51 protein-coding genes and 2 tRNA genes (1 of these 53 cut by a window edge) are annotated in these 56,701 nt (G+C 71.7%); 17 read left to right on the forward strand and 36 right to left on the reverse strand.

All coding sequences use genetic code 11. The features are described from left to right. The 4 genes from ACTT8P_RS08535 to ACTT8P_RS08550 all read right to left on the reverse strand — a co-directional run. Positions 1-3,407: Rne/Rng family ribonuclease (locus ACTT8P_RS08535; protein WP_442830929.1), on the reverse strand; the 3,407-nt coding region annotated here is incomplete at its 3' end. A 277-nt stretch (positions 3,408-3,684) separates the two neighbouring features. Beyond that, a complete protein-coding gene (locus tag ACTT8P_RS08540; RefSeq protein WP_442830930.1) occupies positions 3,685-4,461 on the reverse strand; it encodes a TIGR03936 family radical SAM-associated protein in 777 nt (258 codons plus the stop codon). Positions 4,462-4,509: 48 nt separating this feature from the next. Beyond that, a complete protein-coding gene (locus tag ACTT8P_RS08545) occupies positions 4,510-5,541 on the reverse strand; it encodes a hypothetical protein (protein WP_442830931.1) in 1,032 nt (343 codons plus the stop codon). Positions 5,542-5,583: 42 nt separating this feature from the next. Continuing rightward, the gene (locus tag ACTT8P_RS08550) at positions 5,584-6,033 is read right to left on the reverse strand and encodes a DUF4291 domain-containing protein (RefSeq protein ID WP_442830932.1); all 450 of its coding nucleotides are present in this window, start codon (positions 6,031-6,033) and stop codon (positions 5,584-5,586) included. A 137-nt stretch (positions 6,034-6,170) separates the two neighbouring features. Here ACTT8P_RS08550 and ACTT8P_RS08555 point away from each other — a divergent pair, with 137 nt between their 5' ends. Then, positions 6,171-6,794: a hypothetical protein gene (locus ACTT8P_RS08555; RefSeq protein ID WP_442830933.1), complete on the forward strand. Its 624-nt coding sequence runs from the start codon at positions 6,171-6,173 to the stop codon at positions 6,792-6,794. 11 nt (positions 6,795-6,805) lie between these two features. Here the strand turns inward: ACTT8P_RS08555 and ACTT8P_RS08560 are convergent, their stop codons facing one another. The 13 genes from ACTT8P_RS08560 to ACTT8P_RS08620 form a co-directional block, all read right to left on the reverse strand. Beyond that, entirely contained in the window at positions 6,806-7,204 is a 399-nt protein-coding gene (locus tag ACTT8P_RS08560) for a DUF4291 family protein (RefSeq protein ID WP_442831014.1), read from the reverse strand. Next, complete coding sequence (locus ACTT8P_RS08565) at positions 7,188-7,379, reverse strand: hypothetical protein (RefSeq protein ID WP_442831017.1); 192 nt, start codon at positions 7,377-7,379, stop codon at positions 7,188-7,190. The genes ACTT8P_RS08560 and ACTT8P_RS08565 overlap by 17 nt, the downstream gene beginning before the upstream one ends. Position 7,380: 1 nt before the next feature. Then, positions 7,381-9,351 (reverse strand): TIGR03960 family B12-binding radical SAM protein, encoded by a 1,971-nt coding sequence (locus ACTT8P_RS08570; protein ID WP_442830934.1) that lies wholly within the window; start codon positions 9,349-9,351, stop codon positions 7,381-7,383. 88 nt (positions 9,352-9,439) lie between these two features. Then, a complete protein-coding gene (locus ACTT8P_RS08575; RefSeq protein WP_442830935.1) occupies positions 9,440-10,960 on the reverse strand; it encodes a CYTH and CHAD domain-containing protein in 1,521 nt (506 codons plus the stop codon). 79 nt (positions 10,961-11,039) lie between these two features. After that, the gene (rodA, locus tag ACTT8P_RS08580; RefSeq protein ID WP_442830936.1) at positions 11,040-12,239 is read right to left on the reverse strand and encodes a rod shape-determining protein RodA; all 1,200 of its coding nucleotides are present in this window, start codon (positions 12,237-12,239) and stop codon (positions 11,040-11,042) included. Next, positions 12,236-14,494, reverse strand: a complete 2,259-nt coding sequence (mrdA, locus tag ACTT8P_RS08585) for a penicillin-binding protein 2 (RefSeq protein ID WP_442830937.1) — start codon at positions 14,492-14,494, stop codon at positions 12,236-12,238. Before mrdA ends, rodA begins: the two co-directional genes overlap by 4 nt. A 191-nt stretch (positions 14,495-14,685) precedes the next feature. Continuing rightward, entirely contained in the window at positions 14,686-15,357 is a 672-nt protein-coding gene (gene mreD, locus ACTT8P_RS08590) for a rod shape-determining protein MreD (protein WP_442830938.1), read from the reverse strand. 14 nt (positions 15,358-15,371) lie between these two features. After that, positions 15,372-16,340, reverse strand: a complete 969-nt coding sequence (gene mreC / locus ACTT8P_RS08595; RefSeq protein ID WP_442830939.1) for a rod shape-determining protein MreC — start codon at positions 16,338-16,340, stop codon at positions 15,372-15,374. 204 nt (positions 16,341-16,544) lie between these two features. Beyond that, positions 16,545-17,564 carry a rod shape-determining protein gene (locus tag ACTT8P_RS08600; protein ID WP_005479350.1) on the reverse strand — a complete coding sequence of 340 codons (1,020 nt, stop codon included), beginning with the start codon at positions 17,562-17,564 and terminating at the stop codon, positions 16,545-16,547. 297 nt (positions 17,565-17,861) lie between these two features. After that, positions 17,862-18,275 carry a nucleoside-diphosphate kinase gene (gene ndk / locus ACTT8P_RS08605; RefSeq protein WP_442830940.1) on the reverse strand — a complete coding sequence of 138 codons (414 nt, stop codon included), beginning with the start codon at positions 18,273-18,275 and terminating at the stop codon, positions 17,862-17,864. Positions 18,276-18,390: 115 nt separating this feature from the next. Further along, a complete protein-coding gene (locus ACTT8P_RS08610; protein ID WP_442830941.1) occupies positions 18,391-18,732 on the reverse strand; it encodes a DUF4233 domain-containing protein in 342 nt (113 codons plus the stop codon). Between the two features lie 6 nt (positions 18,733-18,738). Continuing rightward, positions 18,739-20,241 (reverse strand): bifunctional tetrahydrofolate synthase/dihydrofolate synthase, encoded by a 1,503-nt coding sequence (folC, locus tag ACTT8P_RS08615; RefSeq protein ID WP_442830942.1) that lies wholly within the window; start codon positions 20,239-20,241, stop codon positions 18,739-18,741. A gap of 162 nt (positions 20,242-20,403) precedes the next feature. Further along, entirely contained in the window at positions 20,404-23,055 is a 2,652-nt protein-coding gene (locus tag ACTT8P_RS08620) for a valine--tRNA ligase (protein WP_442830943.1), read from the reverse strand. A 136-nt stretch (positions 23,056-23,191) separates the two neighbouring features. On the opposite strand from ACTT8P_RS08620, the gene ACTT8P_RS08625 reads away from it, so the two are divergent. Beyond that, a complete protein-coding gene (locus ACTT8P_RS08625; RefSeq protein WP_442830944.1) occupies positions 23,192-24,259 on the forward strand; it encodes a hypothetical protein in 1,068 nt (355 codons plus the stop codon). 72 nt (positions 24,260-24,331) lie between these two features. Here the strand turns inward: ACTT8P_RS08625 and clpX are convergent, their stop codons facing one another. The 5 genes from clpX to ACTT8P_RS08650 form a co-directional block, all read right to left on the reverse strand. Then, positions 24,332-25,618: an ATP-dependent Clp protease ATP-binding subunit ClpX gene (gene clpX, locus ACTT8P_RS08630; protein ID WP_442830945.1), complete on the reverse strand. Its 1,287-nt coding sequence runs from the start codon at positions 25,616-25,618 to the stop codon at positions 24,332-24,334. Between the two features lie 185 nt (positions 25,619-25,803). Next, positions 25,804-26,484, reverse strand: a complete 681-nt coding sequence (locus ACTT8P_RS08635; protein ID WP_442830946.1) for an ATP-dependent Clp protease proteolytic subunit — start codon at positions 26,482-26,484, stop codon at positions 25,804-25,806. A gap of 52 nt (positions 26,485-26,536) precedes the next feature. Further along, positions 26,537-27,142 (reverse strand): ATP-dependent Clp protease proteolytic subunit, encoded by a 606-nt coding sequence (locus ACTT8P_RS08640; protein WP_051005918.1) that lies wholly within the window; start codon positions 27,140-27,142, stop codon positions 26,537-26,539. Between the two features lie 341 nt (positions 27,143-27,483). Continuing rightward, a complete protein-coding gene (gene tig, locus ACTT8P_RS08645; protein WP_442830947.1) occupies positions 27,484-28,878 on the reverse strand; it encodes a trigger factor in 1,395 nt (464 codons plus the stop codon). Between the two features lie 202 nt (positions 28,879-29,080). Next, positions 29,081-29,157: transfer RNA gene (locus tag ACTT8P_RS08650), tRNA-Pro, on the reverse strand. Positions 29,158-29,287: 130 nt separating this feature from the next. Between ACTT8P_RS08650 and ACTT8P_RS08655 the strand changes: the two genes are divergently transcribed. Next, positions 29,288-29,361: transfer RNA gene (locus ACTT8P_RS08655), tRNA-Gly, on the forward strand. Positions 29,362-29,408: 47 nt separating this feature from the next. Here the strand turns inward: ACTT8P_RS08655 and ACTT8P_RS08660 are convergent. Then, positions 29,409-29,603 (reverse strand): hypothetical protein, encoded by a 195-nt coding sequence (locus ACTT8P_RS08660; RefSeq protein WP_442830948.1) that lies wholly within the window; start codon positions 29,601-29,603, stop codon positions 29,409-29,411. Positions 29,604-30,038: 435 nt separating this feature from the next. Here ACTT8P_RS08660 and ACTT8P_RS08665 point away from each other — a divergent pair, with 435 nt between their 5' ends. Continuing rightward, the gene (locus tag ACTT8P_RS08665) at positions 30,039-31,151 is read left to right on the forward strand and encodes an acyltransferase family protein (RefSeq protein WP_442830949.1); all 1,113 of its coding nucleotides are present in this window, start codon (positions 30,039-30,041) and stop codon (positions 31,149-31,151) included. Here ACTT8P_RS08665 and ACTT8P_RS08670 read toward each other — a convergent pair. Both ACTT8P_RS08670 and ACTT8P_RS08675 read right to left on the reverse strand, forming a co-directional pair. Further along, on the reverse strand, positions 31,148-31,627 hold the full coding sequence (locus tag ACTT8P_RS08670; protein ID WP_442830950.1) for an HD domain-containing protein: 480 nt from the start codon (positions 31,625-31,627) through the stop codon (positions 31,148-31,150). The genes ACTT8P_RS08665 and ACTT8P_RS08670 overlap by 4 nt on opposite strands. A gap of 1 nt (position 31,628) precedes the next feature. Next, the gene (locus ACTT8P_RS08675; protein WP_442830951.1) at positions 31,629-32,831 is read right to left on the reverse strand and encodes a PP2C family protein-serine/threonine phosphatase; all 1,203 of its coding nucleotides are present in this window, start codon (positions 32,829-32,831) and stop codon (positions 31,629-31,631) included. A gap of 164 nt (positions 32,832-32,995) precedes the next feature. Between ACTT8P_RS08675 and ACTT8P_RS08680 the strand changes: the two genes are divergently transcribed. Next, positions 32,996-34,258: a GNAT family N-acetyltransferase gene (locus tag ACTT8P_RS08680; protein ID WP_442830952.1), complete on the forward strand. Its 1,263-nt coding sequence runs from the start codon at positions 32,996-32,998 to the stop codon at positions 34,256-34,258. Between the two features lie 137 nt (positions 34,259-34,395). On the opposite strand, the gene ACTT8P_RS08685 is transcribed toward ACTT8P_RS08680, so the two are convergent. Both ACTT8P_RS08685 and ACTT8P_RS08690 read right to left on the reverse strand, forming a co-directional pair. Then, positions 34,396-35,208 carry an Fpg/Nei family DNA glycosylase gene (locus tag ACTT8P_RS08685; protein WP_442830953.1) on the reverse strand — a complete coding sequence of 271 codons (813 nt, stop codon included), beginning with the start codon at positions 35,206-35,208 and terminating at the stop codon, positions 34,396-34,398. Between the two features lie 44 nt (positions 35,209-35,252). Then, positions 35,253-35,738, reverse strand: a complete 486-nt coding sequence (locus ACTT8P_RS08690) for a ribose-5-phosphate isomerase (RefSeq protein WP_442830954.1) — start codon at positions 35,736-35,738, stop codon at positions 35,253-35,255. Between the two features lie 76 nt (positions 35,739-35,814). Between ACTT8P_RS08690 and ACTT8P_RS08695 the strand changes: the two genes are divergently transcribed. Then, complete coding sequence (locus ACTT8P_RS08695) at positions 35,815-37,275, forward strand: amino acid permease (protein WP_442830955.1); 1,461 nt, start codon at positions 35,815-35,817, stop codon at positions 37,273-37,275. On the opposite strand, the gene ACTT8P_RS08700 is transcribed toward ACTT8P_RS08695, so the two are convergent. Beyond that, complete coding sequence (locus ACTT8P_RS08700; protein WP_442831015.1) at positions 37,262-38,734, reverse strand: serine/threonine-protein kinase; 1,473 nt, start codon at positions 38,732-38,734, stop codon at positions 37,262-37,264. The genes ACTT8P_RS08695 and ACTT8P_RS08700 overlap by 14 nt on opposite strands. A 219-nt stretch (positions 38,735-38,953) precedes the next feature. Here ACTT8P_RS08700 and ACTT8P_RS08705 point away from each other — a divergent pair, with 219 nt between their 5' ends. Next, on the forward strand, positions 38,954-39,691 hold the full coding sequence (locus ACTT8P_RS08705) for a hypothetical protein (protein WP_442830956.1): 738 nt from the start codon (positions 38,954-38,956) through the stop codon (positions 39,689-39,691). Between the two features lie 125 nt (positions 39,692-39,816). On the opposite strand, the gene ACTT8P_RS08710 is transcribed toward ACTT8P_RS08705, so the two are convergent. Then, the gene (locus ACTT8P_RS08710) at positions 39,817-40,398 is read right to left on the reverse strand and encodes a biotin transporter BioY (protein WP_442830957.1); all 582 of its coding nucleotides are present in this window, start codon (positions 40,396-40,398) and stop codon (positions 39,817-39,819) included. Positions 40,399-40,560: 162 nt separating this feature from the next. Between ACTT8P_RS08710 and ACTT8P_RS08715 the strand changes: the two genes are divergently transcribed. The 4 genes from ACTT8P_RS08715 (at position 40,561) to ACTT8P_RS08730 (ending at position 42,917) form a co-directional block, all read left to right on the forward strand. Then, complete coding sequence (locus ACTT8P_RS08715) at positions 40,561-40,791, forward strand: hypothetical protein (protein ID WP_442830958.1); 231 nt, start codon at positions 40,561-40,563, stop codon at positions 40,789-40,791. Between the two features lie 51 nt (positions 40,792-40,842). Then, on the forward strand, positions 40,843-41,490 hold the full coding sequence (locus ACTT8P_RS08720) for a superoxide dismutase (RefSeq protein WP_442830959.1): 648 nt from the start codon (positions 40,843-40,845) through the stop codon (positions 41,488-41,490). Between the two features lie 162 nt (positions 41,491-41,652). Beyond that, on the forward strand, positions 41,653-42,633 hold the full coding sequence (locus tag ACTT8P_RS08725) for an NAD(P)-dependent oxidoreductase (RefSeq protein WP_442830960.1): 981 nt from the start codon (positions 41,653-41,655) through the stop codon (positions 42,631-42,633). Between the two features lie 56 nt (positions 42,634-42,689). Next, a complete protein-coding gene (locus ACTT8P_RS08730; protein ID WP_442830961.1) occupies positions 42,690-42,917 on the forward strand; it encodes a hypothetical protein in 228 nt (75 codons plus the stop codon). Here the strand turns inward: ACTT8P_RS08730 and ACTT8P_RS08735 are convergent. Next, on the reverse strand, positions 42,914-43,552 hold the full coding sequence (locus ACTT8P_RS08735) for a mycothiol-dependent nitroreductase Rv2466c family protein (RefSeq protein ID WP_442830962.1): 639 nt from the start codon (positions 43,550-43,552) through the stop codon (positions 42,914-42,916). The two genes, ACTT8P_RS08730 and ACTT8P_RS08735, sit on opposite strands and share 4 nt — an antisense overlap. A 173-nt stretch (positions 43,553-43,725) precedes the next feature. Here ACTT8P_RS08735 and pepN point away from each other — a divergent pair, with 173 nt between their 5' ends. After that, on the forward strand, positions 43,726-46,320 hold the full coding sequence (pepN, locus tag ACTT8P_RS08740; RefSeq protein WP_442830963.1) for an aminopeptidase N: 2,595 nt from the start codon (positions 43,726-43,728) through the stop codon (positions 46,318-46,320). Positions 46,321-46,396: 76 nt separating this feature from the next. Then, positions 46,397-47,365, forward strand: a complete 969-nt coding sequence (locus ACTT8P_RS08745) for a hypothetical protein (protein WP_442830964.1) — start codon at positions 46,397-46,399, stop codon at positions 47,363-47,365. Here the strand turns inward: ACTT8P_RS08745 and ACTT8P_RS08750 are convergent, their stop codons facing one another. The 3 genes from ACTT8P_RS08750 to ACTT8P_RS08760 form a co-directional block, all read right to left on the reverse strand. Further along, complete coding sequence (locus ACTT8P_RS08750; RefSeq protein ID WP_442830965.1) at positions 47,366-47,599, reverse strand: hypothetical protein; 234 nt, start codon at positions 47,597-47,599, stop codon at positions 47,366-47,368. An 11-nt stretch (positions 47,600-47,610) separates the two neighbouring features. After that, on the reverse strand, positions 47,611-50,190 hold the full coding sequence (locus ACTT8P_RS08755; protein ID WP_442830966.1) for an ATP-binding protein: 2,580 nt from the start codon (positions 50,188-50,190) through the stop codon (positions 47,611-47,613). A gap of 134 nt (positions 50,191-50,324) precedes the next feature. Continuing rightward, positions 50,325-51,023, reverse strand: coding sequence for a Crp/Fnr family transcriptional regulator (locus tag ACTT8P_RS08760; protein ID WP_442830967.1), 699 nt, complete (start codon positions 51,021-51,023; stop codon positions 50,325-50,327). Between the two features lie 200 nt (positions 51,024-51,223). Between ACTT8P_RS08760 and ACTT8P_RS08765 the strand changes: the two genes are divergently transcribed. Continuing rightward, positions 51,224-51,949 carry a hypothetical protein gene (locus tag ACTT8P_RS08765; protein WP_442830968.1) on the forward strand — a complete coding sequence of 242 codons (726 nt, stop codon included), beginning with the start codon at positions 51,224-51,226 and terminating at the stop codon, positions 51,947-51,949. A 10-nt stretch (positions 51,950-51,959) separates the two neighbouring features. Continuing rightward, entirely contained in the window at positions 51,960-52,214 is a 255-nt protein-coding gene (locus ACTT8P_RS08770; RefSeq protein WP_442830969.1) for a hypothetical protein, read from the forward strand. A 14-nt stretch (positions 52,215-52,228) separates the two neighbouring features. On the opposite strand, the gene ACTT8P_RS08775 is transcribed toward ACTT8P_RS08770, so the two are convergent. Then, positions 52,229-52,654 carry an ATP-binding protein gene (locus ACTT8P_RS08775; protein ID WP_442830970.1) on the reverse strand — a complete coding sequence of 142 codons (426 nt, stop codon included), beginning with the start codon at positions 52,652-52,654 and terminating at the stop codon, positions 52,229-52,231. Positions 52,655-52,855: 201 nt separating this feature from the next. On the opposite strand from ACTT8P_RS08775, the gene ACTT8P_RS08780 reads away from it, so the two are divergent. Then, positions 52,856-53,734, forward strand: a complete 879-nt coding sequence (locus ACTT8P_RS08780; RefSeq protein WP_442830971.1) for a helix-turn-helix domain-containing protein — start codon at positions 52,856-52,858, stop codon at positions 53,732-53,734. A gap of 3 nt (positions 53,735-53,737) precedes the next feature. Beyond that, positions 53,738-53,929: a DUF397 domain-containing protein gene (locus tag ACTT8P_RS08785; protein ID WP_442830972.1), complete on the forward strand. Its 192-nt coding sequence runs from the start codon at positions 53,738-53,740 to the stop codon at positions 53,927-53,929. Positions 53,930-53,936: 7 nt separating this feature from the next. On the opposite strand, the gene ACTT8P_RS08790 is transcribed toward ACTT8P_RS08785, so the two are convergent. Next, positions 53,937-55,574: an amino acid ABC transporter substrate-binding protein gene (locus ACTT8P_RS08790; protein WP_442830973.1), complete on the reverse strand. Its 1,638-nt coding sequence runs from the start codon at positions 55,572-55,574 to the stop codon at positions 53,937-53,939. Positions 55,575-55,578: 4 nt separating this feature from the next. After that, positions 55,579-56,701, reverse strand: partial view of a hypothetical protein gene (locus tag ACTT8P_RS08795; RefSeq protein WP_442830974.1) — the 3' portion only. 1,034 nt of this gene lie beyond the right edge of the window; 1,123 of the gene's 2,157 nt are visible here — the last part of the coding sequence; the start codon falls outside the window, past its right edge; it ends in the stop codon at positions 55,579-55,581.

Consider the following 56,701-nt stretch of genomic DNA (forward strand, 5'->3'; position numbering starts at 1 on the left):
GCCTCCGCCTCGTAGACGCTGCTGTACAGCTCCTCGTCGGGCGCGAAGTCCGGCGCCGGCAGGGCGATCGGCTCGGCGGCCCGCTCCGCGGTCTGCTCGGCCTCGGCCTCCGCCTCCTGCTCCGCCGTCGGGGTGTCGACGGTGACCACGCTCTCGTGGTCGTGGTCGTGGTCGTGCTCGTGCGGCTGCTCGGCACCGCCCGCGCGGGCCCGCTTGCGGCGCTTGCCGCCGCCGTTGCCGCCGGCCGACGGCTGGTCGAGGTGGACGATGACGCCACGCCCGTTGCAGTGCACACAGGTCTCGGAGAACGACTCCAGCAGACCCTGCCCGACCCGCTTGCGGGTCATCTGCACCAGGCCCAGCGAGGTCACCTCGGCGACCTGGTGCTTCGTACGGTCCCGGCCCAGGCACTCCAGGAGGCGGCGCAGCACCAGGTCCCGGTTGGACTCCAGCACCATGTCGATGAAGTCGATCACGATGATGCCGCCGAGGTCGCGCAGCCTGAGCTGGCGCACGATCTCCTCGGCCGCCTCCAGGTTGTTCCTGGTGACCGTCTCCTCCAGGTTGCCGCCCTGGCCGGTGAACTTGCCGGTGTTGACGTCGATGACGACCATCGCCTCGGTCCGGTCGATCACCAGCGAACCGCCGCTGGGCAGCCAGACCTTGCGGTCCAGCGCCTTGGCGAGCTGCTCGTCGATCCGGTACGTGGCGAAGACGTCGACCTCGCTGGTCCACCTGGACAGCCGGTCGGTCAGGTCGGGCGCGACGTGGGCCACGTATCCGTGGACGGTCTCCCAGGCGTCCTCGCCACTGACGACGACCTTGGTGAAGTCCTCGTTGAAGATGTCGCGGACCACCCGGACGGTCATGTCCGGCTCGCCGTACAGCAGCGTCGGCGCGTTGCCGCCGTTCTTGGCCTTCTTCTGGATCTCCGTCCACTGCTGCTGGAGCCGCTCGACGTCGCGGCGTAGCTCGTCCTCGCTGGCGCCCTCGGCGGCGGTGCGCACGATGACGCCCGCGTCCTCGGGGACGATCTTCTTCAGGATGGTCTTCAGCCGGGCCCGCTCGGTGTCGGGCAGCTTGCGGCTGATGCCGGTCATCGAGCCCTCGGGCACGTAGACCAGGTAGCGGCCCGGGAGGGAGACCTGGCTGGTGAGGCGGGCGCCCTTGTGGCCGATCGGGTCCTTCGTCACCTGGACGAGCACCGACTGGCCGGACTTGAGGGCGGACTCGATACGGCGCGGGCCGTGACCCATGCCGAGCGCCTCGAAGTTGACCTCACCGGCGTAGAGCACGGCGTTGCGGCCCTTGCCGATGTCGATGAAGGCGGCCTCCATCGACGGCAGCACGTTCTGCACCTTGCCGAGGTAGACGTTGCCCACGTACGAGGTGGCCTGCTCCTTGTTGACGTAGTGCTCGACGAGCACCCCGTCCTCCAGGACGCCGATCTGCGTGCGCTCGCCGTGCTGGCGGACGACCATCACCCGCTCGACGGCCTCGCGGCGGGCCAGGAACTCGGCCTCGGTGATGATCGGGACGCGCCGGCGGCCCTGCTCGCGGCCCTCGCGGCGGCGCTGCTTCTTGGCCTCCAGGCGGGTCGAGCCCTTGATGGACTGCACCTCGTCGGACGGCTCGGCCTTCGGGCGGGGCTCACGGACCTTGACGACGGTCCGCTCGGGGTCGTCGGCGGTCTGCTGCTCGGCCTCGCCGGAGGCGTCGCCCGCCCGGCGGCGCCTACGCCGGCGACGGCGGCTGCTGCTGGAGCCGTGGCCGCCGGCCTCCTCGCCGCCCCGGGCGCCGGTGTCGTCGTCCTCGGCGTCCTCGTCGGCCTGCTCGGCGGTGTCCTCGGCGTCCTGCGCGGCCTGGTCGGCGGCGAGGTGCTCGTCGGAGTCCGCGCCGTCGGCGTCGCTGTCGCCGTCGTTCTCGTTGTCGCCCAGGTCGCCCCGGCGACGGCGCCGGCCACCCCGGCGGCGACGCCGGCGCGAGCCGCCCTCGTCGGTGTCGGCGTCCGCGTCGGTGTCCTCGTCGGTCTGCTCCTCCGCCTCGGCCTCCGGCTCGGCGGCGGCGACCGGCTCGGCGGCCCGCTCCTCGGCGGGCTCGTCGCCGCCCCGGCGGCGCCGGCGGCGGCGCGACCCGGTGGGCTGCTCCTCCGCGGGCTCCGCCTCGGCGACCGGCGCGCGCTCCGGCTCCGGCTCGGGCTCCTGGCTGCCGGCGGCCACCGCGGCCGCTTCCGCCGCGGCCCGCTCGGGCGTCTGGAACTGGGGCTCGGTGAACACCGGCGGCTGGAACAGCGCGACGGCGGGACGCGCCGGGCGCGCCGCCTTCTCCTCGGCGGCGGCGGAGCCGGTCCCGGCCTTCCGCGCGGGCTCGGCGAAGCCACCGGCGGCCTTGCGGACGGCCCGACGACGCGAGCGGCGCGGGGCGGTGTCTTCGGGGGTCTCGGTGGCGGGGGCTTCGGCGGCGGGCGCCGCGACGCTCTCCGTGGCCGTCGCCTCGGCGGGCTCCGCCGTGTCGGTGCTCTGCGGTGCCTCGGCGCTCTCCGGCGTCTCGACCGGTGCGGTCACCCGCCGGGTCGCCCGCCTGCGGGTCCGGGGCGGCGCGGCGTCCTCGGCGGACGCGGCGCTCTCGGCCGCCGGGGTCCCGGAAGTCTCAGAGGTAACTGGCGTTACGGCAGCCTCAGCGGCCTCGCCCGTCTCCGCGGCCGCACCGGTCTTCGCAGGAGCGGACACAGTGCGCGTGGCACGCCGCCGGGTCCGGCGCGGCGCGGCGCTCTCGTCGGACGCGGCCACGGTCTCGGCGGCCGGCGTCTCAGGCGTTTCAACCGCCTTGGACGTCGCGGCCGTCTCGGCCGTCTCAGGCGTCTCGGCCGCGATGTCGGACGTCACCGCCGCAGCGGCGGTCTCGGCCGCCGCCTTCACCGGCGCCGACGCGCCGCGCGTGGCACGCCGACGGGTCCGCCGCGGCGCGGCGCTCTCATCGAACGCGGCCGCGGTCTCGGCCTCGGGCTGCTCCGGTGCCGCCTCGGCGGCGGGCGTCGCGGGGACCACCGTCTCGGCGGCCGCGGCCGAGGTGGGCGCCCCGGCGGGCGCGGAGGCGCGGCGCACCGCGCGGCGCCGCGGCTTGGCGGCGGACTCCTCCACCGGCTTCTCGGCGGGCGCCACCGCACCGGTCACGGCGTCCGTCTCGTCGGTCTCGTCGGTCTCGTCGACGATCTCGACGACGTCCTCCGTATCGGCGGCCGGAACGGCTGGTTGCACCGTCTCCGCCGGCGCACCGGAGGCACCGGTCGGCGGACCCGCCGGCCGGGACGCGGCCCGGCGCCGGCGGCGCGGCGGCAGGGTGTCGCTGGGGGTGTTGTCGGGTGCGGAGCCGTTCATCGGCTCCGTGGTCTCGGTCGGTTCGAGCATGCGGGCGTATCTCCCGTCAGGCTCCCGGGCGCCGCGCCTGGTCCGGTGCCGATCTCGTCGACCACCGGTGACGTCCGCGGCTCGCGCGCTGCGCGGATGCCGCCGTCCGGGGCGCGGGCGCCGCTCGGGAGCTCGCTGTGTCCTGTCTCACCGGTTCCGTACAACCTTGTCGCGTACGGCCTGGCGAAAGTCTTGTGGTCGGTGGCGCTGCCCGACCCAGGTGGCTCCCGAGTTCGACGGCGGCGCTTACGACGTCCGTCCCTTCGCGGGACCTTCCTTACGCCGGCGCCGGCGCGGCGGCAGTCGCGGCGGCCGTCTGCGGCTCGGTCGCTACTGCCTCGCGGTCGGGCGCGAGCGGGTCGGTCACCGTGCCGGTCTCTTCATCGAGCAGCCCCTGCGCCAGCCTGGTCACCGCTACGGGGACCGGCGGCGCCAGGTCGGCCACGGCGCGGAGACCGGACAGGACGTCGTCGGGTCGCACGGCAGGCGTCACGTGCCGAACAACCAGCCGCAGTATCGCACAGGGCTGGTCACTCGGCCTATCAGCCGGTGATCCGTGCGTCTGGGCGCTCTCCAGGCAGACGACGGCGGAGCGGGCGTCGAAGGTGCGGACACCGTTCTTGGTGCGGCGCTGGACCTCGATGGCCGGGGCCTCGTTGAAGACCTCGACCGCGCGGCCGGCGTCCGCCGGGTCCACCCCGTCCAGCCGCAGCTCCCACTCGGAAGCCGTCAGCCGGTCGGCGAGCCCGGAGGTCCGGGCCTCGACCGCCTCGACGATGTCCAGCCCGGTGGGCATGGACGCGTCGAGGAGGGTTCTCAGCTGCTCCGGGTCGCGCACCGAGGTGAGCGCGATCTCCAGGTACTCCGCCTCACTGCCCGTGCCGGTGGGTGCGGCATTGGCGTACGACACCTTCGGGTGCGGGGTGAACCCCGCCGAGTACGCCATCGGCACCTCGGCGCGGCGCAGCGCACGCTCGAAGGCGCGCTGGAAGTCACGGTGGCTGGTGAACCGGAGGCGGCCGCGCTTGGTGTAGCGCAGTCGGATGCGCTGCACCGCGGGTACCGGCGGCGGGCCTTCGGGCTGTCGCTTGCCCAGTGTCGTTCAGTCCTTCGTGAGAGCGGTCGTACTACTACCAAGAGTACGTGCCTCGGCGCCGGAAGGTTCCCGCCGGTCCGCCGGCCGGGCCGGTTCCGGTTCCCGGCGGGGTTCCGGGCGCGGCGCCCCGAACAGTGCCCGCCGCACGTCACCCCGTACCTGGCGCACCGATGCCCGCGCGGAGGCGAGCGCCTGCCGCACGGCTTGCCCGGCGCCGCGCGCCGCCTCGGCGACGGGCCGCAGGACGACGTCGCGCACCGCATGTCCCACCGGCGTCAGCACCGTCCGGTACACCCACCGCACCGGCTCCATGAGCACCAGGCGCAGGACCGTCCCGATGAACCGCCCGACCACCACGGAGACGTACCCCGCGATCCGCCAGGCATGGCCGAGGGCGGCCCCGACCTCCCCGCCGATCACGGCGAGGACGCGGCCGACGGGCACCAGCACCCAGCGCCACACCGCGACGGCGGGCAGCACCAGCAGCACCCGTACCGTCCAGTACAGCGCCAGGCCGATCCCGGTGACCACCATCCGGACGCACCATGCCACTCCCCTGCCGCACCAGGCGAGCGCGCGCCCGGCGGGGGCGAGGACCCACCGGTACAGCCGGCCGGCCGGGACGACGACCAGATACCGCGCCAGCCACACCACGGCGGCCCGCAGCGCGACCCCGACCGGCACGATCAGCCGCGCGTACACCCACACCAGCGCGTGCCCCGCAGGCGTCAGCACCCACCGGTACAGCCACTGGACCGGCCGGACGAGCAGCACGAGCCCGAGCCACCCGACCGCCTTCGCCACCGGCACCACGACATACCGCCACAGCCCCACCAGCGGCCAGACGAACACCGCCCGTGCCAGCCACCCCAGCGCCCGCCCGAGCGGCCGGAACACCGTGCGCCCCAGGAACCGCCCGGCGACCACCAGCGCGTCCCAGGCCATCCGCACTGGCAGCACCAGCACGAACGCCACAATCCGCACCGGGACGCGGATCGCGACGGTGAGACATCCTTCGGGCGGCTTTTCGAGATCCATACCGGAGTAGACGCCGGACCACCCCGTTCGGATGCGGGCCCTTCACGGCCGTGTCCAGCCGTCCGCAGCGGGGTACGGCCGTTCCTCGGGCAGCAGTCGGGCCGCGGACTCCGTGTCACCGCCAGTGACGAGCCCACGGATCACGTGGGCCAGCGGGGTCACGTCACTGATGGACACCGTCCACTCGTCCGCGTAGCGCCGCACGGCCTCACCGCAGAGCCCCAGTTGCAGCGACCGGTACGGCAACGCCCGCAGGTGCAGATCCCGTTCGGGGTCCCACTGCACGCGGGCCGGCGAGCGCTTCAACTGCCCTTGCCAGACGCCTCGGTCGGTATGCAGTTCCCGGTCGTAACTCGACAGGCACGCGTTGCGCAAGGCCCATTCGAAGCCCTCGCGGGCGATCTCCACGGCAAGAACCGTCTCCTGCCCGGCCTTCGCGCCCCAACCGCAGCGGTACATCATCCACAGGAACGACGGCTTGATCCACGTCAAGCCGCGTTCGCAGACCTCTTGTCACGAGGACCAGATGGCATTGCAGCCTGTGTCCGAGCGGACCAGGGACTGCCTCCGTCGCTGACTGTCGAAAGTCACGTGCGCGGTTGAAGCCAGGGTCGTTACGGTGTGCCGTCATGGGCACGGCAATTTATGGTGGGATCGAGTTTCGTCATCCCTATACGGGCACCGATGACTACAACGGCGAGCCGTGGGTGACGGCCATGGATCTGTGGCCGCTGTACGACGAGGGCGACTACACGGCCTTCGGTCTTCTCTTCGGAGTGCGCAACTACGCGGGCTTCCCGCCCCTTGCGCCCGGTCGTGGGCTTCCCGTTGATCTGTCGAGCGGTATGCGCTCGGCTCTGGGGCCCTGGGTGGCCCGCGGCGAGATGGACGGTGCGAGCTGGGCCAGTTGGGGGGAGCTCGCTTCCATCGATCCCGCGACCGGACCTGAGCACTACGTCGGCCGAGTGGCCTGGCACAAGAAGTCCCTGCCGTCGACGCTGCATCGCCAACTCGTATCCCGTCGGTGGCCGCCGGAAGTCCTGTCCGTGGTGGGCGAGCCACCTGTGGACGCAGGCAGCAACTCGGAACGCGTTGAGTGGACGACCGGCGACTTGGTCTGCACCTACGAACCACTGACCGCAGGAGCTGTGTTGGGTCCAGGTACCCACTGGCCACACGTCTTCGCTGTGATGAAGGCTCTGGCCGACCGCTACGGTGACGACGCTGTCCGCTTGGTCGTAGCATTCGACTGACAGCGGGGTCTTCATCCTGATCGCTTGCCGGGAGACGGTCGACGCCCCTGAACAGTAGCTGTGTACGTTCTGGCCCCCTGGCAACCGCCCGTTGAGGTCTGTGAACGCGACATGATGAGCCAGGTCATCCGGTCCCGCTTCCAGCCGGCGGGGAACCGCCCCTCCTCGGCGGCGGGCTGGCCGAGCCCAGGAGGGTACGCCTGGTAGATGTGATCGTGGATGCTCCGTAGGTGGCACGGATCTCGCGCTGCGGTCGTTCCATGACGTACAGCGTCGGCCTGGCCCGTATTCCCTGGCCAGCGATTTTCGACGACGCGGACCGTCCCGTTCAGCCGACACCCAGGACACACCGCAGCACGCCCGGCGGGAAACGGCCGGGCCGGCCCGCCTGTCTCACACCCACTCCACATCCGAACGGATCTGCACCGCGGCTGGCTCACCCGGTCCCGGCAACGGCGTCCTGAGGACCTCCGCAGGCACCTCGCGCCCCCGCCGAAGACCGAGCGCGGACAGCAACGCCGTCACCTCCTCCTCTGTGACATCCGCCACAGCATCCGTCAGACGCCGCAGCGGATCGTCAGCCACGTCAGTGCCCTTTCCCGCTGGCCGGAGCGGCGTTCTTGACCGTCAGCGGCAGCAGCTTCTTGCCGCTCTCGCTCAGTTGTGGCCATGTGTCGAACTGAGGGCACACCCCGCAGTCGAAGCACGGCGTCCACCGGCAGTCCTCGACCTCCGTCTCGTCGAGGGCGTCCTGCCAGTCCTCCCAGAGCCAGTCCTTGTCGAGGCCCGAGTCCAGGTGGTCCCAGGGCAGGACCTCCTCGTAGGAGCGCTCGCGGGTGGTGTACCAGTCGACGTCCACGCCGAAGGGGGCCAGGGCCTTGCCGGCGCAGGCCATCCAGCGGTCGTAGGAGAAGTGTTCGCGCCAGCCGTCGAAGCGGCCGCCGTCGTCGTAGACGGCGCGGATGACGGCGCCGATGCGGCGGTCGCCGCGGGACAGCAGGCCCTCGACGATGCCGGGCTTGCCGTCGTGGTAGCGGAAGCCGATGGAGCGGCCGTACTTCTTGTCGCCGCGGATCTTGTCGCGCAGCTTCTGGAGCCGGGCGTCGGTCTCCTCGGCGGAGAGCTGCGGGGCCCACTGGAAGGGGGTGTGCGGCTTGGGCACGAAGCCGCCGATGGAGACCGTGCAGCGGATGTCGCCGGAGCCGGAGACCTCGCGGCCCTTCTGGATGACGTTCATCGCCATGTCGGCGATCTGGAGGACGTCGTCGTCGGTCTCGGTGGGCAGGCCGCACATGAAGTACAGCTTCACCTGGCGCCAGCCGTTGCCGTAGGCGGTGGCGACGGTCCGGATCAGGTCGTCCTCGGAGACCATCTTGTTGATGACCTTGCGGATGCGCTCCGAGCCGCCCTCGGGGGCGAAGGTGAGGCCGGAGCGACGGCCGTTGCGGGTCAGTTCGTTGGCCAGGTCGATGTTGAAGGCGTCGACCCGGGTGGAGGGCAGGGAGAGGCCGATCTTGTCCTCGGTGTAGCGGTCGGCCAGGCCCTTGGCGATGTCGCCGATCTCGGAGTGGTCGGCACTGGACAACGACAGCAGACCGACTTCCTCGAAGCCGGTCGCCTTCAGGCCCTTGTCGACCATCTCGCCGATGCCGGTGATGGACCGCTCGCGCACCGGGCGGGTGATCATGCCGGCCTGGCAGAACCGGCAGCCGCGGGTGCAGCCGCGGAAGATCTCGACCGACATCCGCTCGTGCACGGTCTCGGCGAGCGGGACCAGGGGCTGCTTGGGGTAGGGCCACTCGTCGAGGTCCATGACGGTGTGCTTGGAGACGCGCCACGGGACGCCGGAGCGGTTGGGGACGACGCGGGCGATCCGGCCGTCGGGGAGGTACTCGACGTCGTAGAAGCGGGGGACGTAGACGCCGCCGGTGCGGGCCAGGCGGAAGAGGAGTTCCTCGCGGCCGCCGGGGCGGCCCTCCGCCTTCCAGGCGCGGACGATCGCGGTGATCTCCAGGACGGCCTGCTCGCCGTCGCCGATCACGGCGCAGTCGATGAAGTCGGCGATCGGCTCGGGGTTGAACGCGGCGTGGCCGCCGGCCAGCACGATCGGGTCGTCCAGGCCGCGGTCCTTGGCCTCCAGCGGGATGCCGGCCAGGTCGAGCGCGGCCAGCATGTTGGTGTAGCCCAGCTCGGTGGAGAAGGACAGGCCGAAGACGTCGAAGGCCTTCAGCGGGCGGTGGCTGTCCACCGTGAACTGCGGGACCCGGTGCTCGCGCATCAGGGCCTCCAGGTCCGGCCACACGCTGTAGGTGCGCTCGGCGAGGACGCCCTGCTGCTCGTTGAGCACCTCGTAGAGGATCATGACGCCCTGGTTGGGCAGGCCGACCTCGTAGGCGTCCGGGTACATCAGCGCCCAGCGGACGTCGCAGGAGTCCCAGTCCTTGACGGTCGAGTTGAGTTCTCCACCGACGTACTGGATCGGCTTCTGCACATGCGGGAGCAGAGCTTCGAGCTGCGGGAAAACGGACTCCGCGGCCGCAGCGACTTCGGCAGGCATCTCGCGCACCTTCGTGAGCTGGACTGAACTGACAGGGGTGACCATCTAGCCTAACCCGCTCGCGCGGGGCGTCCGGCCCGCCGGAAGGTCACAGCGCCGTGGTCGCGTCCTTCACGCCGTCCCAGAAGGCGGGCAGGGCGGCCTCCACGTCCGCCGCCCGGCGCTGCTCGCGCTCGTGCAGCAGGCCGTAGGTGAAGGTGTCCTCCCCGGCGGCGTGGGCGACGGCGGCCAGTTCGCGCAGTGCCTCGCGGGCCATCACCGCGTCCTGGTGCTCCCCGAGCCGGTTCTGCAGCGCCTTCATGGACTTGACCAGCGATTTCGCCGGTTTGCCGAGGGCCGGTACGGCCGCCTCCGCCGCGTACCGGGTGCGCTTGGTCTTCTTGCGGGCCTCGTGCAGCGCCACGTCGCGGCCGGTGCCGGGGTCGGCGTCCAGGGCGCGCGCGATCAGGGCGGAGACCTTGCGGAAGTCCTTGCGGACCGCCTCGGCGAGCGCCTTGTCGGGCTGGTGGGCGGCGGCCCGGCGCAGTGGCGGATCGGTGATCAGCGTGTCCAGGGTGTCGAGCAGGGTGAGGTAGCGGTGGGAGTCCAGGACGCCGAGGAGCCGGCCGCGTGCGGTGCCGTGCTCCGCGCCGGACCACTTGTGCAGCCGCTCGGCGACCGGGCCGTGCACCAGGTCCGGCGGTACGTCGTCGAGGGCCGCCGTCAGCCGTGCGGTCAGCACCTCGCGGTCCCGGTCCTGGCCGAGGACGCCCGCCAGCCACTTCAGCTCGTCCCCGATCGGGTCGGTGACGGACCGGTCCAGTACGGACCGGAACGACTTGAGGGTGCTGCGCAGCCTGCGGGTGGCGACCCGCATGCTGTGCACGGAGTCCTCGGCGTCGCGGCGGACGGCCGGATCGAGGTCGACGACGGCCGCCCGCTGCTCGCGCAGGTACGCCAGGACGTGGTCGCCCGCGTTCACCGGGTCCCCGGCGGGCGCCGGGCCGCGGGTGCGCTCCGGGGCGGTCTCGGCGAGGGCGCGGGCCAGCTTGGAGGCGGCGGCGGAGGGGCGCACGCCCGCCTTGCGCAGCCGTTTGTCGACCTTGTCGAGGAAGGCCGGGTCGCCGCCGTCGGCCAGTTCCACCTCGATCTCGGTCCAGCTCGCCTCGCCGACGCCGCCGCTGAGCCGTTCGGCGTGCACGCTGTCCAGGCCGACCTCGGCGAGCAGCCGGCCCCGCGCGTCGAGCAGGTCGCGCAGGGCGCGGGCCGAGCGCAGCCGGACCACCGGCAGCAGTTCGGCGGCGCGGGTGCGGGAGCGGACCAGTGCGGCCAGTTCGTCGGGCAGGGTGTCGGAGAGCGGGGCGTGGATCTCCTCGCGCTCGCCCGGGGCGACGGGGAGTTTGAGGTGCCAGCCGGCGTCGGAGCCGCCGGTGCGGCGGCGCAGGGTGATGCCGTGGGCGGCAAGGCGCTCGTCGGCGGTGTCGTAGTAGGTGGCGTCGAGGTGGGCGACGCCCTGGTCGGCGACGGTCGCGACGCCTGCCACACCGGTCAGGTCGGGAAGGCCGCCGCCGTCACCGTCCGCGTCGGGGGCCTCGTACTTCCGCTCGATCTCACGCTTGATGTCCGCCATGGGGCGTACGTACCCGGCACGGGACGAAGGTCACCCTCTCGCGGGGTGTCCCGCCGTCCCTGTGCCGACATAGCCGTCCTTACGCCGACATGGGCCGTTGCACGGTGATGGACTGGAGCAGGCCGACCGCCATCCACACCGAGAACATCGACGAGCCGCCGTAGGAGACGAACGGCAGCGGCAGGCCGGTCACCGGCATGATGCCGAGGGTCATTCCGATGTTCTCGAACGACTGGAAGGCGAACCAGGCGACGATCCCGGCGGCCACGATGGTGCCGTAGAGGTCGGGGGTGTCGCGGGCGATGCGGCAGGCGCGCCACAGGATGACGCCGAGGAGCAGGACGATCAGTCCGGCGCCGACGAAGCCCAGTTCCTCGCCGGCCACCGTGAAGACGAAGTCGGTCTGCTGCTCGGGGACGAACTGGCCGGTGGTCTGCGAGCCGTGGAAGAGGCCGGAGCCGGTGAGTCCGCCGGAACCGATGGCGATGCGGGCCTGGTTGGTGTTGTAGCCGACGCCGGCCGGGTCCAGCTCGGGGTTGGCGAAGGCGGCGAACCGGTTGATCTGGTAGTCGTCCAGGATGCCGAGCTGCCAGACCGCGAGGGCGCCGACCGTGCCGGCCCCGATCAGGCCGAACACCCAGCGGTTGGAGGCGCCGGAGGCGAGCAGCACGCCCAGCACGATGATGACCATGACCATGACCGACCCGAGGTCGGGCATCAGCATCACGATCAGCATCGGGACGACGGCCAGGCCGAGCGCCTGGAGCACCGTGCGGTGGTCGGGGTACTGCTTGTCGCCCGCGTCGACGCGGGTGGCCAGCAGCATCGCCATGCCCAGGATGATGGTGAGCTTGACGAACTCCGAGGGCTGGAGCGAGAAGCCGCCGGGGAGCTTGATCCAGGAGTGCGCGCCGTTGATGGTCGAGCCGAGCGGGGTGAGCACCAGCAGGATCAGGAAGAGGGAGGCGCCGTAGAGCAGTGGTACCGCCGTGCGCAGCGCGCGGTGGCCGATCCACACTATGGCGATCATCAGGGCCAGGCCGATGCCGGTGTTGAGCAGGTGGCGCAGCAGGAAGAAGTACGGGTCGCCCTGGTTCAGCTCGGTGCGGTTGCGGGTGGCCGAGTAGACCAGCACGGTGCCGATCAGCGACAGCGCGCCGGCCGCCAGCAGTATCGGCCAGTCCATCCGGCGGGCCACCGAGTCGCGGGCGAAGACCCGGGTCCAGCCCGCGCGCTCGGGTCCGTAGCCGGAGACCTGGAAACTGTTCGCCCCGGTCATGTGCGCATCCTCCGCTTGCGGGCGCCCGCGGGGCCGCCGCGCCGTCGGCGGCGGGTCTCGCGGTTGGCGTTCTCCTGGTTGCCGACGGTCGCGCCCTGGTCGGTGCCGTCGAGCGGCGCGTACTCGTCCTCCTCGGTGGCCTGCTGGTCCTTGACCGGGTCGTCGGAGACCTTCGGCGAGGCGATGGTGCCGTCCGACTTGACCTTCGGCAGGGACTTCTGCGGCGTGGCGAGCAGGGCCTTCTTGCTGTCGATCTCGCCGTCGTCGGAGACGCCGTACAGGGCGTCGTAGATGTTGCGGACGGCCGGTCCCGAGGCGCCGGAGCCGGTGCCGCCCTGGGAGATCGTCATGACGATCGAGTAGTCCTTGGTGTACGTGGCGAACCAGGACGTGGTCTGCTTGCCGTGGACCTCCGCGGTGCCGGTCTTGGCGTGCATCGGGATCTCGTCCTGCGGCCAGCCCTGGAACCGCCAGGCGGCCGTTCCGTTGGTGGCGACGCCCGCGAGGGCGGCGTCCATCTTGCTGAGCGTGGCCTTGCTTATCGGCAGCTTGCCGTGCGACTCGGGCTTGATCTCCTCGGTGGTCTTGCCGTCGGCGCTGATGACGGCCTTGCCGACGGAGGGGTCGTAGAGGGTGCCGCCGTTGGAGATGGCCGAGTAGATGGTGGCCATCTGGATGGGGGTGACGAGGGTGTCGCCCTGGCCGATGGAGTAGTTGATGGCGTCACCGGCGCGCATCTTGTTGCCTTCGAGGCAGTTCTCGTACGCGATCTTCTCCACGTACGTGCCGTCCTTCTTGCCGGTCTTGCACCAGGCGTCCTTGTTGGCCTCCCAGTAGTCCTGCTTCCACTGGCGGTCGGGGATCCGGCCGGTGACCTCGTTGGGGAGGTCGATGCCGGTCTCCTCGCCGAGGCCGAACTGGTGGGCGGCCTTGTAGAAGTAGTCCTTGGCGTTCTTGCCGTCCATGCCGCCGTCCTTCTTCCACTCCTCGTGGGCGAGGCGGTAGAAGACGGTGTCGCAGGAGACTTCGAGGGCGCGGCCGAGGCTGATGGGGCCGTAGTTGGCGGACTCGAAGTTCTTGAAGACCTGGTTGCCGACCGAGTAGGAGCTGGAGCAGTCGTAGTTGCCGTCGAAGTCGTAGCCGGCCTCGACGGCGGCGGAGGTGGAGACCACCTTGAAGATGGAGCCGGGGGCGGCCTGGCCCTGGATGGCGCGGTTGAGCAGCGGGTAGTTGGAGTTCTTCCCGGTGAGCTTCTTGTAGTCGGCGGCCGAGATGCCGCCGACCCAGGCGTTGGGGTCGTAGGTCGGGTTGGAGGCCATGGCGACGACTCGGCCGGTCTTGGCCTCCATGACGACGACGGCGCCGGAGTCGGCCTTGTAGTTGGTGCCGGTGTTGCGGTCGTACTCCTTGCGGGCGGCCTTCATCGCCTCGTTCAGCTCGTATTCGGCGATGCGCTGGACGCGGGAGTCGATGCTGGTGACGAGGTTGTCGCCGGGCTGGGCGGCGTCGGACTCGGCCTCGCCGATGACCCGGCCGAGGTTGTCGACCTCGTAGCGGGTGACGCCGGCCTTGCCGCGCAGCGCCTTGTCGTACTGGCGCTCCAGGCCGCTGCGGCCGACCTGGTCGGAGCGCAGGTAGGGCGAGTCGGTGTCCTGGGCCTGCTGGATCTCGTCGTCGGTGACCGGGGAGAGGTAGCCGAGGACCTGGGCGGTGTTGGCCTGGCCGGGCGCCGCGTAGCGCCGCACCGCCTCGGGCTCGGCGGTGATGCCGGGGAACTCCTCGGAGCGCTCGCGGATCTGGAGGGCCTGCTTGGCGGTGGCCTCGTCGGTGATGGGGATGGGCTGGTACGGCGAGCCGTTCCAGCACGGCTGGGGGGTCTCCGCGTCGCAGAGGCGGACCTTCAGCATGACGTCCTTGGGCTTCATGCCCAGCACGCCGGCCAGCTTGGTGAGGACGGCCTCGCCGTCGTCCTTCATCTTCAGCAGGTCGGTGCGGGAGGCGGAGACGACCAGCCGGGTTTCGTTGTCCGCGAGGGCCACGCCGCGGGCGTCCAGGATGGAGCCGCGGACGGCGGGCTGGACGACCTGCTGCACATGGTTGCCGGAGGCTTCGGCGGCGTATTCGTCGCCCTGGCGGATCTGGAGGTACCAGAGCCGGCCGCCGAGGGTGCCCAGGAGGGAGAGCACGAGGACTTGGATGACGATGAGCCGGATCTGGACGCGTGTGCTCCGACCGGTCTCGGGGATGTTGGTCACTGCGGTTGCCGCCCCCTCTCAGTGCGCCGACGTGTGTGCGCGTACGAATGATGAACGGTCGACCTGTGCGCCCACGTTCCACCCCGGCCCACCCGTTCGAGTGAACTCGGGTGCGGCCACGCCCGCTTGGGCCCCGCGTCGTGCCGCCTCACCGGGCCCGGCAGCCCCGGCGGCTGCCCCTCGGTCCCCCGTCACAGCCGCTTGACCCCCTTGATGCGGCCGGCCCGCGCGACCCGGGCCCGCGCCGCCTTCACCCGCAGGCCGTTCTTCTGCGCGCCGATGCGCAGGCCGGTGCCGCCGGAGAGCCAGCCGGAGGAGATGTCGGTGGCCTGTCCGGCGGAGCCGGTGTCGGCCAGCGGGTCGTTCTCCGCGCGGCGGGCCAGCGCCATGATGCCGGGCACCACGAAGGGGGCGAGCAGCAGGTCGTACAGGGCGGCGGTGAACAGCAGGCCGCCCAGGCCCACATGGCGGGCGGCGGTGTCGCCGACCAGGGCGCCGACCCCGGCGTAGAGCAGGGTGGAGCCGATGGCGGCGACGACCACGACGGCCATCGGGCCGGTGGCGGACTTCAGCCGGCCGTTGTCGGGTTTGGCGAGGCCGGCCAGATAGCCGATGACGCACAGCACGAGGGCGTAGCGCCCGGCGGCGTGGTCGGCGGGCGGGGCCAGGTCGGCGAGCAGGCCGGCGCCGAAGCCGACCAGGGCGCCGCCGGTGTGGCCGTAGACCAGGGCGAGGCCGAGGACGGTGAGCAGCAGCAGATCGGGGACGGCGCCGGGCAGATGCAGCCGGGCCAGCACGCTGACCTGGATCACCAGGGCGACGACGACCAGGGCGGCGGACAGCAGGATCCGGTTGACGCGCATGGGACTTCAGACTCCTACTGCTCGGGCTCGGGCTGCGTCTGTCCGTCGGCGGCCTGGCCGTCCTCGGGCACCCCGGCGGACGGCGTCACGGTCACCGTCACGGTGGGCGTGGGGGTCGGCTTCGGCTTGTCGGGGAGCACCGTGTCGCGCGGGTCCTTCTTCGGGGCCTGGACGACGACGCCGACGATGTCGAGCTTGGTGAAGCTGACGTACGGCGTGACGTACAGGGTGCGGGTCAGGTCGCCGCCGGACGGGTCGACGCGGGAGACGACGCCGACCGGGACGCCGGGCACGAAGGGCTTGTCGGCCTGGGAGCCGAAGGTGACCAGCCGGTCGCCCTTCTTCACCTCGGCCTTGCCGTTGAGCAGTTCGACGCGCAGCGGCCGGTCGCCCTGGCCGGAGGCGAAGCCGAGTTCGTCGCCGGACTCCATCCGGGTGCCGACGGTGAAGTCGGGGTCGCTGGCCAGCAGCACGGTGGCGGAGCTGGGGCCGACGGTGGTGACCCGGCCGACCAGTCCGTCGCCGTTGAGGACGGTCATGTCGCGCTCGATGCCGTCGTCGGCGCCGACGTCCAGGGTGACGGTCCAGGAGAAGCCCTGGGCCGCTCCTATACCGATGACCTGGGCGCCCTTGATGCCGTACTGGCCCTCGCCGGCGATCTTCAGCATCTTGTCGAGCTGGGCGAGGCGGCTGCGGCCCCGGTCGTCGCTGCCGAGCTTCGCCTTCAGCGCCGCGTTCTCCTGCTCCAGCGCGGCGAGCCGGTCGTGCCGGTCACCGGAGTCGCGGACCGCGGAGATCGCGTTGCCCACGGGGTCGACGGCGGACGACACCCCGTTCTCGATCGGACCGAAGACGGTGGCCGCGGCCTGCCGGGCACCGTCGACCGGGGAATCCTCCCCGCCGCGGATGTCCACCGTGATCAGCGCGAACGCTACGGCGATCAGCAGCACCAGGAGCAGCCGGCTCTCTTTCGTGTCCCTCACGTGCGGCGGCCGTGCCTTCCTCGTCGGAATTCGGAAACATCGGAAACATCAGGAACATCGGAGACATCGGCAATCGCGGACAACGAGGCGGACAACACCACGGGCTGCGTCGCCGACAACGCCGAAAAAGACTTCCGTGTCTCTATATCAACGATCCGCCGCACGAGAGGAGATCGTCTCGTACGGCGGAACCGAAGCGTTACGTCATCTGCGCGGCTGGGCGTCCAGCACCTGCTGGAGCGCCTCGAACTCCTCGACGCACTTGCCGGACCCGAGCGCCACACTGTCCAGCGGGTCCTCGGCGATGTGGATCGGCATGCCGGTCTCCCGGCGCAGCCGCTCGTCGAGCCCGCGCAGCAGCGCACCGCCGCCGGTCAGCACGATGCCCCGGTCCATGATGTCGCCGGACAGCTCCGGCGGACATTTGTCGAGGGTGGTCTTGACGGCGTCGACGATGGCGTTGACCGGTTCCTCGATCGCCTTGCGTACTTCGCCGGCCGAGATGACGACCGTCTTGGGCAGTCCGGAGACCAGGTCCCGGCCGCGGATTTCGGTGTGCTCGTCAGCGTCGAGGTCGTACGCCGAACCGATCGTGATCTTGATCTGTTCGGCCGTCCGCTCACCCAGCAGGAGGGAGTACTCCTTCTTGATGTGCTGGATGATGGCGTTGTCCAGTTCGTCGCCCGCGACCCGGATGGACTGGGCGGTGACGATGCCGCCGAGGGAGATGACCGCGACCTCCGTGGTGCCGCCGCCGATGTCGACCACCATGTTGCCCGTGGCCTCGTGGACCGGCAGGCCGGAGCCGATGGCCGCGGCCATGGGCTCCTCGATGATGTGCACCTGGCGGGCGCCGGCCTGGGACGACGCCTCGATGACGGCACGGCGCTCGACGCCGGTGATGCCCGAGGGCACACAGACGACGACGCGCGGACGAGCCAGATACCTCCGCTTGTGGATCTTCAGGATGAAGTAGCGGAGCATCCGCTCGGTGATCTCGAAGTCCGCGATCACACCGTCCTTCAGCGGACGTACGGCAACGATGTTGCCGGGCGTGCGCCCGATCATCTTCTTCGCTTCGGCACCGACCGCGAGAATGCCACCGGTGTTGGTGTTGATGGCGACGACGGACGGCTCGTTGAGTACGATCCCACGACCCCTGACGTACACCAGCGTGTTGGCGGTCCCGAGGTCGACAGCCATGTCACGGCCGATGAACGACATTGAGTTCCCCATCAGGATTCGACTGGCCTTCCCAGGAGCTTTTGAGGGCTTTTCAGGTCGGCGAGGTGGGTGCAGTGACGTGAAGAGGCTTCCATCGTAGACGCGCTTTCGCGAACACTGCGCGAGGGTCTTCGCCATTGTCAGCAGATGGCGCCCCGCCTCGCTTGTGGAGACGGGCCGACGGAGGCAAACGTTCCCCCGATCGGCACGCATATGTCACAGGGCGGCCGCATTCGGGCGGCCGCCCTGGTCAACTGGGCCATTGGGCTGACACGGCGTCAGAAAAAACCCCGCCGGTCAGTCGCGGCCCGGGAAGAAGATCTTCAGCTCGCGCTCGGCGGACTCCTCGGAGTCGGAGGCGTGGATCAGGTTCTCCCGGACGATCACGCCGTAGTCGCCGCGGATGGAGCCGGGCGCGGCGGCGATCGGGTCGGTCGGGCCGGCCAGCGCGCGCACGCCCTCGATGACCCGGTCGCCCTCGACGACCAGGGCGACGACCGGGCCGGAGGCCATGAACTCGACCAGCGGCTCGTAGAACGGCTTGCCCTGGTGCTCGCCGTAGTGCGCCTCCAGGGTCTCCTGGTCCAGGGTGCGCAGTTCCAGCGCCGTGATCCGCCAGCCGGCCTTGCGCTCGATACGGCTGATGATCTCGCCGGTCAGGCCACGACGTACGGCGTCGGGCTTGAGCAGGACGAGGGTGCGCTGAGTCACGGCGGGCTCCTTGGAATGTGAGGTGGTGCGGGTGAGCACTGAGGTTACCGGGCGTGTCGGCGCTCCGGTCACGCAGCGTCAGCTCAGGGGGTCGGCCGGGGCGCGGGCCGGCCGGTCAGGCGGCGTCCGCCTGCGCCGCGAACCTTGCCTTCGCCTCGTCGATCTTCTTGCCGTAGTGCACGGACGCCCACCACAGGGCGGCGAAGACGACCCCGAGGATGAACATCATCGGGACCACCAGCCCGGAGGCGATCAGGGCGATCTGGAGCGCCCAGCCCAGCAGCACCCCGCCGGGCCGGGTCACGACGCCGCACAGCGCCACGCACAGGAACATCGCGACGCCGCTGACCGTCCACACCGTCCCCATGGTCAGGTCGGGTTCCTTCATGGCGACCAGTCCGGCGAAGCCGATGATGAAGAACTCGCCGATCAGGGTCGAGGAGCACAGGGTGCGCACGGGATGTCAGCCCCTTCCCAGCAGCAGTCGGGCCTCGCCCACGGTGATGACGGAACCGGTGACCAGGACGCCGCCGCCGGCGAACTCGCCCTCCTCCTCGGCCAGCGTGATCGCCGCTTCCAGGGCGTCCGGCAGCCGCGGCTCGACCTGCACCCGGTCGTCGCCGAACACCTCGACGGCGATGCCCGCCAGCGTGTCGGCGTCCATCGCGCGGTGGCTGGAGTTCTGGGTGACGACGATCTCCGCGAAGAGCGGCTCGAACGCCTCCAGGAGCCCCCGGACGTTCTTGTCGCCGCTCGCGCCGACCACGCCGATCAGCCGGCTGAAGTCGAACGCCTCCCGCACCGCCTCGGCGGTGGCGCGGGCGCCGGCCGGGTTGTGCGCGGCGTCCAGCACGACGGTCGGGGAGGTCCGTACGACCTCCAGCCGGCCCGGCGAGGCGACGGCGGCGAACGCCTTGCGGACGGTGTCGAGATCCAGCGGGTCGGGGCGCTGGGCGCCGACGCCGAAGAACGCCTCCACGGCGGCGAGCGCGACCGCCGCGTTGTGCGCCTGGTAGGGGCCGTGCAGCGGCAGGTAGATCTCGGGGTACTCGCCGCCCAGGCCGCGCAGGGTGAGCAGCTGTCCGCCGACGGCGACCTGCCGGGCCACCACGCCGAACTCCAGGCCCTCGCGGGCCACCGTGGCGTCCACGTCGACGGCCTTCTTCAGCAGCACCTGGGCCGCGTCCACCGGCTGCTGGGCCAGGATCACGGTGGCGTCCTGCTTGATGATCCCGGACTTCTCGCCGGCGATCTCGGCGGTGGTGTCGCCGAGCCGGTCGGTGTGGTCGAGGTCGATGGGGGTGACGACGGCGACGTCCCCGTCGATGACGTTGGTGGCGTCCCAGCTGCCGCCCATGCCGACCTCGACGACGGCCACGTCGACCGGGGCGTCCGCGAAGGCGGCGTACGCCATGCCGGTGAGCACCTCGAAGAAGGACAGCCGGTACTCCTGCTGTCCGTCGACCATCTCGACGTACGGCCTGACGTCCTGGTACGTCTCGATGAACCGCTCGGCGGAGACGGGGGCGCCGTCCAGGCTGATCCGCTCGGTGATCGACTGGACGTGCGGCGACGTGTACCGGCCGGTGCGCAGCTCGAAGGCGCCGAGCAGGGCCTCGATCATGCGGGCGGTGGAGGTCTTGCCGTTGGTGCCGGTGATGTGGATCGAGGGGTACGAGCGCTGCGGCTCGCCCAGCACGTCCATCAGCGCGGCGATCCGGGCGACGGACGGCTCCAGCTTGGTCTCGCCCCAGCGGGTGGCGAGCTCGGCCTCGACCTCGCGCAGCGCCTTGTCGACCTCGGGGTCCTCGGGGCGGGCGGGCACGTCGGCCCCCGGGGGGCCGCCCTGGGTGCGCAGGGTGCGGCTGCCGGCCTCGATGACGGCGAGGTCGGGGTCGCGGGTGGTTTCCGCGTCGATGATCTCTTCGAAGGGGTCGGGCTGGGGGTCGGCAGGGTTGTCGCTCACGAAGCCAGTCTACGGAGGGGGCCGACAAAGGTCGGGGGTGGCTTGGGCTGTCGTTCGAGTGCGGGTGCGTCGTGGCTTGTCGCGCAGTTCCCCGCGCCCCTATAGGTACGCGCAGTCCCCCGGTACCTCGCACAGCACCGGGGGACTCGCCACCAAGAACCCTTACGCCTGCGGCAAGCGCTCCAGCTGGGTCTGGAGGCGGACGATGTCCTCCTCCGCCTTCGCCAGCCGTCCCCGGATCTTGTCGACCACCTGGTCCGGGGCCTTGGCCAGGAACGCCTCGTTGCCGAGCTTGGCGGTGGCCTGGGCCTTCTCCTTCTCGGCGGCGGCGAGGTCCTTGGCCAGGCGCTTGCGCTCGGCGGCGACGTCGATCGTGCCGGAGAGGTCGAGGGCGACCTCGGCGCCGGCCACCGGCAGGGTCGCGGTGGCCGTGAAGGACTCGCCCTCCGGCTGGAGGCGCAGGAGCTGGCGGATGGCCGGCTCGTGCGGGGCGAGCGCCGTGCCGTCCAGCGCGAGGCGGGCCGGGACCCGCTGGCCGGGCTGCAGGCCCTGGTCGGCGCGGAAGCGGCGGACCTCGGTGATGACGGACTGGAGGGTCTCGATCTCGCGCTCGGCGGCCGCGTCCCGGAAGCCGCCCGGGGCGTCAGCCCCAGGAACGAACACAGTGGACGGCCACGGGGCGACGACGACCGACTCGCCGCCGGTCAGCGTGGTCCACAGCTCCTCGGTGACGAACGGGACGACCGGGTGCAGCAGCCGCAGCGTGACGTCGAGGACCTCGCCGAGGACGCGCTTGCTGACCTCGGCGGCGGCGCCGCCTGCCTGGAAGGCGGTCTTGGACAGCTCGACGTACCAGTCGAAGACCTCGCCCCACGCGAAGTGGTACAGCGCGTCGGAGAGCTTGGCGAACTGGTAGTCCTCGTAGTACGCGTCGACGGCGGCGACGGTCTCGTTCAGCCGGGACAGAATCCAGCGGTCCGTGGAGGACATCGCGGAGACGTCCGGCAGCGGGCCCTCGACCGTGGCGCCGTTCATCATGGCGAACCGCGTGGCGTTCCAGATCTTGTTGGCGAACTTGCCGGACGCGTCGACCCAGCTCTCGCCGATCGGCACGTCGGTGCCGGGGTTGGCGCCGCGGGCCAGGGTGAAGCGGACCGCGTCGGAGCCGTAGGTGTCCATCCAGTCCAGCGGGTCGACCACGTTGCCGAACGACTTCGACATCTTCTTGCCGCGCTCGTCGCGGACCAGGCCGGTCAGCGCGATGGTCTTGAAGGGGACCTCGCCGTCCATCGCGTACAGGCCGAACATCATCATCCGGGCGACCCAGAAGAAGATGATGTCGTGGCCGGTCAGCAGGACGTCGGTCGGGTAGAACTTCGCGAGGTCGTCGGTCCGCTCCGGCCAGCCGAGGGTGGAGAACGGCCACAGCCCGGACGAGAACCAGGTGTCCAGGACGTCCGTCTCCTGGTGCCAGCCCGCGCCGGTCGGCGGCTCCTCGTCGGGGCCGACGCAGACGATCTCGCCGTCCGGGCCGTACCAGACCGGGATCCGGTGGCCCCACCACAGCTGGCGCGAGATGCACCAGTCGTGCATGTTGTCGACCCAGTCGAAGTAGCGCTTCGACATGTCCTCGGGGTGGATCGCGACCCGGCCGTCGCGGACCGCGTCGCCGGCCGCCTTGGCCAGCGGGGCGACCTTGACCCACCACTGCATGGACAGCCGCGGCTCGACGGTGGTCCTGCAGCGCGAGCAGTGGCCCACCGAGTGGACGTAGGGGCGCTTCTCGGCGACGATCCGGCCCTGCTCGCGCAGGGCGGCGACGATCGTGGAGCGCGCCTCGAAGCGGTCCAGGCCCTCGAAGGGGCCGTGCGCGGTGATGACGCCGCGCTCGTCCATGACGGTGATCGACTCCAGGCCGTGCCGCCGGCCGATGGCGAAGTCGTTCGGGTCGTGGGCCGGGGTGACCTTGACGGCACCGGTGCCGAACTCCGGGTCGACGTGGGCGTCGGCGACGACCGGGATGGTCCGGTCGGTCAGCGGCAGCTTGATCCGCTTGCCGACCAGGTGCGTGTACCGCTCGTCGTCGGGGTGGACGGCGACGGCCGTGTCACCGAGCATCGTCTCGGCCCGGGTGGTGGCGACGACGAGGGTCTCCTCCCCCTCCCCGTACCGGATGGAGACCAGCTCGCCGTCGTCCTCCTGGTACTCGACCTCGATGTCGGAGATGGCGGTCAGACAGCGCGGGCACCAGTTGATGATGCGCTCGGCGCGGTAGATCAGGCCGTCGTCGTAGAGCCGCTTGAAGATGGTGCCGACGGCGCTGGACAGGCCCTCGTCCATCGTGAAGCGCTCACGCGACCAGTCGACGCCGTCGCCCAGGCGCCGCATCTGGCCGAGGATCTTGCCGCCGTACTCCTCCTTCCACTGCCACACCCGCTGGACGAACTCCTCGCGGCCGAGGTCGTGCCGGGACTTGCCCTCCTCGGCGAGCTGCTGCTCGACCTTGTTCTGGGTGGCGATGCCGGCGTGGTCCATGCCGGGCAGCCAGAGCGCCTCGAAGCCCTGCATCCGCTTGCGGCGGGTCAGCGCGTCCATCAGCGTGTGCTGGAAGGCGTGGCCCAGGTGCAGCGAGCCGGTGACGTTGGGCGGCGGGATGACGATGGTGTACGGGGGCTTGTCGCTCGTCGCGTCGGCGGTGAAGTAACCCCGTTCCACCCAGCGCTCGTACAGCTTCCCCTCTACGTCGGCCGGCGTGTACTGGGGCGGCAGATCGGTCGTGGGCGCTGCTTGCGGCTGCTGAGTGTTCTCGGTCACCGGGCCAGTTTAGAGGTGTCGCCGCCGTGTCCCGAAACGCCTTTCGTTTGTAACGGTGCGACCCCCGGTGCCCGGCCCGGGCGGCTTCTGGGACAGGATGTCAGGAACGCGTAAGCATCTGGAGGGGAACCCAGAGATGAGCCAGAACCAGCCGGGGCCGTACGGCGGACAGCAGCCCCCGGGGCCCGGTCAGCAGCCCGGCCCGTACGGGCAGCCGGGACCGTACGGCCAGCCACCGCAGGCACCGGCGCCGCAGCCCGGCTACGGCTACCCGCAGCAGCCGGGCACCCCTCCGCAGACCCCGCCGCAGCCCGGTTACGGCTATCCGCAGCAGCCCCCGCAGGGCGTACCCCCGCAGGGCGGCCCCTACGGGCAGCCTCCCCAGTACGGCCAGCAGCCGCCGGCCTACGGTCAGCAGCCCGGGTACGGCCAGCAGCCGCCGTACGGCCAGCCGCCCTACGGCCAGCAGCCCTTCGGTGCGCCCCAGCCGCCGCCTCCCGGCGGGAGCGGCAAGAAGAAGGCCGCGCTGATCATCGGGGCGGTCGCGGTGGTCGCCGCGGTCGCCGTCGGCGCGTACTTCGTCTTCGGGAGCGGGAGCGGCGGCGGTTCGGACATCGCCGACGACGGCGCGCACACGCTGACGGCGCCGGCCACCGTCCTGGACGGGGAGTACAAGAAGGGCGGCAGCACGGACAGCGGCGGCTTCGACGAGAGCGACCTCGACAAGGCCGAGAAGTACGGCATCTCGAACCCGAAGAACGTCGCGGCGGCCTACACCAGCGGGGACGAGTCCAACCCGCTGGCCATGAAGATGCTCAACTTCATGGGGGCGTACGGCGAGATCGACGACCCGGAGAAGGTGGTCGACGCCATGTTCGCCGAGATGAAGGAGAACGCCGCCGCCGACGAGGAGACCTCGGGCGAGGCCGTGGGCAGCCCCGAGGAGTTCACGCCGAGCGGTCTGAGCGGCGCGGTCCTGAAATGCCAGGAGCTGAAGGTCGAGAACGCCGCCGCGTCGGCGGGTTCGACCGTCTCCGGACCGGCCCAGATCAGCATGCCGGTGTGCATCTGGGGCGATCACAGCACGCTGGGCGTGGTCATGCCGGTGGACCTGGCCGACGCCATGTCCGGCAAGACCGCCGACCTGCCCGGCGCCGCCGAGACGGCGGCCAAGGTCCGCGACGACGTGCGGGTCAAGAGCTGACGCCGGAGTACGGCGCACACGGCAGGGGCCCGGTCGCGATCGACCGGGCCCCTGCTCGTACGTCCGCGGCGACTACGCCGTCTTCTGCTCGCCGGGGCCGCGGCCGCGCGAGTCCCGCGGGATCAGCGTCGGGTTGACGTTGGAGAGGACCACGTCGGCGGTGATGACGACCCGGGCGACGTCCTTGCGGGACGGCACCTCGTACATCACGCCCTGGAGGACCTCCTCCATGATGGCGCGCAGGCCGCGGGCGCCGGTCTGGCGCAGGATCGCCTGGTCGGCGATGGCCTCCAGCGCCTCGCGCTCGAAGTCCAGCTCCACACCGTCGAGTTCGAACAGCCGCTGGTACTGCTTCACCAGCGCGTTGCGCGGCTCGACGAGGATCTGGAGCAGCGCCTCGCGGTCCAGGTTGTGCACGGAGGTGATCACCGGGAGGCGGCCGATGAACTCCGGGATCATGCCGAACTTGACCAGGTCCTCCGGCATGACCTGCTGGAAGTGGTCCTGGGACTCGCGCTCCCGCTTGGAGCGGATCTGCGCGCCGAAGCCGATGCCCTTGGCACCGGCCCGGGACTCGATGATCTTCTCCAGGCCCGCGAAGGCGCCGCCCACGATGAACAGCACGTTCGTCGTGTCGATCTGGATGAACTCCTGGTGCGGGTGTTTGCGGCCGCCCTGCGGCGGCACCGAGGCCGTGGTGCCCTCCAGAATCTTCAGCAGCGCCTGCTGGACGCCCTCGCCGCTGACGTCCCGGGTGATCGACGGGTTCTCGCTCTTGCGGGCGACCTTGTCGATCTCGTCGATGTAGATGATCCCGGTCTCGGCCTTCTTGACGTCGTAGTCGGCCGCCTGGATCAGCTTCAGCAGGATGTTCTCGACATCCTCGCCGACGTAGCCCGCCTCGGTGAGGGCGGTGGCGTCGGCGATCGCGAACGGCACGTTCAGCATCCGGGCCAGGGTCTGGGCCAGCAGGGTCTTGCCGGAGCCGGTGGGGCCGAGCAGCAGGATGTTGGACTTCGCCAGCTCGATGGCGTCCTCGCGGCTCTGCGCGCCGCCGTTCTCGCCGGCCTGGACCCGCTTGTAGTGGTTGTAGACCGCGACGGAGAGCGCCTTCTTGGCCGCCTCCTGGCCCACCACGTACCCCTCGAGGAACTCGTAGATCTCGCGGGGCTTGGGCAGCTCCTCCCAGCGCACCTCGCTGGTCTCGGCCAGTTCCTCTTCGATGATCTCGTTGCAGAGGTCGATGCACTCGTCGCAGATGTACACACCGGGCCCTGCGATGAGCTTCTTGACCTGCTTCTGGCTCTTGCCGCAGAACGAGCACTTGAGCAGATCGCCGCCGTCACCGATGCGTGCCACGGTGTGCTTCCCCTTCGCCTGGGAGACTCCTGGACGACGTGGAGACGTCCAGCGGACTCCTGGTGCTGCCTTATGTCGACGGTACCTTGCCTGGCCCCCCGTCCGGGCCCCCCTTGGCATGGTTCGCTTTGACGTGAACCCCGCCAAATCATGCCAAGGGGCGGCAGACGATACAGCGTCCTGCCTCAGCGGAGGGAGGAGTTGTCCATCTTCCGGGTGGTGATGATCTGGTCGATCAGGCCGTAGGCCAGCGCGTCCTCGGCCGTGAGGATCTTGTCGCGCTCGATGTCCTCGCGGATCTTGTCGATCTCCTGGGTGGAGTGCTTGGCCAGCATCTCCTCCAGCTGCGAACGCATCCGCAGGATCTCGTTGGCGGCGATCTCCAGGTCGGAGACCTGACCGCGGCCGGTCTCGCTGTACGGCTGGTGGATCAGCACCCGGGCGTTGGGCAGCGCCATCCGCTTGCCGGGGGTGCCGGCGGCGAGCAGCACGGCCGCGGCGGAGGCCGCCTGGCCCATGCAGACCGTCTGGATGTCCGGCTTCACGTACTGCATCGTGTCGTAGATGGCCGTGAGGGCGGTGAAGGAGCCGCCGGGGCTGTTGATGTAGACCGAGATGTCGCGGTCCGGGTCCATCGACTCCAGGCACAGCAGCTGGGCCATGACGTCGTTGGCGGAGGCGTCGTCGATCTGCACGCCGAGGAAGATCACCCGCTCTTCGAAGAGCTTGGCGTACGGGTCGTACTCGCGCACGCCCTGCGAGGTGCGCTCGACGAAGCGGGGGATGACGTAGCGGGACTCGGCCGTGGGGCCGGTGTACTCGGCGCGCGGGCGCTCGTACAGGCCGCTGCCGGGGAAGTCGTTCACAGTGTCTCCTGGAAAGAGCTGAGGCGGTCGGCTGGGGGCGTGGGAAAGGGGCTCAGGCGCCCGTGCCGCCGCCGCCCGGCATGCCCGCGGCCGTGGGGATCACATCGTCGATGAGGCCGTACTCCTTGGCCTCGAAGGCGTCGAACCAGCGGTCGCGGTCCGAGTCGCGGGTGATCTGCTCGACCGTCTGGCCGGTGTGCTGAGAGGTGAGCTCGGCCATGCGCTTCTTGGTGTGCAGCAGCCGCTCGGCGTGGATCTTGATGTCCGAGGCGGAGCCGGCCAGGCCGGCCGAGGGCTGGTGGATCAGGATCTCGGCGTTCGGCAGCGCGAAGCGCTTGCCCGGGGTGCCCGCGCTGAGCAGGAACTGACCCATCGAGGCCGCCAGCCCCATCGCGATGGTCACCACGTCGTTCTTGATGAACTGCATGGTGTCGTAGATCGCCATGCCGGCCGTGATCGAACCGCCCGGGCTGTTGATGTAGAGGAAGATGTCCTTGTCCGGGTCGGCGGCAAGGAGCAGCAGCTGTGCGGTGATCTTGTTGGCAATGTCGTCGTCGACCGGCTGGCCGAGGAAGATGATCCGCTCACCGAGCAGCCGGTTGTAGACCTGGTCGCCGAGGCCACCACCGATGGAGGGCTCGCCGGCGGCTGAGGGCATCAGATTCGTCACGTATCCACCTGCTCGTCTTACGACGGCGCCGGGCCGTCTCACGTTTCCCTGCGGGGCTGGAGCCGTATCGGAGACTCCACTGCCCTCGTATTCATGGACCCTAACGCGCGGGTCCCTTCGGGGAATCCCGCGAAGTGGGGTGTTCGCCGGGGGCGTAGCCGTTCAGGAGCGTTCGGTACGCGGGCGGGTGCGGGTCGTGGGTGGCTGGTCGCGCCCCGAGGCGGAACCGCACATGAGCACAGACCCGCGCCCCTGGGGCACGAGCGGGACGGGCCCCGAGAAGCTCGCGCGTCTCGGGGCCCGTCCTTCCGTCGATGAAGAAGTGAGGGTCAGCCCTCGGTCTTCTCCTCGGCCGGGGTGTCCTCGGTGGAGTCGGCGGCGGCCTCGGCCGGGGCCTCCGTCTCCTTCTCCTCGTCGTCGCTCAGGTCGACGATCTCGCCGTTGGTGTCCTTGACCGTGGCCTTCTCGACCACGACGGCCAGCGCCTTGCCGCGGGCCACCTCGCCGACCAGCAGCGGGACCTGGCCCTGCTCGACGACGGCCTGGGCGAACTGGTCGGGGGACATGCCGGAGGAGGAGGCGCGCCGCATGAGGTGCTCGGTGAGCTCCTCCTGGTTGACGTTGAGCTTCTCCTGCTTGACCAGCTCGTCGAGGACGAACTGGGTCTTGATGCCCTTGACCGCGGCCTCGCGGGTCTCGGTCTCGAACTCCTCCTCGGTCTTGCCCTGGATCTCCAGGTACTTCGGGAGGTCGAGGCCCATCTGGCCGAGCTGGTGGTGCTCCAGGTTGTGCTTGCGGGTGCCCACCTCGTCCTCGAGCAGCTTCTCGGGGACGGGGACCTCGACCAGCTCGAGGAGCTTGTCCAGGACCCGCTCCTGGGCCTGGGTGGCCTGGTCGTACTGCTTCATGTTCTCGAGGCGCTTACGGCTGTCGGCCTTGAGCTCGTCCAGGGTGTCGAACTCCGACGCCAGCTGCGCGAAGTCGTCGTCCAGCTCGGGCAGCTCGCGCGCGGCGACCTGGCTGACCTTGACGGTGACCTCGGCCTCCTGGCCGGCCGCCGAGCCGCCCTTCAGCTCGGAGGTGAAGGTGGCCTCGCCACCGGCCTCCAGGCCCTTGACGGCCTCGTCGATGCCTTCGAGCAGCTCGCCGGAGCCGATGGTGTAGGAGACGCCGCTGGCGACGCCGTCCTCCAGGATCTCGCCGCCGACCTTGGCCTCCAGGTCGATGGTGACGACGTCGCCGTCCTCGGCGGCGCGCTCCACCGGGGAGGTGGCGGCGAAGCGCTCGCGGAGCTGCTCGACCGACTTGTCCACGTCCTCGTCGGTGACCTCGACCGCGTCGACCTCGACCTCGATGCCGGAGAAGTCCGGGATCTCGATCGTCGGGCGGACGTCGACCTCGGCGGTGAAGTTCAGCGTCTCGCCGTCCTTCAGCTCCGTGATGTCGACCTCGGGCTGGCCCAGCGGGTCCACCTCGGCCTCGTTGACGGCGTCGGTGTAGAACTTCGGGAGGGCGTCGTTGACGGCCTCCTCCAGCACCGCACCGCGGCCGAACCGCTGGTCGATGACCCGGGCCGGGATCTTGCCCTTGCGGAAGCCCTTCACCGTGACCTGCTGGTTGATCTTCTTGTACGCCGCGTCGAGGCTGTCCTTGAGCTCCTCGAAGGGCACCTCGACAGTGAGCCGAACCCGAGTCGGGTTCAGGGTCTCCACGGCGCTCTTCACGGTTCGGTCTCCTTGTGGCTGACTTCTTGGGTTCTGCCGGAGCCAGAGCGGCCCGGCCGATGTTCGCCGCCCGGGAGACTGCACAGGATGAGACACACGGGCGTGCAGCTTGCATAGTAACGGCAGCGGGTACACGGCCCAAAAGGCGATCGAGGCGATCACGGCGCGATCATGCGAGGTGACCGGCCGGGTGGCCGGTGGATGGTCGGGGTGGCGGGATTTGAACCCACGGCCTTCCGCTCCCAAAGCGGACGCGCTACCAAGCTGCGCCACACCCCGTCTGGTGCGATCCGTAGGGTACATGCCGACAGCCCGGCGGGCCGTCGTATTCCACGGGGTGTGCGACACAGGGGGCCGACCCGCTACGATGCCTCCAGTGCCGCGATCGGTGATCCGCGGCGCGTGCTGTGCGGGCGTAGCTCAATGGTAGAGCCCCAGTCTTCCAAACTGGCTACGCGGGTTCGATTCCCGTCGCCCGCTCCATCCAACGCCCAGGGGCCCGGTTCCGTGAACCGGGCCCCTGGGCGTTGTCAGAAGCTGATCGAGTTGATCGTCTCCGCTATCGAGTTCATGAAGCGGTTGATCGACGGGGCCATGCCGGTGGAGGCGAGGAAGAAGCCGAAGAGGACCGCGACGATCGCGGGGCCGGCCTTGAGAGATCCCCCTCGCACGAGCACCACGAGGATGATCGCCAACAGCAGCACCACAGACAGTGAAATGGCCACAACTGATCACACCCTAGGTCGGTCCGCACTCCCGGCCCGGCGGTGCGGTCTCGCGCACCCCCGCCAGGAACCATCGTGCCACCAACCCGGCCGTCTCATGCGGCAGGTGACGCATCGTTTGGCCGACGTCCCACCGGCACACCCGGCACCGCCACCTCTCCGGCACCTCCTCGGCACCTCGCCGGCACGCGTCCCGGGCCGCAACATCCGTATTTCGTACAGGAATTCGGAGAGGCAACCGGGCGGGAAATCCGACCGGTCCGTTTCGGCTCCTCCGCCGCCCGCGCACAACACGTCCGCAGCTAATTCGAATTGTTGCGGCGGGCACATCCGCTGGTGGGGTTTCGGCTGGTTTGATCCGCTGCAATCGGGACAAAGGGGGTGCGTTCAAGGGGAGTTTTACGGATTCCCACAGACAACGCTAGGGTGCCTCGAATGTTCCACGCTGCCCCGTCCCCGCCCGGCAAACAACGTGACGCTTTCTTCGACAACGCCAAGTATCTGGCGATCGTGCTGGTGGCCATGGGCCACTCCTGGGAGCCGCTCAAGGGCGACAGCCGCGTCCTGGAGGGGCTGTACCAGGTGGTGTACGCCTTCCACATGCCGGCGTTCATCATCATCTCCGGTTTCTTCTCGCGCAGCTTCGACATGCGCCCGGACCGGCTGCGGCGGCTGCTCACCGGTGTGGTCGTGCCGTACGTCCTCTTCGAGACGGTGTACTCGCTCTTCAACCGCTACGCCGGCGGCTCGCCGGACCAGCAGATCAGCCTGCTGGACCCCTGGTACCTGACGTGGTTCCTGATCGCGCTGTTCGTGTGGCGGCTGACCACGCCGGTCTGGAAGCTGATCCGGTACCCGCTGCCGGTCGCCCTGGTGATCGCCGCTCTGGCGTCCGTGTCGCCGGAGATCGGTGACGACCTGGATCTCCAGCGGGTGCTCCAGTTCCTGCCGTTCTTCGTGCTGGGGCTGAGCATGCGGGCCGAGCACTTCCAGTGGGTGCGCCGCCGGTCGGTGCGGATCGCGTCGGTGCCGGTGTTCGCGGCGGCCGTGGCGGTCGGCTGGTGGGCGGTGCCGCGGATGAACACCGGCTGGTTCTACCACCGGGACGCCGCCCAGGAACTGGGCGCGCCCTGGTGGACCGGGCCGGTCATGACGCTGGCGCTGTTCGGCTGCTCGCTGCTGCTGACCGCCTGCTTCTTCGCCTGGGTGCCGGGCCGGCAGCGCTGGTTCACGGCGCTGGGCGCGGGCACCCTCTACGGCTATCTGCTGCACGGCTTCCTGATCAAGGGCGCCGACTACCTGGGCCTGTTCGACCCCGCCTGGCTGCACACGCCGCTCGGGGAGGTCTTCGTGACCGTCCTGGCGGCGGCGGCCGTCACGCTACTGTGCACCGCGCCGGTGCGGCGGGCCTTCCGGTTCGCGATGGAGCCGACGATGGCGTGGGCGTTCCGGCGGGACGCGGCACAGGAGGCGCGGGAGGCGCGGGAGGCGCGGGAGCGCCGGGCCGTGGCGGAGCAGCGGGGCGGCCGGGAGAAGGTCTCCGTCTAACGGCCCGGTGACCCCGGTTGCGGCAGACCGAGGAGTGCGCGCATCCGCGTGTACTTCTCGGTCAGTCGTTTCCGGGTCGGCCCGTCCAGGACGGCGAGCCGGGCCGGGTCGGCGTTGTGCGCCAGGTCGGCCTCCTTGACCAGCCGCGCGCCCGGGGTGGCGAGGACGCGGGCGGCGTACGCCTCCGGGGTCTCCCCCGCCCGCTTGGTGACCGCGAGGACGATGTCCTTGGTGCGGGCGCTCAGCGGGGCGGCGGCCAGCCAGGCGTGGGACAGGGCGGCGTCCTCGACGGCGTCGTGCAGCCAGGCGGCCGCGATCTGCGCGTCGTCGCCGCCCCGGCGCCGGACGCCCGCGGCGACGGCGGCCAGGTGCTCGGCGTAGGGGCGGCCCGCCTTGTCGGTCTGGCCGGCGTGGGCGGCGCGGGCGGTGGCTTCCACCTCGGCCAGGGACAGGGCGGGGACCCGCGGGCCGGTCATGTCAGTCGTCCGTGCCGTGCGCGTGGGCGTGCGCCTGGGCGGTGGTGGGGCCCTCGCGGCAGATCAGCAGCAGGGCCCGGTCGTCGTTGACGTCCTTGGCGACCGCCTCGATCAGGTGCCAGGCGGCGCCGTGGAAGCCGCCGGCGACATAGCGGTCGGCCTCGCCGGTGAGCCGGTCGATGCCCTCGACGATGTCCCGGTCGGAGGTCTCCACCAGTCCGTCCGTGAACAGCATCAGCACGTCGCCGGGGCGCAGCGAGCCCTTCACCGGGTCGAACTGGGCGCCGTCGTACACGCCGAGCAGGGGGCCCTCGGCGGCCTTCTCCTCCCAGCGGCCGGTGCCGGCGCTGAGCTGGAGGCCCGGCGGGTGCCCGGCGGTGTACAGCTCGTAGTCGCCGGAGTCGAGGTCCAGGACCAGGTGGATGGAGGTGGCGAAGCCCTCGTCCCAGTCCTGGCGGAGCAGGTAGCCGTTGGCGGCGGGCAGGAAGGCGTGCGGGGGCAGGCTGCCCAGCAGGCCGCCGAAGGCGCCGGAGAGCAGCAGGGCGCGGGAGCCGGCGTCCATGCCCTTGCCGGAGACGTCGGTGAGGACCACCTCCAGCGTCCGGCCGCCGTTGGTGCGGGCCGCGACCACGAAGTCGCCGGAGAAGGACTGGCCGCCCGCCGGGCGCAGCGCCATCTCGCGGTGCCAGCCCGGCGGCAGCTTGGGCAGCTTGCTCTGCACCCGGATGCGTTCGCGCAGGTCGAAGAGCATGGTGCCGCCGCGCCGCCAGGGCACCCCGACCCGGCTGCGGAACTGGGCGATCAGCAGGCCGATGAACCCGCAGGCCGCAACGACCAGGACCGCGCCGGGGGTGACCCGGGAGGGGCCCTCGGTGTACGGGCCGAGCCGGACCGACTCCACGATCAGCGCGGTGGCCGCGGCGGCGTACAGGCCGAGCAGGCTGGCCGGGCGCAGCAGCAGGCCGCCGGCCACGATCGGCAGCACCAGCGCGGCCGGCGAGACCCACACCGAGTTGACCATCGTGAAGCACGCGATGACCGGCACGGTGAGCAGCAGACCGGCCAGCGCGATCCAGTCCGAGCCGTCGCCGCGGAAGTAGTCGACGGCGGATTTGCGCAGCGCGACGCGGGCCCGGTGCCACTGCTTCTTCAACCGGGCCGTGAACGTGTCGGCTTCCGCACGCCGCTGTCGTCCTGCTGCCATCAGTTCGGGACCCTATCCATCGGAGCGGGCGCTTGGCACGGGAGGTACCACTTGTCCCCCGTCCGAGGCCAGAGTTCACAGTGAACTGCACGCCGGGCCGTCGTGTGGCCCGCCGGGGGAAATTCCCCTGGCTCGCCCCGCATTGCCCTGGTAGGCATGGGCTCATGAACGCTGACGGTACGGACCGGAGCACGACCGACCCGCTGGACCTGCGGGTACTGCGGCGGGACGAATGGGACAGGTGGTACGACACGCTGCTGCGGGCCTTCGGCGGGGTGCCGGAGCCGGCCGAGGAGCGGGCGCTGTACCGCTCCCTGACCGACTTCGACCGTTCGCTCGGGGTGTGGGAGGGCGACGCGTGCGTGGGGACGGCGGGGGCGTTCCGGTTCCGGATGAGTGTGCCCGGCGGGGCCCGGGTGCCGACCGCGGGGGTCACGATGGTCGGGGTCGCCGCGACGCACCGGCGGCGGGGGGTGCTGACCTCGATGATGCGCCGGCAGCTGGACGACATCCGGTCCTGGGGCGAGCCGCTGGCGGCGCTGACGGCCTCCGAGCCGGCGATCTACGGCCGGTTCGGGTACGGCGCGGCGACCGTCCAGATCGGCGCGGAGATCGACACCGGCAAGGTACGGCTGTCCGTCCCGGCCGGGACGGATGACGTACGGCTGCGGTACGCGGCGCCCGCGGCGGTGCTGGACGTGTGCGAGGCGGTGTACGCCCGGCTGGTGCCCGGCCGGCCGGGGATGCTGGCCCGGCAGCCGGGGTGGGAGCGGCTGGGGCTGCTGGACCCGGAGAGCGCGCGGGACGGGGCGTCGCCGTTGCAGTGCGTGCTCGCCTCGCGGGACGGGGAGGTCACCGGGTACGCGCGGTTCCGGGTGCGGCCGGGGTGGGGGCAGGGCGGGGCCGAGGGTACGGTGCTGCTGGCCGACCTGGAGGGGCTCGACCCGGCGACCCGGGCGGCGCTGTGGCGGTTCCTGGCCGACATCGACCTGACGACGACGCTGAGCGTGCGCAACCGGCCGGCCGACGACGGGTGGCAGTACCAGGTCTCCGACCTCCGGCGGTGCGGGCCGCGGCCGCGGGACGTGCTGTACGTACGGCTGGTGGACGTGGGGGCGGCGCTGGCGGCGCGGACCTACCGGGCGCCGGTGGACGTGGTGTTCGAGGTCGAGGACGCGTTCTGTCCGTGGAACACGGGGCGCTGGCGGCTGGCCGGGAACGAGAAGGGGGCGTCCTGTGTGCCGGCCGCCGATCCGGCGGACCTGGCCCTGTCGGTGCGGGAGCTGGGCGCGGCCTATCTCGGCGGCGTGTCGCTGACCGCGCTGGCCGGGGCGGGGCGGGTCCGGGAGCTGCGGCCGGGGGCGCTGGCGGAGGCGGCCCTGGGCTTCGGCTCGGACGTGGCGCCGTGGCTGCCGCACGGGTTCTGAGGGCGGGGGCGGGTACGGGGCGGGGCGTCGGCGGCGGGCTTGCGGGCTTGAGAGGGGCCGCTTGAGAGGGGGCCGTACCTCGCCGTGGCTGCCGCACGGGTTGCTGACGCGCGGGCGGCAGCGGTGGAGCGGGCCGGTCAGGGACGGTGCTGGCAGGTCGGGCACCAGAAGAGGTTGCGGTGGGCGAGGTCGGCGGTGCGGATGTCGGTGCCGCAGAGGTGGCAGGGGCGGTTGGCGCGGCGGTAGACGTAGACCTCGCCGCCGTGGTCGTCGACGCGGGGCGGGCGGCCCATCGCCTCGGGGGTGTGCTCGGGGCGGACCGTGTCGATGCGGTTGTTGCGCACGCCCTCGCGCATCAGGGCGACCAGGTCGTGCCAGAGCGCGTCCCAGAGCGCGGCGGTGATGTCGCGCCCCGGGCGGTACGGGTCGACGCCGTGCCGGAAGAGGACCTCGGCGCGGTAGACGTTGCCGACGCCGGCGATGACCTTCTGGTCCATGAGCAGCGCGGCGATGGTCGTACGGCTGCGGGAGATCCTGGCGTGCGCGGCGGCCGGGTCGGCGTCCGCGCGCAGCGGGTCGGGGCCGAGGCGGGCGTGTATCGCGTCCTTCTCGGCCGGGGTGATCAGCGCGCAGGCGGTGGGGCCGCGCAGATCGACGTACGCGGTGTCGTTCAGCAGCCGCAGCCGGACGGTGTCGGTGGGCGGCGGCGCGGGGGCCGGGCCGAAGGCGACCTTGCCGAACAGGCCCAGGTGGATGTGGACCCAGTCGCTGTCGCGGAACCGCAGGAAGAGGTGCTTGCCGTGCGCCTCGGTGGCGGTCAGCGCCGCGCCGTCGAGCAGCGCGGCGCCGTCGGAGAACTTGCCCTGCGGGCTGGTCACCCGGACCGGCCGGCCGGCGAAGGCGGCGTCGTGGTCCTGCGCCAGCCGGTGGATGGTGTGGCCTTCCGGCACCGCTGTCTTCCTTCCCCGCCCCGTCCCTGCTAGTCCCGGCTCGGTTACCGCTGCGGGTGGTGCGCCGGGATCGGCGGGAGGTCGCCGGTCGTCTCGTACCCGGCCAGCATGTCGATGCGGCGGATGTGGCGCTGGTCGCCGGAGAACGGGGTGTTCAGGAAGATCTCGACGAACTTCGTCGCCTCCTCCTGGGAGTGCATGCGCGCGCCGACCGCGACGACGTTGGCGTCGTTGTGCTGGCGGCCGAGGGCGGCCGTCTCCTCGCTCCAGGCCAGTGCGGCGCGTACGCCCTTGACCTTGTTGGCCGCGATCTGCTCGCCGTTGCCCGAGCCGCCGATCACGACGCCGAGGGTGCCCTCGTCCGCGGCGGTCCGCTCGGCGGCCCGCAGGCAGAACGGCGGGTAGTCGTCCTGGGCGTCGTAGATGTGGGGTCCGCAGTCGACGGGCTCGTGGCCCGCGGCCTTGAGCCACTCGACGAGGTGGTTCTTGAGTTCGTAGCCCGCATGGTCGGAGCCGAGATACACGCGCATGCGTCGAGTGTGACACGCGGGCCTGGGGGAAGCAGCGTCGGGTGGACACGTCAACCGGTGCGAAGGAAGTCCATCCATGACCTCTCAGCCGACCCTCACCGGAGCCGGGGGTCCCAGTCGGCCCGGGGAGCCCGGCACCGGGCTCAAGCCCGGTCTCAAGAACCGCCATCTGACCATGATCGCCATCGGCGGTGTGATCGGGGCCGGCCTGTTCGTGGGTTCCGGCACCGGTATCGCCGCCACCGGACCCGGCATCCTGCTGTCGTACGCGCTGGTCGGCACGCTGGTGGTGCTGGTGATGCGGATGCTGGGCGAGATGTCGGTGGCCAACCCGACCTCCGGGTCGTTCTCCGCGCACGCCGACCGGGCGCTGGGGCGGTGGGCCGGTTTCACCATCGGCTGGCTGTACTGGTTCTTCTGGGTGGTGGTGCTCGCGGTCGAGGCGACCGCCGGGGCGACCATCCTGGAGGGCTGGGTGCCGGCCGTGCCGCAGTGGGGGTGGGCGCTGATCGTGATGGTGGTGCTGACCGCCACCAACCTGATCTCGGTGGGCTCCTACGGGGAGTTCGAGTTCTGGTTCGCCGGGATCAAGGTGGTCGCCATCGGGGTGTTCATCGTGATCGGGCTGCTGGCCGTGTTCGGGGTGCTGCCGGGGGCCGACACCGAACAGGCCGGGCTGTCCAACCTGACCGGTCACGGCGGCTTCCTGCCCAACGGGCCCGGTGCCGTCCTCACCGGCGTGCTGCTGGTCGTCTTCTCCTTCATGGGCAGTGAGATCCCGACACTGGCGGCCGGCGAGTCGGCGGATCCGGAGCGGGCGGTGGCCAAGGCGACCAACAGCGTCATCTGGCGGATCGCCGTCTTCTACCTGGGCTCGATCTTCGTCGTGGTCTGCCTGCTGCCCTGGGACAGCGCGTCGATCACCGACGAGGGCTCCTACGTCGCCGCGCTGGACTCGCTCGGCATCCCGCACGCCGGGCAGATCATGAACGTCATCGTGCTGTCGGCGGTGCTGTCCTGTCTCAACTCGGGGCTGTACACCGCGTCCCGGATGGCCTTCTCGCTCGGTGAGCGCGGGGACGCGCCGAAGGGGTTCGCGCGGACCACGGCGGGCGGGGTGCCGCGTACCGCGATCCTCACCTCGGTGGCGTTCGGTTTCGTCGCCGTGTTCTTCAACTACGAGTGGCCCGACTCGGTCTTCCTCTTCCTCGTCAACTCCTCGGGTGCGGTGGCCCTGTTCGTCTGGCTGGTGATCTGCTTCTCGCAGCTGCGGATGCGGCGGATCGTCGAAGCGGAGGCGCCGGAGCGGCTGGTGGTGCGGATGTGGCTGTATCCGTATCTGACCTGGGCGACGGCGGCGCTGATCGTCTTCGTGCTGGGTTACATGCTGACCGACACCGAGCACGACGGACGGACCACGATCCTGCTGTCGCTGCTGGTGGCGGCGGTGGTGCTGGTCCTGGCGGTGGTGCGGGAGCGGGGGCGGCGGCGGGGCGAGCGGGACGGGCCGGACGAGCGGGGCGTCACAGCAGGGTGAAGCTCTTCTTGACCTTCTCGTAGACCTTCAGGGCGTCCGGCTCGGTCTCCGGCTGGTACCAGGTGTTGACCTGGTACGACTTGCCGTCCGCGGTGAAGCCGAGCAGACGGGCGTGCCAGGGGACGTCCTCGAGGGTGAAGGTGTACTCCCAGATCACCGCGGGGTGGGCGCGGAACGTCGTCCTCGCCAGGCGGATCTTGCGGTAGTGCTCGCCCTGGTGGGCGTTGCGTTCGGAGGTCTGCCAGGTCTCCAGCAGGTCGCCGCGGGCGAGGGCGGACTTGGCGACCAGTTCCTGTCGTCCGTCCGGGGCGGTGTAGTGCACCTCCGAGCCCGTCTTCACGTCCCGCCGCCAGCCGTCGGGGGGCGCCCAGGCGAAGCCGCCGGCCTCCTGCCGGGCGCCGGGCGGCAGGCTGGGCGGGCGGGAGGTGCCCTCGACGGTTTCCGAGTCGCTCGCGGTCGCCGACGCGGTGGCACCGGCCTGGCCGCCGTCGCCTCCGGCGTTCGTCGCGAGGAGGGCCGCCGTGACGGCTCCGGCGGTGAGCACGGCCGCGGCGGCGGTGAGGAGGGCGGTGCGGGGGCGGAGGCGGGAGCGGGGGGTTGAGCGGGGGCTGTGGGGCGGGTTGGCCGGGGGCGGCGCGGGCGGCGGTTCCCGCTCGTCCGGCAGTGGCGGTGTGGTCGGTTCGGTGACCCGCACGGTCGGGGTGTGCGGCGGGGAGGCCACCGGGCGCAGGGCCGACTCGATGTCCGTCAGGCCCGGCCGGCCGGCCGGCTCCTTCTCCAGGAGGGCGGCCAGGAGGGGGGTCAGCGGCCCGGCGGCGGGCGGCAGTTCGGGTTCCTCGTAGAGCACCGCGTGCAGGGTCGCGAGGGTCGTGCCGCGGGCGAACGGGGAGCGGCCGGCCAGGGCCGCGCAGAGCGTGGCGCCCAGCGACCAGATGTCCGAGGGCGGGCCCTGCGGCCGGCCGGAGACCCGCTCGGGCGCCATGTAGTCGGGCGAGCCGACCAGCATGCCGACCATGGTGAGCGCCTTGGCGTCCTGGATCGCGGCGATGCCGAAGTCGGTGAGGACGACCCGCCCGCCGGCCGACTCCACCAGGACGTTGCCCGGTTTGATGTCCCGGTGCAGTACGCCCCGGGCGTGCACCTGGCGCAGGGCCGCCACCAGGCCGAGCCCGATCCGGGCCGACTCCCGGGGGCTCAACGGGCCCTCCTCGGCCATGATCTGCTCCAGCGAGCGGCCGACGACCAGTTCCATGACGATCCACAGCCGGTCGGCCTCCTCCACCACGTCGTAGACCCGCACGACATGCGGATGGTCGATGCGCGCGGTGGCCCGGGCCTCGCGCAGGACACGTTCCCGGCGGGTGGGAGCGTCCTCCGCGTCGATGCCGTCCATCCGCATTTCCTTGACCGCGACCGGACGGTCCAGAATTTCGTCGGCGGCTCGCCACACCCGCCCCATTCCACCCTGGCCGATACTCTCGGCCAACCGGTAGCGTCCCGTCACCAATAACCCTGGAACACCGCCGCTGTGCGCATTTCCCGGTTTTCCCGGCAATCCGCCGCACCCCCTGGATTGAAACACAACGGTCACACTTGGAGACGCACCAGCATAGTGCGCGCATATCTTGTGGTACCTCTTCGAGTACTGCGGATTCAGGCGCAGCCTAGGGGGACGAACATGAGTGCGCTACGCACGACGACCGTCACGGGATCGCTGATGGTGGCATCTTTTTCGGCGGCCTTGATCCTTGCTCCGGTCGCCGTCGCCGAGGACGACGGGCCGGGGAGCGGCAAGGGGGGAAAGGCGGTCGACGCGGCACCGGCGGGTGTCGAGTTGACCACGACACTGTCCGAGAAGATCTCGGTCGACAACGGCTCGGGAAAGACGGATCTCACCGCGACGGTGAAGAACGGGGGAAGCGCGGACAGCGGAAAGATAAAGCTGTGGGTGGCGGGTTTCGAGGGACTCACCGTCAACGGGGTCGAAGGCTGTTCCGCGATCGCGGAAAAGAATCTTCCGGCGGGTTCGAACAGCGGTTACAGCTGCGACATCGAAAATCTCGCGGCGGGCGGGACGAAGTCGTACGCGGTCGACGCGACGTACGACCTGGACGCGCAGGGGAAGATCTGTCTGCCGGTGCTGAGCGGGGACGGGAAGAAGACGTTCTGGCAGCAGGGTCCGGTGCCGTTCGGGACCACCAACCCGTCGCCGGACGCCCCCGCCACCCCGCTGCTGCTGGGCACGGACAACGAGCCGGTGGTGCCGGGCGGCGACGACGGCGGGCAGGACGAGGACGAGCTGCCCCGGACCGGTGCCGGGGGCGGCGCCGTACTGCCGCTGGGCGCGGCCGGCGCGGCGCTGGCCGCGGCGGGGGCGGCCGGGATGTGGTGGGCGCGGCGGCGGCCCGCGCGGTAGTCGGACCGCGGGCGGCCCGCACGGCAGTCGGGCGGCACGGCAGTCGGGCGGCGCGGCCCGGCACGCGTGCGGCCCGCCGGTCGTCCTGCGGACCGGCGGGCCTCACGAGGGCGCGGTACCCGGCGTCAGCGCCGGTCGGCCAGCTTCCAGGCGGTGGGCAGCACGCCCATCGCCAGGGCCGCCTTCACGGCGTCGCCGATGAGGAACGGGGTGAGTCCCGCCGCGATCGCGGCGCCGGCCGACATGCCGGTGGACAGGGCCAGGTACGGGACGCCGACGGCGTAGATGATCGCCTCGCCGAGCAGCATCGCGCCGGCCGTCCGCCAGGCGGAGCGGTCGGCGCCGCGGCGGGCCAGGGCGCCCATGACGGAGGCGGCGAGGATCATGCCGAAGACATAGCCGAGGGACGGCATGGCGGCGCCGGCGGCACCGCCCGCGAACCACGGCACGCCCGCCATGCCGACCAGCGCGTACAGCGCGAGCGAGAGGACGCCGCGGCCGGCGCCGAGGGCGGTGCCGACCAGCAGCGCGGCGAAGGTCTGGCCGGTCACCGGCACCGGGGAGCCGGGGACGGGCACGGCTATCTGGGCCGCGAGGCCGGTGAGCGCGGCGCCGCCGGCCACCAGCGCGGCGTCCCGCACTCGGGAGGCGGGGAGCAGGTCGGCGAGGACCCGGCCGGGACGGGCGAGGACGGTGGCGGTGCTCATGGGGCCTCCGCGGGCGGTGGTGGACAGTTCGGGAACATCGTGACGCTATACCGCCGCACTGACACGGATCACCGTCGGCGCCCCACAAAGGCGGCGGCCGGGGCTTGGTCGGCTTCGGACAACGGGGGCGGACTACACCGTTCCGGAGGTGACACCGGTCACGTGAGTACGGTGACGTGGCTCGCGGGGGCTGCCTCGCGCCGCACACCTGCCGTGTCGGTCGTGCCGTCGCGCCATCTGTCGATGATCGCCCTGGACGGGGCGATCGGGGCGGGGCTGTTCGCGGGGTCCGGCGCCGGGACAGCCGCCGCCGGACCCTCGGTCGTCATCTTCCGCAGCGCCGCCGCGCCGACGGCTAGCCACCACCTCCCCTCCCGCCTCTCCTGCTGCTAGCGTGCACTTGCAAGCTTCTTGCAATAAGAGGTCGGAGGGGATCGATCCGTCATGCCCGTGTACACGCTTCCTGAACTGCCGTACGACTACGCCGCGCTGGCCCCCGTGATCAGTCCCGAGATCATCGAGCTGCACCACGACAAGCACCACGCGGCGTACGTGAAGGGCGCCAACGACACCCTGGAGCAGCTCGCCGAGGCGCGCGACCAGGAGCGGTGGGGATCGATCAACGGCCTGGAGAAGAACCTCGGCTTCCACCTGTCCGGGCACATCCTGCACTCGGTCTACTGGCAGAACATGACCGGCCCGAAGGACGGCGGCGGCGAGCCGCTGGCCGCCGACGGGGTGGGCGACCTCGCCGACGCGATCACCGAGTCCTTCGGCTCCTTCGCCGGCTTCAAGGCCCAGCTGACCAAGGCCGCCGCGACCACGCAGGGCTCGGGCTGGGGCGTCCTCGCGCACGAGCCGCTCAGCGGCCGGCTGATCGTCGAGCAGGTCTACGACCACCAGGGCAACGTCGGCCAGGGGTCGGTGCCGATCCTGGTCTTCGACGCCTGGGAGCACGCCTTCTACCTCCAGTACCGCAACCAGAAGGTCGACTTCATCGACGCCATGTGGGCGGTCGTCAACTGGCAGGACGTGGCCCGGCGGTACGCGGCGGCCCGGTCCCGTGCGGATGTGCTGCTGCTGGCGCCCTGACCGCCCGGCGAAGCGTCCCGCCTCGTGATCGTCTTCTCACCCTTCACGACGGCGGGCGGCGGAACGGGAGCCCCCGCGAGGACGTGACTCGCGGGGGCTCCCCGGGTTTTGGGCCCGCGCGGGGGATTGACGCCGGATCGGGGCGCGCGCAAGGTCCGTAGGATGAGCGATCCGTTACGTGTCGTGGCCGCCGGGGACGACGTCGTCCCGCCGGCGCTGATCGCCCGCGCGATCGGTGCCGAGCTGCGCGAGAGGCCCGTGTCCCTGCGTGACCTCACCGCCGCCGCCGAGGACGAGCTGGCCGAGGCGCTGCGCGCCGGCGCCGAAATCCTGATCACCCGGGACACCCCCGTCACCGAGCGCGTCCTGGACGCCTGCCCGGCGCTGCGGCTGGTCGTGGTGTGCCGGGGCGGGCCGCCGCCGGTCGACCTGGACGCGGCCAAGCGGCACGACGTGACCGTCTGCCGCACCCCCGGCAGCGAGGCCGCCGCCACCGCCGAGTACACCCTCGCGCTGATGCTGTCGGCGCTGCGCCGCATCCCGCGCGCCCACGAACTGCTGGTGCGCGGCGGCTGGGCGGACGCGGCCCGGCACGCCCGCGAGCACGGCGGCCTGGAGCTGGAGGACCTGCCGGTCGGCGTGGTGGGGCACGGTGCGGTCGGCGGCCGGGTCGCCCGGGTGCTGTGCGCGTTCGGCGCGCAGGTCATGGTCTACGACCCGTACGTCCGGGGCGAGATCCACGGGCTGCGGGTGCCGTCCCTCGACGTCCTGCTCGGCCGTTCCCGGGTCCTCACCCTGCACGCCCGCCCCGAACCGGACGCCCCCGCCGTGATCGGCGCCCGCGAGCTGGCGCTGCTGCCGCGCGGGGCGGTGGTGGTGAACACCGCGCGGGGCGCGCTGCTGGACGAGGACGCGCTGTGCGACGCGCTGGAGAGCGGGCAGGTGTCGGCCGCCGCCCTGGACTGCCACGTCCGCGAGCCACTGCCGAAGGACGCCCGCCTGCTGGCCTTCACCGACCGGGTGGTCCTCACTCCGCACCTGGGCGGCACGTCCCGGGCGGTGGCCGAGAAGGCGGCGCGGGCGGCGGCGCAGGAGGTGGTCCGCTGGACGCGCGGGCAGGCGCCGGCGCACCGCCTCACCTGAAAGAGGACCGGATGAAAGGGGACCGGATGAAAGGGGACCGGTTGAAAGGGGACCGGATGAGCCACAAGGCGTGCCCGACCTGCGGCACCATGCAGGATTTCCGGCAGCTCACCGGCGAGGAGAAGGCGGCGGTGCGCGAGGAGAAGGGGGACCGGTACTACGTGGGCGACCTGTGGCGCTGCGGTGCCGCGGGCTGCCGCTGGTACCAGCCGTTCTTCCGCACGTCCGGCGGCGGCCTGCTGCCCGAGCGGTTCGGACAGCCGGCCGCCGCCGAGGACGCCTAGAGGTTGCTGAAGTCCGGGCCCTTGGTGCGGGTTCGCTTGATCTCGTAGAAGCCGGGAACCGAGGCGACCGCGAGGGTGCCGTCCCACAGGCGGGCGGCCTCCTCGCCCTTGGGGGCGGGGGTGACGACCGGGCCGAAGAAGGCGAGCTGCGTCCCGTCGGCGCCGGGGACGGCGATGACCGGGGTGCCGACCTCCTGGCCGACCTTGTCGATGCCCTCCTGGTGGGAGGCGCGCAGCTGCGGCTCGTACGGTGTGCCGTCCCAGTGGTCCATCAGGGAGTCGGGCAGGCCCGCCTCCTTCAGCGCGGCGGCGGTGGCCTCCTTGGTCGGGCCCTCGCCCTGGTTGTGGAAGCGGGTGCCGAGCGCGGTGTACAGGGCGCCGAGGACCTCGGGGCCGTGCTCCTCCTGGGCCGCGGCGACGACGCGGACCGGGCCCCACGCCTTGGTCGCGAGCATCTCGCGGTACTCCTCGGGGAGGTCGTCGAGCTTGTCCTCGTTGAGCACGGCCAGGCTCATCACGTGCCAGCGCACCTCGATGTCACGGACCTTCTCCACCTCCAGCACCCAGCGGGAGGTCATCCAGGCCCAGGGGCACAGCGGGTCGAACCAGAAGTCGACGGGGGTCTTCTCCGACATGTCTCTCCTCGTAGGGCACGTGGTGCGGCGAACGTGGTGCGCATGGTGCGGCGGACGACGCCTCATTGAACACCGGGCCGGGCCGCGCCCATTCCCCGGCTGTCCGCCGTCAGGGGCACATGGGAGGATCGGTGCTGTCCACATCCTGAACACGTGCCGAGGGAGTGCCGCCCGTGCCCGGTGAGAATCTGTCCCGCGACGAGGCCCGGGAGCGGGCCGCCCTGCTGTCCGTCGACGGGTACGAGGTGTCCCTCGACGTGCGCTCGGCGGTGGGCGAGCACCACGGGGACGGGCCGCGCACCTTCCGGTCCGTCACCACGGTCCGGTTCCGCTGCAACGAGCCGGGCGCCGCGAGCTTCGCCGACCTGATCGCGCCGAGCGTGACCGCCGTGTCGCTCAACGGCCGCGACCTCGACCCGAGCGAGGTCTTCGACGGCTCCCGGATCGCCCTGGAGGACCTGGCCGCCGACAACGAGCTGGTGGTCGACGCGCGGTGCGCGTACTCCCGTACCGGCGAGGGCCTGCACCGCTTCGTCGACCCCGAGGACGGCGAGGTGTACCTCTACACCCAGTACGAGCCGGCCGACGCGCGGCGGGTCTTCGCGGGCTTCGAGCAGCCGGACCTGAAGGCGCCGTTCCGGTTCGAGGTGCGGGCGCCGCAGGAGTGGACGGTGTGGTCGGGCGGCGCGGGCGAGCGTGTCGACGGGGTGTGGCGGTTCGCGGAGACGAAGCCCGTCTCGACGTACATCACGTGCGTGGTGGCGGGTCCGTACCACTACGTGACGGACTCCTACGAGCGCGTCCTCGCCGACGGCACCCGGCTGGAGATCCCGCTCGGCGCGCTGTGCCGCAAGGGGCTGGCGCCCTACTTCGACGCCGACGACGTCTTCCTGATCACCAAACAGGGGCTGGACTTCTTCCACGACCACTTCGACTACCCGTACCCGTTCGGCAAGTACGACCAGGCGTTCGTGCCGGAGTACAACCTCGGGGCGATGGAGAACCCGGGGCTGGTGACCTTCCGGGAGGAGTACATCTTCCGCGGGAAGGTGACCCGGGCGTCCTACGAGGGCCGCGCCAACACCATCCTGCACGAGATGGCGCACATGTGGTTCGGTGACCTGGTCACCATGGAGTGGTGGGACGACCTGTGGCTGAAGGAGTCCTTCGCGGACTTCATGGGCACCTTCGCCAACGTCGGCGCGACCCGCTTCAAGGACGCCTGGATCACCTTCGCCAACCGCCGCAAGGCATGGGCCTACCGCGCCGACCAGCTCCCCTCCACCCACCCGGTCACGGCCGACATCCGGGACCTGGAGGACGCCAAGCTCAACTTCGACGGCATCACGTACGCGAAGGGGGCCTCCGTCCTCAAGCAGCTCGTGGCGTACGTCGGTCAGGACGCGTTCCTGGAGGGCGCGCGGCGCTACTTCAAGCGGCACGCGTACGGCAACACGCGCCTCGGCGACCTGCTGTCGGTGCTGGCGGAGACCAGCGGCCGGGACATGGCGGCCTGGGCCCGGTCCTGGCTCCAGACAGCCGGGGTGAACGCGCTGACCCCGCAGGTGCTGCTCACCACCGACGGACGGATCGACGAGCTGGCGGTGGTGCAGGAGGCGGCTGTCATCGCCCCGGCGGAGCATCCCGAACTGCGTCCGCACCGGGTGGCGGTGGGCCTGTACCGGCGGGGCGAGGGCGGCGCGCTGGAGCGGTACGCGCGGGCCGAGGCGGACGTCGACGGGCCGCGTACGGTGGTGGCCGAACTGGCCGGGCAGCAGGCACCCGAACTGGTCCTGGTCAACGACGACGACCTCACGTACTGCAAGATCCGGTTCGACGCGACCTCGCTGGCCGCGCTGCGGGCCGGGCTCGGCGACCTGACCGACCCGCTGGCCCGCGCGCTGTGCTGGTCGGCGCTGTGGAACATGACCCGGGACGCGCTGCTGCCGGCCCGGGACTTCATCGACCTGGTACTGCGGTTCGCGGGGCGCGAGTCGGAGATCGGCGTGCTCCAGATGCTGCACGCCTGGGCCGACTCGGCGCTGACCCACTACGCGGCCCCCGAGTGGCGGGGGACCGGCGGCCGGCTGCTGGCCGAGGGCGCGCTGCGGGAGCTGCGGGCGGCGGCGCCGGGCGGCGAGCCGCAGTTGGCGTGGGCCCGGTTCTACGCGGCGGTGGCCGCCGAGGAGGCGGACCTGGCGCTGCTGCGCGGGCTGCTGGCGGGCACCGAGAAGATCGACGGGCTGGACGTCGACCAGGAGCTGCGCTGGGCGTTCCTGGAACCGCTGGCCGCGCACGGGGCGGCCGACGAGGCGGTGCTCGCCGCCGAACTGGCCCGGGACGACACCGCGTCCGGCAAGCGGCATCAGGTGCGGTGCCTGGCCGCCCGGCCGTCGGCGGCGGTGAAGGCGCAGGCGTGGGCGCAGGTGGTGGAGTCGGACGCGCTGTCCAACGCGCTGGTGGAGGCGACGATCGCGGGCTTCGCCCGGCCGTCGCAGCGGGAGCTGATCGCGCCGTACGCGGAGAAGTACTTCGCGGTGATCGAGCGGGTGTGGAGCGAGCGGTCGATCCAGATCGGGATGGATGTGGTGCGCGGGCTGTTCCCGGGGCTCCAGGACTCGCCGGAGACGCTGGCGGCGACGGATGCCTGGCTGGCGGCCCATGAAGGGGCCGCGCCCGCGCTTCGGCGGCTGGTGCTGGAGGCTCGGGACGACTTGGCGCGGGCGTTGCGGGGGCAGGAGTGCGACAGCCGAACTGGCGTCCTTTAGTGCCGCCTTGTCCGGATTCGACGGCAGCCTTGTAACAGGGGTTAAGGGGCGGATCGGGCATGGGAAGTTCCCCGGCATGACGCACAACACCCCGCTCTCCCCCCGCCCGCCGCACCACCTGGCCGTCGAGGCCGACGCGCGGTGCCGGCCCGGCGGCCCCTGGCAGCAACTGCTGCCCGGGGTCGTCCTGCTCCGCCCCGGACCACCGACCAGCGAGGAGCGGCTGCACGCCGTACTGCTGTACACGGCACGGGAGCGGACCGCGGGCGTCCTGCCGGTCCAGCCGGGGCCGGGCGCGCCGGAGCGGCCCGAGGCGATGATCACGGGGCTGGCCGCGCTGACCCTGCACGGTGTCACCGGCGCTCCGCCGCTGCCGTCCCTGGAGGTCATCGACGTCCTGGTGCCCCGGCAGCGCCGGCTGCGGTCGGCCGGCTGGGCCCGGATCGTCCGTACGGCCGCGCTGCCCGAGGCGCAGAGCGTCACCGGTGTGCCCGTGGCGCCGGTCGCGCGGGCCCTGGCCGACGCGGTGGCGGGGCTGACCGACGCGAAGACCGTGCACCGGCTGATGACCGAGGCGGTACGCGGCGGCCACTGCGAACCGACCGCGCTGGTCCGGGAGTTGCGGCGGGCCCGGCTGCTGAGCCGGCCGCACGTGGTGGACGCGGTGGAGTCGCTGGTGGCCGAGGGGCGGGCGCTCGCGGAGGAGCGGCTGTACCGGATGGTGCGGGAGTACGGACTGCCGGACCCGGTCTGGAACGTCGACCTGCGGCTGCCCGGCGGTCCCCATCTGGGCGGCCTCGACGCGTACTGGCCGGAGCAGGCGGTCGCGCTGGAACTGGACACCCGCGCCCACCGGCACGACACGCCGGCCTCCCGGGGGGCCCGGCGGCGCGCGCACCTGGAGCGGCTGGGCATCACCGTCGTCCAGCTCACGCCGCGGGGGCTGCGGGACCGGCCGGAGCAGCAGGCGGTGGTGGTGCGGACGGCGCTGATGGCGGCGGGCGACCGGGAGCCCGCCGCGTACGTGGTGGTGCTGCCCCGGTAGTCAGCTCTGCTGCGGGGTGTCGTCCTGGCCGAGGTACTGGTTGCCGTTCAGGACGGCGTAGACGGTGGCGCCCTGGTCCGCCGTGTTGTTCATGACCGGGCCGGCGGGCTGCGGGGCCGGGCCGGGCGGGCGGGCGTCGACGTGGTTGCCGTCGCCGACCACGACGGGGCCGTGGGCGTCGCCGCCGATGCGGACGGAGTTGTTGCTGCCGGGCTGCTGCTTCTTGGGGGACATCGGTGGGCTCCTCAGGACAGTCTGGTCAGGGTGTACGAGCCGCAGCTGTAGCACTGCGCGCCCTCTTGGTAGGCCGACGTCATCTCCGCCGAGTACTCCGCGGTGTCCGGGTCCGAGCCGATCGTGACCGAGATGGCGGCGTTCCCGACCGGCCCCCCGGCGCAGGTGGCGTCATTGACGTCGTAGATCGGTTGGGTGGCGCTGTAGGTGCTGCCGCCGCCGGTGTACTCCGTGGTGTGGCTCTCGCCGCAGTTGTCCTGCCACGAGGACGTGTAGGTGTCCGAACCCGACTCCGTGAACTGGACCATGCGTCCGTCGCTGAACTGCCACACGCCCGCGAGTCCGGTCGGTTCCGGCGTCGGTGTCGGTTCCGCCTCGTCGTAGATGCTCGTGTCCGGCGGTGTGTAGGGGGCGGAGTAGCTCGGGGACGGGGCGGTGGTGGTGGACGAGGTGTGCTGGGCGTCCTGGTACTGGTCCACGGCGACGCCGCCGATGACGACGGCGGCGACGGCCGCGAGGACCTTGAGGGCCGCGGCGGCTCCGGTGCTCACCGGTGCGGCCGCGCCGGTCGCGCCGGTCGCGGCGTGTGCGGCGTGCGCGGCGTGCACTGCGGACAGGTCGGGGGGCGGGGTGGTGGTCGTGGCGTGCAGGGAGTACGGGTCGGTGCCGGCCGGCGCGTGCGCCGTCGAGGCGGCGGACGGGTCGGGCCCGGGTGGGTTCACCGCCTGGCCCGCCGACGCGTCGCCTCCCGGCGGATTCACGCCCTGCCCCGCCGAGCCGTCGCCTCCTGGCGGATTCGCTCCTTGCCCCGCCGAGCCGTCGCCTCCTGGCGGATTCGCTCCTTGCCCCGCCGAGCCGTCGCCTCCCGGCGGATTCGCTCCTTGCCCCGCCGAGCCGTCGCCTCCCGAGGGCCCGGTCGCCTGGCCGCTCGTCGGGTCGGGCCCTGACGGGGCCGTGGGTGGCTGTGCCGATGCCGGGTCCGGGGACGACGGGCCGGCCGGGGTGGCGGCGGTGCCTCCGTCGGGGGACGGGGCGGCGGGGGTCGGGTCGGCGGGCGGTGGCTGCTGGGGCAGGTACTGCTGGGCCGCCGACGCCGCCTGAGCGCCCTGGCTGTCGCCCAGGTCGTGCCAGAGTTTGACCGCGCCGGCCAGGAGCACCCCCGCGGCGACCCGGTTGCCGGTCAGCGCCGCGCGGACGCCCTGCTCGTGCGTGAAGTACGCCTCCGCCCACCGGTCCTCGGCCCGCCGTGCCGCCGGCAGGCCGCGGTCGAGGAGGCGGCCCCAGACGCCGAACCGCAGCGAGCGGGCCAGCGCCGGGGAGGCGGCGCGGGCGACCCGGACGGCGAGGTCCGGGCGGCCGGCCCGGTCCGCGAGCTCGGCGACCCGCTCCAGCGCGCCGGTGTGCGCGGCGACCTGGGCGGGGCTGGTGGTGGCCTGCCCGGCCCAGCGCGCGAAGTGGTGGCACAACTGCTCCACGGAGAACGGCGCGGGCCCGCCGTGCTCCCGCAGTGCCGGTACGACGTCCGTGACCACCCGGTAGCCGCGCTCCGTCTCCTCGGCCAGCCCGAGCACGGCGAGCGAGGCGTACAGCGCGCCGGGGTCCTCGGCGCCGTCCAGCAGCCCCAGGTGCGCGGGGTCGACCTCGGCGCCGCCGAGGATGCCCAGGAGGTGCAGGGCGCGCCGGGCCGGGGCGTCGAGCCGGGTGAGCAGCGGCGGCAGCAGTTCGGCCACCGCGCCGGGCCGGGGCAGCGCGGCCGCCGGGTCGAGCCGGGCGAGGGCCGCCGCCCGCAGCAGCGGCAGGGGGCGGCCGGCCGCGGCCTCCCACAGGGCCGCGGCGACGTCCTGCTCGTCGGCCTCCACCACGTGCCGGCCCAGCTCCCGGCCGAGCAGTTCCATCGCCGCGTCCAGGTCGACGCCGGCCAGCCGTCGCGCGGTGCCGTCGTCGCCGAGCAGCGAGCCCTCCCGGGAGGCGAGGACGAAGGTGGCGTCGGGCGCGGTGTCCATGAGGGCGCGCAACTGGGCCGGGGTGTAGTCGGCGTTGTCGACGTACACCGTCGCTTTGAGGCCGGTCATGAGGCGGCGCAGGTCGCTGGTGGCGGGGGCGTAGCCGCTGGTCTCGTAGCAGGCTTCGAACATGTCCTGGGCGAGGTCCTCGGGTTCGCGCCGGGCGGCGTCGAGGAAAAGCACCCCGTGCTCGCCGGGCGGCAGCGCGCGGGCCGCGTAGCGCAGCAGCGCGCTCTTGCCGACGCCGGGCTCGCCCCACAGCTGCACCGTCTCGCCGGCCGCGACGGCGGCGGCGAGCACGGCGAGTTCGGCCTCCCGGCCGAGCGGCGGGCGTTGCCGGCGCGGCAGCAGCGCGACCGTGCGCCGGCGCTCGGGGCGCGGCCGCCGGCCCGCCATGAGCACCGTCACGGTGGACCCGTGGTCCGCGTCGATGACGAGGTTGTGGGAGCCCACCACGACCGGCGCGTTGGCGTCCCCGTCGATGTCGGCCCGGTTCCCGCCGGGCGGGTCCACCTCGGCCGCGTTCCCGTCGTTCCCGTCGTTCCTGTTGTTTGCGTCGTTTGCGTCGTTTGCGTCGTTTGCGGTCATCGTCACCCCGTTGTCGTGCTGTCCGACCGTCGAACGACCCGTCACGCTAGCCCCGTACGTCGGTCCGGCCCCCGTAGATTTACGGTTTCCCGGTGGCCCGCGCAGGGCTGCCACCGACCTCTCACAAGTGGCGCTCAGCGTTCCGCGTAGGCGATGGCGTGCAGCCGGCGCAGGTCGTCGACGCGGATGGAGCGGTAGCCGGGGGTGACCACCTCGGTCTCCCGGAACCGGCGCAGGGTCTTGTGCACGCTGGGTTCCGAGGCGCCCGCGAGGGTGGCCAGTTCCTGCTGGGTGATCGGCCAGCGGATCTCGGCGCCCGCGCCGGCCGGTGCGCCGTACGCGAGGGCCAGGTGGTGCAGGACCCGGGCCACCCGGGTGGCCGCGTCACAGCCGGTGAAGGTGACCCGGTGGGTGGTGGCGGCGCGCAGTTTGGCCACCACGGTCTGCTGGAGGGCGTGGGCGATGCGGTGCTCGGCGCGGGTGCAGGCGTCGAGTTCGGCCCGGGTGACGCTGCGCGCGAGCACCGGTCCGCAGGCGGTCACCGTGGCCGAGCGGGGGCGGCCGTCGACGGCGGCGAACTCGCCGACGATGTCGCCGCCGACCCGGACGGCCAGCAGCGCGTCGCGGCCGTCGTCGGCGTGCGCGGTGACCTTGACCAGGCCGTTCAGCAGGATCAGTACGTGGTCGGTGCGGTCGCCCTCGCGCAGCAGCACCCGCCCGGCCGGGTACGGCACCCGCGTGCCCAGCTCCAGCAGCCGCCGCCGGTCGGCCGGGCCGAGGCCGCCGAGCAGGGTGCCGGGCGGCCAGTCGCCGTCCGTGCGGCCTGCGTCCATCGGTTCCGCCTCCCTCTGGGGTCCGTTCGTGCCGCCCGGACCAGTGTGCGCACCAGAAAGGTCCCGGCACCCCAGTACTCCCCGTATTCCTACGGGTTGTTCGCACGGCCCCCGGGTCACACTGGGGCAGGGGGAGCCGGCGCGGGGCCCGTCACGCACGGGCTCCGCGCCACCGGTCGACCGAGAAGGGCGCGTGCCGCGTGGAAGAGCAGGCCGAAGAGCAGTGGGAGTACCGGGCCGTGCTGGCCGTGGACATCGAGAAGTCGTCGGGGCGCGGCAACGTGCCGCTGCTGCGCAACCGGGAGACGTTGCGGTCGGTGCTGCGCACGGCCTGCGCGCGGGCCGGCGTGGACTGGGCGGCGTGCCCGCGCGCCGATCTGGGCGACGGGCTGCTGCTGGCCGCGCCCGCCGGGACGCGGAAGGCGAACCTGGTCCATCCGCTGGTGCGCGAACTCGCCGGGCTGCTGACCGACCACAACGCCGCCGCCCCGGGTGACGCCACCCGCATCCGGGTCCGCGTCGCCCTGCACGCCGGGGAGATCTGTCTGACGCCCGGCGGCGAGGTGGCCGGGAGCCCGCTGGAGACGCTGGCCCGGCTGCTGGACGCCCCGGCGGCGCGCGAGGCACTGGCCGCGGCGCCGGCCGGCGTCCCGCTCTCCCTCCTGATGTCGCAGCACTTCTACGACGAGACGGTGCGGCACGGCTACGACGGCATCGATCCGGGCCAGTTCCACCGGGTGGACGTCAAGGTGAAGGAACTCGCCACCCAGGCGTGGCTGCACACCCCCGGCTGGACCCCGCCGCGCCCGAAGCCGCCCGCCCGGCCGGCCGGCGGCGCCACGATGACCAACACCGCCTCGCACGGCGGCGCCGTCTACGCCAACCAGAACGGCGACCAGCACATCACCGTCACCCGAGACCGCTGAAGGAGCGCCGATGAACGACGAACTCTCCCTCGCCGCGGAGACCGGAACCGCCGCGCTGGTCGCCGCCATGGCCACCGACCTGTGGCAGGAGACCCGCAACGCGGTCACCGCACTGTTCCGTCGCCCCGGCGACGACCGGCCGGCCCCGGCGGAACACCGGCCCGACGACGCCCCGCCCGTCCTCCGGCAGACGAACACCGCACGGGACGGCGCGGCCGTCTTCGCCGTACAGCACGGCACCCAGCACGTGCACGGGCGGGGGTGAGGCGGGCAACGGCGTCACGCGTCTCCCAGGGGCGCCGCCAATCGGGCACGCACCGTCTTGCCGACGTCCCCGCGCGAGAACCACTCCAGCTCCGTCGCCAGTCCCGCCACGACCAGCAGCCCCCGCCCACCCTCACCCTCCGGGTCCACCCTCGGCTCGGGGAACGCCGGTACTGGGTCCGACACCTCGACCGTCAGCACCCGGTCCGCCGACTCCCGCATCCCGAGCCACAGTTCGTGCCCCGGCAGCCGCCCATGCCGCACGGCGTTGGCAACCAGCTCCGAGGCGACCAGCACGGCGTCGTCCACATCTCCGCCCCACTCCCACATCGTCAGCCGACGGCGCACCTGAACACGGGCCAGCCGCACGCTGCGGGGGACCATGGGATACCCCATGGACCAGTCGTGGAGGAGGGCGGTGGAAGGCAGGGGGCTGGGCATCGGTGGTCCTTTCGTGCCGGTTGTCCGACCAGCGTGTTCGTCCCGCCCTGGTGGTCACAATCGAACGCGCGCTGAAAATTCAGCGGTGGAGAAAGTGGACTATGCCGGAATCCGCGCGATCGGCTGCGCCCACCGCACACCGAGTGTCACACTCCGCACACGGAACCAAGCACAACGTGCTGGAGTACAAGGGCGGTGCACATGGCTGCGAAGCGCGGACGTACGGCGCAACGGCTCGAACTCGGTCTGCAACTGCGCCAGCTGCGCGAGAACTGCGAGACGGAACAGGGAACCGGACTGACCCGGAAACAAGCAGTGACGGGGTTGCGGATCTCCGAGGCATCCCTGCAACGCATCGAGACCGGCTCGCTCAACTTCCGGTTCGTCGGCGACCTGCGGAAGCTGCTCACCAAGTACGGGGTCACCGACGAGGACGTCATCGAGTCGCTGATCAGTCTCAACCGGGAGTCCAATCAGCAGGACTGGCTGACCCAGTACCGAGGGCTCATGCCCGCCGGGATGCCGGGTTTCGTCGGGCTCGAACCGGAGGCCCAGGCCATGAAGGCGTACCACCCGACGCTGGTGTACGGCCTGCTCCAGACCGAGCGCTACGCACGCGCCGTCCACGACGTGCAGAAGTCGGTCGAGGAGTACACGACGGAGTTCATCCGGAACAGCGTGGAGCTACGGATGAGACGTCAGGAGGTGCTGACCCGGGAGACCCCCGTGAAGCTGCACGTCATCCTGGGGGAAGCTGCCCTGCGCTTTCCGATCGGAGGCGCCGACGTCCTGCGTGAACAGTTCCGGCGTATCGAGGAGTTGGCCACCTGGGAGCACATCACCATCCAGGTGCTGCCCTTCCGCACCGGTTACCGCTCGATCAACGACTTCGCGATCCTCGACTTCGGCGCCGGATTCCCACCGCGTGTGCAGACGGACAGCGCCTGGGGGTCCGTGTCGACGTCGGACAAGCCACGCGAAGTCGACCGGTTTCGGCGCCGGTTCGACGCCATGACAGCATCGGCCCTGTCACCCGAGGACACCCCCGAGTTCCTCCACCGACTAGACCGGGAGCTGTGAACCGTGACCACAACCGAACCCGCCTGGTTCAAGTCCTCCTACAGTGACGCGGGCCAGAACTGCGTCGAGGCCGCCCTCCTCCCCTCCGCCATAGCCGTCCGCGACTCCAAGCACCCCGCCGGCCCCGCCCTGCACCTCTCCCCCACCGCCTGGCAACCCTTCCTCACCCACCTCACCCAGCGGGACCTCGGCTGAGGCCGTCTCAGGACGTGCCGCTCGGGATCACGCAGTTCTTCGGCTGCGGGGTGCCGGTGGGCCAGCCCAGGCCGACGAACTGCAATGTGCCGACCGAGCCCTGACCCGGCCTCAGTTCGACCACCGCGACCGGCTTGTCGTACGGATTTCCGCCGCTGGTCAGGCAGATCAGGCCGCTCGTGCCCCGCACCCGGTGCGCCGACTGGAGTTTCGACCACTCCTGGCTGACGTCCGCGAGGCTGGGCGCCTGCTCGGCGTTGTTGCCCTGCATCTCGTGCAGGGCGGTGCCGATGGTGACCAGGCCGTCGTGGACGAGCATGGTGCGGGAGTCCTTCAGGTCCGGGGTGGAGCCGAGGTCCGTGCCCGCCTTGCTCACGCTCTCGATCAAGTCGTCGAGTGCGTCCAGGGCCGCCTTCGGCTCCGTGAGGTACTGGGGGAGTTCCGCCGCGGTCGGCTCGCGGTCGTGGGTCGCCCGCCACCGCTCGGTCCAGGCGGCCAGTTCGGTGTCCCAGGCATCCGGGTGCGCGGGGGCGGCGTACTGGACCGTCACCTTCGCCGCGCCGTCCTCGCCGCCCAACTGCGCCCAGTCCCGCTCGGTCATGGTCTGTCGCAGCGAGGCGGCGTCGGAGCCGCTGACCAGGGTGAAGTGCCGGTCGGCGCAGGTCTGTTTGGCGAGCGTCAGCGCGAAGATCCGCAGGTGCAACGTGCGCCCCGCGAAGTAGACGGTGTCGGCCGCGGACTGGCAGATGTTGTTGGCGATCTGCTCGAACACGCTGCCGGTCGAGCCGGCCTCGTCGATCCCCGGCGATTCGAAGGGCGAGTCGGCGGGACCGGCCGGGCCCGTCTCCTCGATCCCCCGGAACGCGCTCGCCAGCGACTCGACGTAGGCGTCCGGGCGGGTGTCGTAGACCAGCACCGTCCGGGCGTTCCGCCGGCCCCGCTCGCCGTTGAAGTTGGCCAGGGCCTCGGCCGCGTCACCGTTGGTGGCGATGATCCGGGCCAGGCCGGGGAACCGTTGCTTCTTCCCGTCGACGTTCGCGATCCCGTCTCCGCTGATCCGGGAGGCGAGCACCGGGACGCCGCCCTGTGTCAGACGTTCGACGGCCTGCTGGGTGGCGTCGAGGCTGAGGTTGAAGCCCGTGACGGCCCGCAACTTGTCCTGGCCGGACGCGGCCATGTCGAGCAGCGTGCTCACGACCTTGTCCTGATGGCCGTAGTTCTGCCCGGGGTTGGCCAGCACGAGCCGGATCTTGGGCACGATGCCCTCGCCCGAGTTGGCCTGCCGCTGTCCCAGATACGCGCCCTGGAGGTCGCTGCGCATCTGCCGCCGCAGTCCGGGCGTGTCCGACTGGAGCGGCAGCATCATCGCCACGGTGACGTGCGGCTGGTCCGCGATCCTGTCGTTCTCCGCCGCGATGGCCTTGGCCACCGCGCTGATCGTCGATGTGCCGAAGTCGTAGCCCGAGCCGTCGACCCCGACGCACTCGTCGCCGATCTTCTCGACGCCCTCGTGGCAGGTGTCCGGCTTCTGCAGGGCGGGCACGCCGTACAGACCGGCGGCCAGCAGCACCGCCACGCCCGCCAGCGCGTACAGGATCTTCCCCCACCTGGGCAGTCGGTTCCAGCCGGGTAGCCGGATGGCCATCCCGTCACCCCCTTCGGCCGAGCTGATCGGTGCAGTCGCAATGGAGCAGTGGCCGTTCGTTGGCGACCAGCCGGCTCCACTCGGTGGCGGTCGGGCCGAGTTCCCCGGCCCCGTCGAAGTCCATGATCGACAGCTGTCTCAGCAGTTGCTCCAGGGTGCGGGCCATGTCACTCCCGGTCGGCCTGGTGCGCTCCTCGCACAGCCATACGGCGTGCAGCAGTTGGTCGACGGTGCGGCGCAGCGGCGGTCCGTCGACCGGTACCAGCCCCTGGGCGCGCCGGCGGCGCTCGTCCGCCCCGCCCGGATACGGCGCCTGGGCGATCTCCAGCAGTTCCCCGCACCACGCGCGGGGGCGGCCGGGGAGGGTGGCGGCGAGGTGGCGGACCACGTCGTCGACGCCGCCGGAGACGAGGTGGTGGTTCATCCGGTGGACGGCCGCCGAGTGGAACGCGCCGCCGCTCGGCTCGCTCAGGGCGTAGTGGTCGCGCAGCAGATGGTGGTCGGCATACCAGGCGGCGCCGGCGCGCTCCAGCCCGTACAGCCGGTGCACCAGCAGTTGGCGCAGGCCGAAGTCGCCGATGAAGTGCCGCGCGCAGCCGGGCCACCCGGTGTCGTGGAGCAGCCGCACGACGTCGTGGGCGGTCAGGCGGTGGACGCGGTTCGCCTGGTGGCGGCGCAGCAGGACGTCCGCGCACCCCGGGTCGTGCGCCACCGACAGGTGGGTGAGGAGGTCGAGCCACTGGTCGTGGTGTTCTTCCGCGAGCCGCACCGGCAGCTGGTCGAGGACCAGTTCCCGAAGCAGTACGTCCGCCACCGGCCGCCCGGGCGCGCCGGCCGGGTGGTGCAGCTCGGCGTCAAGGATGGCCCGGTCGTTGTCGTCCGGCTCCATCGGGTGGCCGGCGGCGGCGGTGGCCAGCCGGATCACCGCGTGCGGCCGTCCGCCGCTGAGCTGGGTCACGGCGGCGGTGATACGGCGGCGACTGGTGGGGTTGCCCGGCGCCGCGGTCAGCTGGATGTGCTCGGTCGCCCGGCGGAGCGGGTCGCCGGTGAGGAACGGCATCCGCAGCATGAGCACCCCGGCGGACAGCGGACCCCGGTCCTGCTCCGGGTCGGCGCGGCGGGACCAG

This window comes from Streptomyces sp. JW3 (assembly GCF_052216785.1).
GTDB lineage: Bacteria > Actinomycetota > Actinomycetes > Streptomycetales > Streptomycetaceae > Streptomyces.

Excerpts from the sequence above, each read along its gene's own strand:
- ACTT8P_RS08545 (WP_442830931.1), bottom strand. The coding sequence starts at position 5,541 with ATGGATCTCGAAAAGCCGCCCGAAGGATGTCTCACCGTCGCGATCCGC.
- ACTT8P_RS08555 (WP_442830933.1), top strand. The coding sequence starts at position 6,171 with ATGGGCACGGCAATTTATGGTGGGATCGAGTTTCGTCATCCCTATACG.
- ACTT8P_RS08560 (WP_442831014.1), bottom strand. The coding sequence starts at position 7,204 with ATGTGGAGTGGGTGTGAGACAGGCGGGCCGGCCCGGCCGTTTCCCGCC.
- ACTT8P_RS08570 (WP_442830934.1), bottom strand. The coding sequence starts at position 9,351 with ATGCCTGCCGAAGTCGCTGCGGCCGCGGAGTCCGTTTTCCCGCAGCTC.
- ACTT8P_RS08575 (WP_442830935.1), bottom strand. The coding sequence starts at position 10,960 with ATGGCGGACATCAAGCGTGAGATCGAGCGGAAGTACGAGGCCCCCGAC.
- rodA (WP_442830936.1), bottom strand. The coding sequence starts at position 12,239 with ATGACCGGGGCGAACAGTTTCCAGGTCTCCGGCTACGGACCCGAGCGC.
- mreD (WP_442830938.1), bottom strand. The coding sequence starts at position 15,357 with ATGCGCGTCAACCGGATCCTGCTGTCCGCCGCCCTGGTCGTCGTCGCC.
- ACTT8P_RS08600 (WP_005479350.1), bottom strand. The coding sequence starts at position 17,564 with ATGTCGTTCATCGGCCGTGACATGGCTGTCGACCTCGGGACCGCCAAC.
- ACTT8P_RS08625 (WP_442830944.1), top strand. The coding sequence starts at position 23,192 with ATGAGCCAGAACCAGCCGGGGCCGTACGGCGGACAGCAGCCCCCGGGG.
- ACTT8P_RS08640 (WP_051005918.1), bottom strand. The coding sequence starts at position 27,142 with ATGCCCTCAGCCGCCGGCGAGCCCTCCATCGGTGGTGGCCTCGGCGAC.
- ACTT8P_RS08665 (WP_442830949.1), top strand. The coding sequence starts at position 30,039 with ATGTTCCACGCTGCCCCGTCCCCGCCCGGCAAACAACGTGACGCTTTC.
- ACTT8P_RS08670 (WP_442830950.1), bottom strand. The coding sequence starts at position 31,627 with ATGACCGGCCCGCGGGTCCCCGCCCTGTCCCTGGCCGAGGTGGAAGCC.
- ACTT8P_RS08675 (WP_442830951.1), bottom strand. The coding sequence starts at position 32,831 with ATGGCAGCAGGACGACAGCGGCGTGCGGAAGCCGACACGTTCACGGCC.
- ACTT8P_RS08680 (WP_442830952.1), top strand. The coding sequence starts at position 32,996 with ATGAACGCTGACGGTACGGACCGGAGCACGACCGACCCGCTGGACCTG.
- ACTT8P_RS08690 (WP_442830954.1), bottom strand. The coding sequence starts at position 35,738 with ATGCGCGTGTATCTCGGCTCCGACCATGCGGGCTACGAACTCAAGAAC.
- ACTT8P_RS08695 (WP_442830955.1), top strand. The coding sequence starts at position 35,815 with ATGACCTCTCAGCCGACCCTCACCGGAGCCGGGGGTCCCAGTCGGCCC.
- ACTT8P_RS08700 (WP_442831015.1), bottom strand. The coding sequence starts at position 38,734 with ATGGGGCGGGTGTGGCGAGCCGCCGACGAAATTCTGGACCGTCCGGTC.
- ACTT8P_RS08705 (WP_442830956.1), top strand. The coding sequence starts at position 38,954 with ATGAGTGCGCTACGCACGACGACCGTCACGGGATCGCTGATGGTGGCA.
- ACTT8P_RS08710 (WP_442830957.1), bottom strand. The coding sequence starts at position 40,398 with ATGAGCACCGCCACCGTCCTCGCCCGTCCCGGCCGGGTCCTCGCCGAC.
- ACTT8P_RS08720 (WP_442830959.1), top strand. The coding sequence starts at position 40,843 with ATGCCCGTGTACACGCTTCCTGAACTGCCGTACGACTACGCCGCGCTG.
- ACTT8P_RS08725 (WP_442830960.1), top strand. The coding sequence starts at position 41,653 with ATGAGCGATCCGTTACGTGTCGTGGCCGCCGGGGACGACGTCGTCCCG.
- ACTT8P_RS08730 (WP_442830961.1), top strand. The coding sequence starts at position 42,690 with ATGAGCCACAAGGCGTGCCCGACCTGCGGCACCATGCAGGATTTCCGG.
- ACTT8P_RS08735 (WP_442830962.1), bottom strand. The coding sequence starts at position 43,552 with ATGTCGGAGAAGACCCCCGTCGACTTCTGGTTCGACCCGCTGTGCCCC.
- ACTT8P_RS08745 (WP_442830964.1), top strand. The coding sequence starts at position 46,397 with ATGACGCACAACACCCCGCTCTCCCCCCGCCCGCCGCACCACCTGGCC.
- ACTT8P_RS08750 (WP_442830965.1), bottom strand. The coding sequence starts at position 47,599 with ATGTCCCCCAAGAAGCAGCAGCCCGGCAGCAACAACTCCGTCCGCATC.
- ACTT8P_RS08755 (WP_442830966.1), bottom strand. The coding sequence starts at position 50,190 with ATGACCGCAAACGACGCAAACGACGCAAACGACGCAAACAACAGGAAC.
- ACTT8P_RS08760 (WP_442830967.1), bottom strand. The coding sequence starts at position 51,023 with ATGGACGCAGGCCGCACGGACGGCGACTGGCCGCCCGGCACCCTGCTC.
- ACTT8P_RS08770 (WP_442830969.1), top strand. The coding sequence starts at position 51,960 with ATGAACGACGAACTCTCCCTCGCCGCGGAGACCGGAACCGCCGCGCTG.
- ACTT8P_RS08775 (WP_442830970.1), bottom strand. The coding sequence starts at position 52,654 with ATGCCCAGCCCCCTGCCTTCCACCGCCCTCCTCCACGACTGGTCCATG.
- ACTT8P_RS08780 (WP_442830971.1), top strand. The coding sequence starts at position 52,856 with ATGGCTGCGAAGCGCGGACGTACGGCGCAACGGCTCGAACTCGGTCTG.
- ACTT8P_RS08790 (WP_442830973.1), bottom strand. The coding sequence starts at position 55,574 with ATGGCCATCCGGCTACCCGGCTGGAACCGACTGCCCAGGTGGGGGAAG.